The 52,847-nt window shown below is 56.3% G+C and carries 62 protein-coding genes, 1 other RNA gene and 9 pseudogenes (2 of these 72 running past the window's edge); 34 read left to right on the forward strand and 38 right to left on the reverse strand.

Annotated features, from left to right (window positions below; genetic code table 11):
- On the forward strand, positions 1-346 hold the 3' portion of the coding sequence (ung, locus tag J0F90_RS18700) for a uracil-DNA glycosylase (RefSeq protein WP_004929112.1). 338 nt of this gene lie to the left of the window's left edge; only the last 346 of its 684 coding nucleotides appear in the window; its start codon lies beyond the left edge, outside the window; its stop codon occupies positions 344-346.
- A 56-nt stretch (positions 347-402) separates the two neighbouring features.
- Here ung and grpE read toward each other — a convergent pair whose 3' ends face one another.
- Positions 403-987 (reverse strand): nucleotide exchange factor GrpE, encoded by a 585-nt coding sequence (grpE, locus tag J0F90_RS18705; RefSeq protein ID WP_033639594.1) that lies wholly within the window; start codon positions 985-987, stop codon positions 403-405.
- A 125-nt stretch (positions 988-1,112) separates the two neighbouring features.
- Here grpE and nadK point away from each other — a divergent pair, with 125 nt between their 5' ends.
- From nadK to bamE, 3 genes are all read left to right on the forward strand, one after another.
- Positions 1,113-1,991 carry an NAD(+) kinase gene (gene nadK / locus J0F90_RS18710; RefSeq protein WP_004929107.1) on the forward strand — a complete coding sequence of 293 codons (879 nt, stop codon included), beginning with the start codon at positions 1,113-1,115 and terminating at the stop codon, positions 1,989-1,991.
- 86 nt (positions 1,992-2,077) lie between these two features.
- Entirely contained in the window at positions 2,078-3,739 is a 1,662-nt protein-coding gene (gene recN, locus J0F90_RS18715; protein WP_033639593.1) for a DNA repair protein RecN, read from the forward strand.
- A 240-nt stretch (positions 3,740-3,979) separates the two neighbouring features.
- Positions 3,980-4,318, forward strand: a complete 339-nt coding sequence (bamE, locus tag J0F90_RS18720) for an outer membrane protein assembly factor BamE (RefSeq protein WP_004929101.1) — start codon at positions 3,980-3,982, stop codon at positions 4,316-4,318.
- Positions 4,319-4,436: 118 nt separating this feature from the next.
- On the opposite strand, the gene J0F90_RS18725 is transcribed toward bamE, so the two are convergent.
- Both J0F90_RS18725 and J0F90_RS18730 read right to left on the reverse strand, forming a co-directional pair.
- Positions 4,437-4,721, reverse strand: a complete 285-nt coding sequence (locus tag J0F90_RS18725) for an RnfH family protein (RefSeq protein ID WP_004929098.1) — start codon at positions 4,719-4,721, stop codon at positions 4,437-4,439.
- Positions 4,714-5,148 carry a type II toxin-antitoxin system RatA family toxin gene (locus tag J0F90_RS18730; RefSeq protein ID WP_004929096.1) on the reverse strand — a complete coding sequence of 145 codons (435 nt, stop codon included), beginning with the start codon at positions 5,146-5,148 and terminating at the stop codon, positions 4,714-4,716. The genes J0F90_RS18725 and J0F90_RS18730 overlap by 8 nt, the downstream gene beginning before the upstream one ends.
- Positions 5,149-5,309: 161 nt before the next feature.
- On the opposite strand from J0F90_RS18730, the gene smpB reads away from it, so the two are divergent.
- The 3 genes from smpB to J0F90_RS18745 all read left to right on the forward strand — a co-directional run bounded on the left by smpB (position 5,310) and on the right by J0F90_RS18745 (position 7,581).
- Complete coding sequence (smpB, locus tag J0F90_RS18735) at positions 5,310-5,792, forward strand: SsrA-binding protein SmpB (RefSeq protein WP_016929804.1); 483 nt, start codon at positions 5,310-5,312, stop codon at positions 5,790-5,792.
- Positions 5,793-5,841: 49 nt separating this feature from the next.
- Positions 5,842-6,205: a transfer-messenger RNA gene (gene ssrA, locus J0F90_RS18740) on the forward strand.
- Between the two features lie 182 nt (positions 6,206-6,387).
- A complete protein-coding gene (locus J0F90_RS18745; RefSeq protein WP_033639592.1) occupies positions 6,388-7,581 on the forward strand; it encodes an integrase domain-containing protein in 1,194 nt (397 codons plus the stop codon).
- Positions 7,582-8,065: 484 nt separating this feature from the next.
- Here J0F90_RS18745 and J0F90_RS18750 read toward each other — a convergent pair whose 3' ends face one another.
- From J0F90_RS18750 to J0F90_RS18765, 4 genes are all read right to left on the reverse strand, one after another.
- Positions 8,066-9,877: an ATP-dependent nuclease gene (locus J0F90_RS18750; RefSeq protein WP_033639591.1), complete on the reverse strand. Its 1,812-nt coding sequence runs from the start codon at positions 9,875-9,877 to the stop codon at positions 8,066-8,068.
- 77 nt (positions 9,878-9,954) lie between these two features.
- Positions 9,955-10,539, reverse strand: coding sequence for a hypothetical protein (locus J0F90_RS18755; RefSeq protein ID WP_033639590.1), 585 nt, complete (start codon positions 10,537-10,539; stop codon positions 9,955-9,957).
- Between the two features lie 618 nt (positions 10,540-11,157).
- Positions 11,158-11,412: an ogr/Delta-like zinc finger family protein gene (locus J0F90_RS18760; protein ID WP_033639589.1), complete on the reverse strand. Its 255-nt coding sequence runs from the start codon at positions 11,410-11,412 to the stop codon at positions 11,158-11,160.
- Positions 11,409-12,134: a hypothetical protein gene (locus J0F90_RS18765; protein WP_033641368.1), complete on the reverse strand. Its 726-nt coding sequence runs from the start codon at positions 12,132-12,134 to the stop codon at positions 11,409-11,411. Before J0F90_RS18765 ends, J0F90_RS18760 begins: the two co-directional genes overlap by 4 nt.
- A gap of 532 nt (positions 12,135-12,666) precedes the next feature.
- Here J0F90_RS18765 and J0F90_RS18770 point away from each other — a divergent pair.
- The 7 genes and pseudogenes from J0F90_RS18770 to J0F90_RS18800 all read left to right on the forward strand — a co-directional run.
- Positions 12,667-12,930: a helix-turn-helix transcriptional regulator gene (locus tag J0F90_RS18770; protein WP_033639588.1), complete on the forward strand. Its 264-nt coding sequence runs from the start codon at positions 12,667-12,669 to the stop codon at positions 12,928-12,930.
- The gene (locus J0F90_RS18775) at positions 12,927-13,172 is read left to right on the forward strand and encodes a hypothetical protein (protein ID WP_033639587.1); all 246 of its coding nucleotides are present in this window, start codon (positions 12,927-12,929) and stop codon (positions 13,170-13,172) included. The genes J0F90_RS18770 and J0F90_RS18775 overlap by 4 nt, the downstream gene beginning before the upstream one ends.
- A gap of 5 nt (positions 13,173-13,177) precedes the next feature.
- Positions 13,178-13,723, forward strand: coding sequence for a host cell division inhibitor Icd-like protein (locus J0F90_RS18780; protein WP_050503763.1), 546 nt, complete (start codon positions 13,178-13,180; stop codon positions 13,721-13,723).
- Positions 13,720-13,983: a hypothetical protein gene (locus J0F90_RS18785; RefSeq protein WP_033639586.1), complete on the forward strand. Its 264-nt coding sequence runs from the start codon at positions 13,720-13,722 to the stop codon at positions 13,981-13,983. Before J0F90_RS18780 ends, J0F90_RS18785 begins: the two co-directional genes overlap by 4 nt.
- Positions 13,980-14,315, forward strand: a complete 336-nt coding sequence (locus tag J0F90_RS18790; RefSeq protein ID WP_033639585.1) for a DUF5375 family protein — start codon at positions 13,980-13,982, stop codon at positions 14,313-14,315. The genes J0F90_RS18785 and J0F90_RS18790 overlap by 4 nt, the downstream gene beginning before the upstream one ends.
- 10 nt (positions 14,316-14,325) lie before the next feature.
- Entirely contained in the window at positions 14,326-16,659 is a 2,334-nt protein-coding gene (locus J0F90_RS18795) for a primase-helicase zinc-binding domain-containing protein (protein ID WP_033639584.1), read from the forward strand.
- Positions 16,660-16,701: 42 nt separating this feature from the next.
- Positions 16,702-17,391, forward strand: a pseudogene (locus tag J0F90_RS18800) (IS3 family transposase); the annotation flags it as partial.
- A 140-nt stretch (positions 17,392-17,531) separates the two neighbouring features.
- On the opposite strand, the gene J0F90_RS18805 reads toward J0F90_RS18800, so the two are convergent.
- The 6 genes and pseudogenes from J0F90_RS18805 to J0F90_RS18825 form a co-directional block, all read right to left on the reverse strand.
- Complete coding sequence (locus tag J0F90_RS18805; RefSeq protein ID WP_161781919.1) at positions 17,532-18,167, reverse strand: helix-turn-helix transcriptional regulator; 636 nt, start codon at positions 18,165-18,167, stop codon at positions 17,532-17,534.
- Between the two features lie 40 nt (positions 18,168-18,207).
- Positions 18,208-18,415: pseudogene (locus tag J0F90_RS24730) on the reverse strand (recombinase family protein); the annotation flags it as partial.
- Between the two features lie 150 nt (positions 18,416-18,565).
- Positions 18,566-19,162, reverse strand: coding sequence for a DUF1120 domain-containing protein (locus tag J0F90_RS18810; protein ID WP_033639580.1), 597 nt, complete (start codon positions 19,160-19,162; stop codon positions 18,566-18,568).
- 9 nt (positions 19,163-19,171) lie between these two features.
- Entirely contained in the window at positions 19,172-21,607 is a 2,436-nt protein-coding gene (locus J0F90_RS18815; protein WP_080286910.1) for a fimbria/pilus outer membrane usher protein, read from the reverse strand.
- A 16-nt stretch (positions 21,608-21,623) separates the two neighbouring features.
- Positions 21,624-22,331 carry a fimbria/pilus chaperone family protein gene (locus J0F90_RS18820; protein ID WP_033639578.1) on the reverse strand — a complete coding sequence of 236 codons (708 nt, stop codon included), beginning with the start codon at positions 22,329-22,331 and terminating at the stop codon, positions 21,624-21,626.
- 88 nt (positions 22,332-22,419) lie between these two features.
- Positions 22,420-23,133: a DUF1120 domain-containing protein gene (locus J0F90_RS18825; RefSeq protein ID WP_033639577.1), complete on the reverse strand. Its 714-nt coding sequence runs from the start codon at positions 23,131-23,133 to the stop codon at positions 22,420-22,422.
- A gap of 1,197 nt (positions 23,134-24,330) precedes the next feature.
- Here J0F90_RS18825 and J0F90_RS18830 point away from each other — a divergent pair.
- Positions 24,331-24,882 (forward strand): TetR/AcrR family transcriptional regulator, encoded by a 552-nt coding sequence (locus J0F90_RS18830; RefSeq protein ID WP_033639576.1) that lies wholly within the window; start codon positions 24,331-24,333, stop codon positions 24,880-24,882.
- A gap of 114 nt (positions 24,883-24,996) precedes the next feature.
- On the opposite strand, the gene J0F90_RS18835 is transcribed toward J0F90_RS18830, so the two are convergent.
- Complete coding sequence (locus J0F90_RS18835) at positions 24,997-25,197, reverse strand: ATP-binding protein (protein WP_033641366.1); 201 nt, start codon at positions 25,195-25,197, stop codon at positions 24,997-24,999.
- Positions 25,198-25,676: 479 nt separating this feature from the next.
- Here J0F90_RS18835 and J0F90_RS24910 point away from each other — a divergent pair, with 479 nt between their 5' ends.
- From J0F90_RS24910 to J0F90_RS18850, 3 genes and pseudogenes are all read left to right on the forward strand, one after another.
- Complete coding sequence (locus tag J0F90_RS24910; RefSeq protein ID WP_161781918.1) at positions 25,677-25,871, forward strand: hypothetical protein; 195 nt, start codon at positions 25,677-25,679, stop codon at positions 25,869-25,871.
- A gap of 346 nt (positions 25,872-26,217) precedes the next feature.
- Positions 26,218-27,075, forward strand: a pseudogene (istA, locus tag J0F90_RS18845) (IS21 family transposase); the annotation flags it as partial.
- Positions 27,075-27,722 (forward strand): annotated as a pseudogene (locus J0F90_RS18850) (ATP-binding protein). The pseudogenes istA and J0F90_RS18850, both read left to right, overlap by 1 nt.
- A 13-nt stretch (positions 27,723-27,735) precedes the next feature.
- Here J0F90_RS18850 and J0F90_RS18855 read toward each other — a convergent pair.
- The 4 genes and pseudogenes from J0F90_RS18855 to J0F90_RS24745 form a co-directional block, all read right to left on the reverse strand.
- Entirely contained in the window at positions 27,736-28,044 is a 309-nt protein-coding gene (locus tag J0F90_RS18855; protein WP_050072207.1) for an IS3 family transposase, read from the reverse strand.
- Complete coding sequence (locus J0F90_RS24735) at positions 28,045-28,443, reverse strand: helix-turn-helix domain-containing protein (protein WP_050072206.1); 399 nt, start codon at positions 28,441-28,443, stop codon at positions 28,045-28,047.
- 148 nt (positions 28,444-28,591) lie between these two features.
- A pseudogene (locus J0F90_RS24740) lies at positions 28,592-28,825 on the reverse strand (IS3 family transposase); the annotation flags it as partial.
- Entirely contained in the window at positions 28,764-28,922 is a 159-nt protein-coding gene (locus J0F90_RS24745) for a hypothetical protein (protein ID WP_227944632.1), read from the reverse strand. The gene J0F90_RS24745 and the pseudogene J0F90_RS24740, both read right to left, overlap by 62 nt.
- Before the next feature lie 768 nt (positions 28,923-29,690).
- Between J0F90_RS24745 and J0F90_RS18865 the strand changes: the two genes are divergently transcribed.
- Positions 29,691-29,852 (forward strand): hypothetical protein, encoded by a 162-nt coding sequence (locus tag J0F90_RS18865; protein WP_154232124.1) that lies wholly within the window; start codon positions 29,691-29,693, stop codon positions 29,850-29,852.
- A 12-nt stretch (positions 29,853-29,864) separates the two neighbouring features.
- Here the strand turns inward: J0F90_RS18865 and J0F90_RS18870 are convergent.
- The 3 genes and pseudogenes from J0F90_RS18870 to J0F90_RS18880 form a co-directional block, all read right to left on the reverse strand.
- Positions 29,865-31,030 (reverse strand): IS3 family transposase gene (locus tag J0F90_RS18870; RefSeq protein ID WP_103086435.1). Its coding sequence is split into 2 segments (ribosomal slippage): positions 29,865-30,766 and positions 30,766-31,030, totalling 1,167 coding nucleotides; the frame shifts between segments, so codons are not numbered across the junction.
- Positions 31,031-31,188: 158 nt separating this feature from the next.
- Positions 31,189-31,518 (reverse strand): annotated as a pseudogene (istB, locus tag J0F90_RS18875) (IS21-like element ISSen3 family helper ATPase IstB); the annotation flags it as partial.
- Positions 31,511-31,840, reverse strand: a pseudogene (locus J0F90_RS18880) (helix-turn-helix domain-containing protein); the annotation flags it as partial. The pseudogenes J0F90_RS18880 and istB, both read right to left, overlap by 8 nt.
- A 101-nt stretch (positions 31,841-31,941) precedes the next feature.
- Between J0F90_RS18880 and J0F90_RS18885 the strand changes: the two are divergent.
- Positions 31,942-32,457, forward strand: a complete 516-nt coding sequence (locus J0F90_RS18885) for a hypothetical protein (RefSeq protein ID WP_229601626.1) — start codon at positions 31,942-31,944, stop codon at positions 32,455-32,457.
- Positions 32,458-32,704: 247 nt separating this feature from the next.
- On the opposite strand, the gene J0F90_RS18890 is transcribed toward J0F90_RS18885, so the two are convergent.
- The 4 genes from J0F90_RS18890 to J0F90_RS18905 all read right to left on the reverse strand — a co-directional run bounded on the left by J0F90_RS18890 (position 32,705) and on the right by J0F90_RS18905 (position 35,864).
- Positions 32,705-33,052, reverse strand: coding sequence for a DUF6404 family protein (locus J0F90_RS18890; protein WP_033639570.1), 348 nt, complete (start codon positions 33,050-33,052; stop codon positions 32,705-32,707).
- A gap of 103 nt (positions 33,053-33,155) precedes the next feature.
- Positions 33,156-34,769, reverse strand: coding sequence for a DUF2534 family protein (locus J0F90_RS18895; RefSeq protein ID WP_080286909.1), 1,614 nt, complete (start codon positions 34,767-34,769; stop codon positions 33,156-33,158).
- 119 nt (positions 34,770-34,888) lie between these two features.
- Entirely contained in the window at positions 34,889-35,299 is a 411-nt protein-coding gene (locus J0F90_RS18900; protein ID WP_033639566.1) for a DUF2946 domain-containing protein, read from the reverse strand.
- A gap of 112 nt (positions 35,300-35,411) precedes the next feature.
- Complete coding sequence (locus tag J0F90_RS18905) at positions 35,412-35,864, reverse strand: GNAT family N-acetyltransferase (RefSeq protein ID WP_080286908.1); 453 nt, start codon at positions 35,862-35,864, stop codon at positions 35,412-35,414.
- A gap of 100 nt (positions 35,865-35,964) precedes the next feature.
- Between J0F90_RS18905 and J0F90_RS18910 the strand changes: the two genes are divergently transcribed.
- Positions 35,965-36,699, forward strand: coding sequence for a class I SAM-dependent methyltransferase (locus J0F90_RS18910; protein ID WP_033639563.1), 735 nt, complete (start codon positions 35,965-35,967; stop codon positions 36,697-36,699).
- Between the two features lie 73 nt (positions 36,700-36,772).
- Here J0F90_RS18910 and J0F90_RS18915 read toward each other — a convergent pair whose 3' ends face one another.
- The gene (locus J0F90_RS18915) at positions 36,773-37,270 is read right to left on the reverse strand and encodes a GNAT family N-acetyltransferase (RefSeq protein WP_033639562.1); all 498 of its coding nucleotides are present in this window, start codon (positions 37,268-37,270) and stop codon (positions 36,773-36,775) included.
- 85 nt (positions 37,271-37,355) lie between these two features.
- Between J0F90_RS18915 and J0F90_RS18920 the strand changes: the two genes are divergently transcribed.
- Entirely contained in the window at positions 37,356-38,282 is a 927-nt protein-coding gene (locus tag J0F90_RS18920; protein ID WP_033639560.1) for a LysR substrate-binding domain-containing protein, read from the forward strand.
- On the opposite strand, the gene J0F90_RS18925 is transcribed toward J0F90_RS18920, so the two are convergent.
- Positions 38,277-38,792 (reverse strand): DUF1543 domain-containing protein, encoded by a 516-nt coding sequence (locus J0F90_RS18925; RefSeq protein WP_033639559.1) that lies wholly within the window; start codon positions 38,790-38,792, stop codon positions 38,277-38,279. The two genes, J0F90_RS18920 and J0F90_RS18925, sit on opposite strands and share 6 nt — an antisense overlap.
- 120 nt (positions 38,793-38,912) lie before the next feature.
- On the opposite strand from J0F90_RS18925, the gene J0F90_RS18930 reads away from it, so the two are divergent.
- Positions 38,913-39,095, forward strand: a complete 183-nt coding sequence (locus J0F90_RS18930; RefSeq protein WP_016929823.1) for a YodC family protein — start codon at positions 38,913-38,915, stop codon at positions 39,093-39,095.
- A 32-nt stretch (positions 39,096-39,127) separates the two neighbouring features.
- Here J0F90_RS18930 and J0F90_RS18935 read toward each other — a convergent pair whose 3' ends face one another.
- Both J0F90_RS18935 and J0F90_RS18940 read right to left on the reverse strand, forming a co-directional pair.
- Positions 39,128-39,406 carry a GNAT family N-acetyltransferase gene (locus J0F90_RS18935; RefSeq protein WP_016929824.1) on the reverse strand — a complete coding sequence of 93 codons (279 nt, stop codon included), beginning with the start codon at positions 39,404-39,406 and terminating at the stop codon, positions 39,128-39,130.
- A gap of 1 nt (position 39,407) precedes the next feature.
- Positions 39,408-39,638, reverse strand: a complete 231-nt coding sequence (locus J0F90_RS18940) for a (4Fe-4S)-binding protein (protein ID WP_016929825.1) — start codon at positions 39,636-39,638, stop codon at positions 39,408-39,410.
- A gap of 192 nt (positions 39,639-39,830) precedes the next feature.
- Here J0F90_RS18940 and J0F90_RS18945 point away from each other — a divergent pair, with 192 nt between their 5' ends.
- Positions 39,831-40,244, forward strand: coding sequence for a DoxX family protein (locus tag J0F90_RS18945; RefSeq protein ID WP_016929826.1), 414 nt, complete (start codon positions 39,831-39,833; stop codon positions 40,242-40,244).
- Between the two features lie 50 nt (positions 40,245-40,294).
- Here the strand turns inward: J0F90_RS18945 and smrA are convergent, their stop codons facing one another.
- On the reverse strand, positions 40,295-40,867 hold the full coding sequence (gene smrA, locus J0F90_RS18950; RefSeq protein WP_033639557.1) for a DNA endonuclease SmrA: 573 nt from the start codon (positions 40,865-40,867) through the stop codon (positions 40,295-40,297).
- A gap of 184 nt (positions 40,868-41,051) precedes the next feature.
- Here smrA and J0F90_RS18955 point away from each other — a divergent pair, with 184 nt between their 5' ends.
- Together J0F90_RS18955 and J0F90_RS18960 are read left to right on the forward strand one after the other, a co-directional pair.
- Positions 41,052-41,387 carry an MbeD/MobD family mobilization/exclusion family protein gene (locus tag J0F90_RS18955; protein WP_004928976.1) on the forward strand — a complete coding sequence of 112 codons (336 nt, stop codon included), beginning with the start codon at positions 41,052-41,054 and terminating at the stop codon, positions 41,385-41,387.
- A 67-nt stretch (positions 41,388-41,454) separates the two neighbouring features.
- A complete protein-coding gene (locus J0F90_RS18960) occupies positions 41,455-41,901 on the forward strand; it encodes a DUF1198 family protein (protein ID WP_033639556.1) in 447 nt (148 codons plus the stop codon).
- Positions 41,902-41,926: 25 nt separating this feature from the next.
- Here J0F90_RS18960 and J0F90_RS18965 read toward each other — a convergent pair whose 3' ends face one another.
- The 3 genes from J0F90_RS18965 to J0F90_RS18975 form a co-directional block, all read right to left on the reverse strand.
- Positions 41,927-42,265: a DUF2002 family protein gene (locus J0F90_RS18965; RefSeq protein WP_016929830.1), complete on the reverse strand. Its 339-nt coding sequence runs from the start codon at positions 42,263-42,265 to the stop codon at positions 41,927-41,929.
- A gap of 102 nt (positions 42,266-42,367) precedes the next feature.
- Positions 42,368-43,540, reverse strand: a complete 1,173-nt coding sequence (locus tag J0F90_RS18970; RefSeq protein ID WP_033639555.1) for an MFS transporter — start codon at positions 43,538-43,540, stop codon at positions 42,368-42,370.
- A gap of 90 nt (positions 43,541-43,630) precedes the next feature.
- Positions 43,631-44,536 (reverse strand): LysR family transcriptional regulator, encoded by a 906-nt coding sequence (locus tag J0F90_RS18975; protein ID WP_033639553.1) that lies wholly within the window; start codon positions 44,534-44,536, stop codon positions 43,631-43,633.
- A 105-nt stretch (positions 44,537-44,641) separates the two neighbouring features.
- Between J0F90_RS18975 and J0F90_RS18980 the strand changes: the two genes are divergently transcribed.
- Together J0F90_RS18980 and J0F90_RS18985 are read left to right on the forward strand one after the other, a co-directional pair.
- Positions 44,642-46,024 (forward strand): MFS transporter, encoded by a 1,383-nt coding sequence (locus tag J0F90_RS18980; RefSeq protein WP_033639552.1) that lies wholly within the window; start codon positions 44,642-44,644, stop codon positions 46,022-46,024.
- Entirely contained in the window at positions 46,021-46,401 is a 381-nt protein-coding gene (locus J0F90_RS18985; RefSeq protein WP_016929834.1) for a DUF4440 domain-containing protein, read from the forward strand. Before J0F90_RS18980 ends, J0F90_RS18985 begins: the two co-directional genes overlap by 4 nt.
- Positions 46,402-46,596: 195 nt before the next feature.
- Here J0F90_RS18985 and asr read toward each other — a convergent pair whose 3' ends face one another.
- On the reverse strand, positions 46,597-46,947 hold the full coding sequence (gene asr / locus J0F90_RS18990; RefSeq protein ID WP_004928953.1) for an acid resistance repetitive basic protein Asr: 351 nt from the start codon (positions 46,945-46,947) through the stop codon (positions 46,597-46,599).
- Between the two features lie 229 nt (positions 46,948-47,176).
- On the opposite strand from asr, the gene J0F90_RS18995 reads away from it, so the two are divergent.
- Positions 47,177-47,485, forward strand: a complete 309-nt coding sequence (locus J0F90_RS18995) for an ElaB/YgaM/YqjD family protein (RefSeq protein WP_004928950.1) — start codon at positions 47,177-47,179, stop codon at positions 47,483-47,485.
- Positions 47,486-47,546: 61 nt separating this feature from the next.
- Here the strand turns inward: J0F90_RS18995 and J0F90_RS19000 are convergent.
- Positions 47,547-47,900 (reverse strand): annotated as a pseudogene (locus tag J0F90_RS19000) (MocR-like pyridoxine biosynthesis transcription factor PdxR); the annotation flags it as partial.
- Here J0F90_RS19000 and J0F90_RS24750 point away from each other — a divergent pair.
- The 5 genes and pseudogenes from J0F90_RS24750 to nrdF form a co-directional block, all read left to right on the forward strand.
- Positions 47,892-48,045, forward strand: a pseudogene (locus J0F90_RS24750) (carboxymuconolactone decarboxylase family protein); the annotation flags it as partial. The pseudogenes J0F90_RS19000 and J0F90_RS24750 sit on opposite strands and share 9 nt — an antisense overlap.
- 274 nt (positions 48,046-48,319) lie before the next feature.
- A complete protein-coding gene (gene nrdH / locus J0F90_RS19005; protein WP_004928934.1) occupies positions 48,320-48,550 on the forward strand; it encodes a glutaredoxin-like protein NrdH in 231 nt (76 codons plus the stop codon).
- Positions 48,551-48,559: 9 nt separating this feature from the next.
- Complete coding sequence (nrdI, locus tag J0F90_RS19010; protein ID WP_033639550.1) at positions 48,560-48,964, forward strand: class Ib ribonucleoside-diphosphate reductase assembly flavoprotein NrdI; 405 nt, start codon at positions 48,560-48,562, stop codon at positions 48,962-48,964.
- Positions 48,946-51,090, forward strand: a complete 2,145-nt coding sequence (nrdE, locus tag J0F90_RS19015) for a class 1b ribonucleoside-diphosphate reductase subunit alpha (protein WP_072009650.1) — start codon at positions 48,946-48,948, stop codon at positions 51,088-51,090. The genes nrdI and nrdE overlap by 19 nt, the downstream gene beginning before the upstream one ends.
- 8 nt (positions 51,091-51,098) lie before the next feature.
- Positions 51,099-52,070 carry a class 1b ribonucleoside-diphosphate reductase subunit beta gene (nrdF, locus tag J0F90_RS19020; RefSeq protein ID WP_033639549.1) on the forward strand — a complete coding sequence of 324 codons (972 nt, stop codon included), beginning with the start codon at positions 51,099-51,101 and terminating at the stop codon, positions 52,068-52,070.
- 43 nt (positions 52,071-52,113) lie between these two features.
- Here nrdF and J0F90_RS19025 read toward each other — a convergent pair whose 3' ends face one another.
- From J0F90_RS19025 to J0F90_RS19035, 3 genes are all read right to left on the reverse strand, one after another.
- Complete coding sequence (locus tag J0F90_RS19025; protein ID WP_033639548.1) at positions 52,114-52,401, reverse strand: type II toxin-antitoxin system RelE/ParE family toxin; 288 nt, start codon at positions 52,399-52,401, stop codon at positions 52,114-52,116.
- Positions 52,401-52,688, reverse strand: coding sequence for a CopG family ribbon-helix-helix protein (locus J0F90_RS19030; RefSeq protein WP_033639547.1), 288 nt, complete (start codon positions 52,686-52,688; stop codon positions 52,401-52,403). The genes J0F90_RS19025 and J0F90_RS19030 overlap by 1 nt, the downstream gene beginning before the upstream one ends.
- Before the next feature lie 77 nt (positions 52,689-52,765).
- Positions 52,766-52,847 carry the end of a DUF1289 domain-containing protein gene (locus J0F90_RS19035; RefSeq protein WP_060445239.1) on the reverse strand. It continues 113 nt past the right edge of the window, so 82 of the gene's 195 nt are visible here — the last part of the coding sequence; its start codon lies off the right edge, out of view; its stop codon occupies positions 52,766-52,768.

Genomic DNA, 52,847 nt, shown 5'->3' on the forward strand with positions numbered 1-52,847 from the left:
CTGGGCCGAACAGGGGGTGCTGCTGCTCAACACCGTGCTGACGGTAGAGGGCGGCCGCGCGCACTCGCACGCCAATCTGGGCTGGGAAACCTTTACCGATAAGGTGATCGCCGCCCTGAACGAGAACCGCGAAGGCGTGGTGTTCCTGCTGTGGGGCTCGCACGCGCAGAAGAAAGGCAACTTTATCGACCGCAACCGCCACCACGTGCTGAAAGCGCCGCACCCATCGCCGCTTTCCGCCCACCGCGGTTTCCTCGGCTGCCGCCACTTCTCGCAGGCCAATCAGCTGCTGGAGCAGCAAGGGCTCACGCCGATCGACTGGATGCCGCGCCTGCCGCAGGCGTAGCCCAGAAACAAAAAAGGCACCCTTGGGTGCCTTTCTTTATGCGGTTGCCGGAGCGATTACGCCTTGGCCTTGGAGACCGCGACCATCGCAGGGCGCAGCAGGCGGCCGTTCAGCGTATAGCCTTTCTGCATCACCATCATCACGTGGTTCGGCTGGTGATCGGCGGATTCCATCATGCTCATCGCCTGATGCACTTCCGGGTTGAACGGCACGTTGACGTCGCCGACGATTTCGATGCCGTACTTGCGCACCACGTCCAGCAGCGATTTCAACGTCAGCTCGATGCCTTCAATCATTGCGGCCAGTTCCGGATTGTTTTTATCCGCCAGATCCAGCGCGCGCTCCAGGTTGTCGATCACCGGCAGCAGATCGCCGGAGAATTTCTCCAGGGCGAACTTGTGCGCTTTCTCGACGTCCAGTTCGGCGCGGCGACGGATGTTTTCCGCTTCCGCTTTGGCGCGCAGCAGGCTGTCGCGCTCTTGCTGCTGAGCTTCCGCCAGTTGGGCTTCCAGTTCGGCGATACGCGCATCGCGCAGATCGACGCCTTCCGCCGCTTCCGGCAGCGTATCCTCGTGATGAACGTGTTGTTCCATTTCTTCCGAGACTTGCTCGTTTGGCGTCTTCTGTTCTTTACTACTCATGAATATCTCCGCGTTTTAGCATTAATCTCGCAACTTGGCTTATTATGGGGATCAAAACCGGGGTTTCAAGTCAACCGGTCACAATGTGGGGCATAAACGGGTCCCGGTGAGGAAAATCACAGCAAATGAATAAAAAATTCGCCTGTATTGGCATTGTTGGCCACCCGCGTCACCCTTCAGCGCTGGCAACCCACGAGATGCTGTTCCACTGGCTGGTCGCCCGCGGCTATTCGGTGATGGTCGAACGCCAAATCGCCCATGATTTGGGGCTGAAAGACGCCGTGACCGGCAGCCTGGCGGATATCGGCCAGCGGGCCGACCTGGCAGTGGTGGTCGGCGGCGACGGCAACATGCTCGGCGCCGCGCGCGTGCTGGCGCGCTATGACATCAAGGTGATCGGAGTCAACCGCGGCAACCTCGGCTTCCTCACCGATCTCGATCCCGACAACGCTCTGCAGCAGCTGGCGGACGTGCTGGAAGGCGAGTACATCGACGAACAGCGTTTCCTGTTGGAAACCATCGTGCATAAAGAGCACCAGCAGTGCCGCATCAGCACCGCCATCAACGAGGTGGTGCTGCACCCCGGCAAAGTGGCGCACATGATCGAATTCGAGGTGTACATCGACGATCGTTTCGCCTTCTCGCAGCGCTCCGACGGCCTGATCATCGCCACCCCGACCGGCTCCACCGCCTACTCGCTCTCCGCCGGCGGGCCGATCCTCACCCCGTCGCTGGAGGCGATCGCGCTGGTGCCGATGTTCCCGCACACCCTGTCCGCCCGGCCGCTGGTGATCAACGGCGACAGCACCATCCGCCTGAAGTTTTCGCAGATCGGCAGCGATCTGGAGATTAGCTGCGATAGCCAGATCGCGCTGCCGATCCAGGAAGGCGAAGAAGTGCTGATCCGCCGCAGCAACTTCCATCTGAACCTGATTCACCCGAAGGACTACAGCTATTTCAACACGTTAAGCACCAAGTTGGGCTGGTCTAAAAAATTGTTCTAAAATCTGCGCCGGCCACTTTACTGTATATAAAACCAGTTTATACTGTATGAAACTACAGTTATGTGTTTATACACAGGAAGGTTCCCATGCTGGCGCAATTAACCATCAGCAACTTTGCTATCGTTCGTGAGTTGGAAATCGATTTTCAACCGGGCATGACGGCGATCACCGGTGAAACCGGCGCCGGCAAATCCATCGCTATCGATGCGCTCGGGCTGTGCCTCGGCAACCGCGCCGACGGCAACGTGGTGCGCCTGGGAGCCGCCCGCGCCGACATCTGCGCCCGCTTCTCGCTGGCGGACACCCCGTCCGCGCGCGAATGGCTGGAGCAGAACCAACTGGACGACTGCAACGAATGCCTGCTGCGGCGGGTGATCAACGCCGACGGCCGTTCGCGCGGTTTTATCAACGGCACCGCCGTGCCGCTGTCGCAGCTGCGCGAGCTAGGGCAACGCCTGATTCAAATCCACGGTCAACACGCCCATCAGCTGCTGCTCAAGCCGGAGCACCAAAAAGCGCTGCTCGACGCCTACGCCGACGAACCCGCCCTGCTGGCGGCGATGAGCCAGGCCTACCAGCGCTGGCACCAGAGCTGCCGCGAACTGGCGCACCATCAGCAGCAGTCCATCGAACGCGAAGCGCGCAAGCAACTGCTGCAATACCAATTGAAAGAGCTGAACGAATTCGCGCCGCAGGCCGGCGAGTTCGAGCAGACCGACGCCGAGTACAAGCGCCTGGCCAACAGCGGCCAGCTGCTGACCCTCAGCCAGCAAGCGTTGCAGCTGCTGGCCGACAGCGACGAGAACAACATGCTCAGCCAGCTTTACAGCGCCAAACACCTGCTACTTGAACTGGCCGGGCTGGACGATAAGCTCAGCGGCCTGCTGGACATGCTGGAAGAGGCCTCTATCCAGATCAGCGAAGCCAGCGACGAGCTGCGCCATTACGCCGATCGCATGGATCTCGATCCCAATCGCCTGCACGAGCTGGAGCAACGCCTGTCGCGCCAAATCAGCCTGGCGCGTAAACACCAGGTCGCGCCGGAAGAGCTGCCGCAGCTGCATCAGCAGTTGCTGGATGAACAGCAGCTGCTGTCTCAGCAGGAAAGCGACCATGAGCATCTGAACGAGGCGGTCACCCTGCATCATCAGCAGGCGCTGGCGCTGGCGGAGCAGCTGCATCAGAAACGCCTGCACTACGCCGCCGAGCTGACCACGCTCATCACCGACAGCATGCAGGCGCTCTCCATGCCGCACGGCAAGTTCAACATCGACGTGCGCTTCGAACCGCAGCACCTGAGCGCCGAAGGGGCCAGCCGCACCGAGTTCTGCGTCTCCACCAACCCGGGGCAGCCGCTGCAGCCGCTGGCGAAGGTCGCCTCCGGCGGCGAGCTGTCGCGCATCGCGCTGGCCATTCAGGTGATCACCGCCCGCAAGATGGAAACCCCGGCGCTGATCTTCGATGAGGTGGACGTGGGCATCAGCGGCCCGACCGCCGCCATCGTCGGCCGTCTGCTGCGCCAGCTCGGCGAATCCACCCAGGTGATGTGCGTGACTCACCTGCCGCAGGTGGCCGGATGCGGGCATCAGCACCTGTTCGTCAGCAAGCAGACCGACGGCACGGTCACCGAAACCCAGATGGCGCCGCTGGATAAACGCGCCCGGCTGCAGGAGCTGGCGCGCCTGCTCGGCGGCAGCGAAGTCACCCGCAATACGTTGGCGAACGCCAAAGAACTGCTGGCGGCATAAAAAAGCTCAACTTTTTCACTTTCCTGCGGTCTGACAGTGACGCTGTTGGCCCGAGAAATATCTAAAGTGCGGCGCGGCGGTGATCCAAAGCCATCTCAACAGCCTGAAAAAGGCCAAGCGCTTGAGGTGCTAAAGGAAAGCCAATGCGTCGCAACGTGAAAGATGAAGGGTATAAAGGTTTCCAACTGCCGCAAGGTCTATTATCATCGGCATCCTATGCCCTAAAGGAATGTGATTACTATGCGCTGTAAAACGCTGACTGCCGCCGCTGTAGTTCTTGTGATGCTGACTGCAGGCTGTTCTACTTTTGAAAAGGTGGTTTATCGTCCTGACATCAACCAGGGGAACTACCTGACGTCGACCGACGTGGCGAAAATTCAGAAAGGGATGACCCAACAACAGGTCGCTTACACATTGGGCACCCCAATGCTGCAAGACCCGTTTGGAACGCAAACGTGGTTCTATGTGTTCCGTCAGCAGCCTGGCCATGAAGATATCACCCAGCAGACGCTGACGCTGACCTTCGACAGCGCAGGCGTGTTGACCGATATCCAGAACAAACCGGCGCTGACCAAGTAATCGGCGTCGCCCGCTCTTCCGGCCCATGAGGGGGCATGGTGTTCCTCATGACAGTCGCAGGCTGCAACGCGGAAGAGAAAATTAGTTTCAGATAAAAAAATAAGGCGCTATAAGCGCCTTATTTTTTTGCCTTTTCTGCCCGTTGCCGGCGCAGCTCTTTCGGATCGGCGATCAGCGGCCGGTAAATCTCCACCCGGTCGCCGTCGTTCAGCGTATCGCCCAGCTTGGCCGGGCGGCTGTAGATGCCGATTTTGTTGCTCTTGAGATCGATATCCTGGCGCAGCTCCAGCAGGCCCGAAGCCTGGATCGCCTGCTCAACGCTGCTGCCTTCGGCCAGCTTCACCTTGCGCAGGTACTGCCGCTCCGGCAAGGCGTACACCACCTCGACCTGGATGTCAGACACTGTAGACCTCTTTCGCCCGTTGGGTGAATGCCTGCACCATGCTGCCCGCCAGCTCTTTGAACACCTTGCCGAACGCCAGCTCAATCAGTTTGTTGGTGAACTCGAAGTCCAGGTGCAGCTCCACCTTGCAGGCCTCTTCGCTCAGCGGTGTGAACTGCCAACCACCCATCAGCTTGCGGAACGGGCCATCGACCAGCTGCATATTGATGCTCTGGTTATCCAGCAGCGTATTGCGCGTGGTGAAGGTCTTGCTGATACCGGCCTTGGCGACGTCCACCGCGGCGGTCATCTCGTTGGAGGTAGCGTTAAGCACCCGGCTGCCAGTGCAGCCTGGCAGAAAATCGGGATAAGAATGAACATCGTTAACCAACTGATACATCTGCTCGGCGCTGAACGGCACTAATGCAGACCGACTGATCTGGGGCATATCATTTCCTGTAAGACATAAAACGTACAGATAATATCATTTATCTGGCGGCAAACAAAAAATCTGCTACGGGATGAGGGCACCAAAAATGCGAAAAATTGCGCAGGTGCTGAACGGGAAAGGATTTCTTTCGCTGAAGCATCCAGTATAATGAACGCACTATGACAAAGAAAAAAGCACACAAACCCGGTTCCGCCACCATTGCCCAAAACAAGCGCGCGCGTTTCGAATACTTCATTGAAGAAGAATTCGAGGCGGGCCTGTCGCTGCAAGGGTGGGAAGTTAAATCGCTGCGTGCCGGCAAAGCCAACCTCAGCGACAGCTACGTGACGTTCCGTGACGGTGAAGCCTATCTGTTTGGCGCCACCATCACCCCGCTCAACGTGGCTTCGTCGCATGTGGTGTGCGATCCGACGCGTACCCGTAAACTGCTGCTGAACCGACGCGAGCTGGACACCCTGCTCGGCCGCGTCAACCGCGACGGTTACACCGTGGTGGCCTTGTCCCTGTATTGGAAAAATGCCTGGAGCAAGATCAAGATCGGCGTAGCCAAAGGCAAGAAAGAGCACGACAAACGCGATGACATCAAAGATCGCGAATGGCAGACGGCGAAAGCCCGTATCATGAAGCACGCCAATCGTTAAGCCGCTGGCTTATCGAGGTAAACTTCTGGTATACTGCACAAAGTTACTTGGGGCTGATTCTGGATTCGACGGGATTTGCGAAGCCCTAGGAGCATGCCGAGGGGCGGTTGGCCTCGTAAAAAGCCGCAAAAAAATAGTCGCAAACGACGAAAACTACGCTTTAGCAGCTTAATACCCTGCTTAGAGCCCTCTCTCCCTAGCCTCCGCTCTTAGGACGGGGATCAAGAGAGGTCAAACCCAAAAGAGATCGCGTGGACGTCCTGCCTGGGGCTGAAGCGTTAAACTCAATCAGGCTAGTCTGTCAGTAGCGTGTCCATCCGCAGCTGGCCGGCGAATGTAAAGATTGGACTAAGCATGTAGTGCCGACGGTGTAGTAATTTCGGACGGGGGTTCAAATCCCCCCAGCTCCACCACATTATGTTCCGGATACGTCCGGGAAAGTACGGAAAGCCCGCATCCCACCTAGGTTTGCGGGCTTTTTTGTATCCGTAATCGTCCGAGCGTATCCGGCTAAATCCGGGATTTATTGGTATACGTTTAGGTATACGTTAAAATGTATGCCATAAACGTATACCAATTATGGAAGAATCCTTACATGGCGCGGACTACACGCCCCCTCACACATACCGAAGTACAAAAAGCCAAAGCCTTAGAGAAAGACCTCACCCTGCATGACGGTGACGGCCTGTTCCTGTTAGTTAAAACCACCGGCAAGAAACTGTGGCGTTTCCGCTACCTCCGCCCCGGCACCAGTTCGCGGACTATGGTTAGCCTCGGTGCCTACCCTGCCCTATCACTTGCCGACGCCCGACAAATACGCGCCGAAAAGCTCGCGATACTGGCGAGAGGCATTGACCCGCAGGCTAAAGAGGCAGCAGAAGCGGAACAGAGGCAGATAGCGCAAGACAGTATTTTCCTGAATGTGGCAAAGCAATGGTTCGCGTTGAAGCAGGCCAGCGTTAGCGCTAAGCATGCGGAGGACATCTGGCGTTCTCTTGAAAAAGACATACTGCCATCTATCGAGAATGTCCCGGTTCAGGACATCAAAGCGCGTTTGCTGATCCAAGTGCTGGAACCTATAAAAGCCCGTGGCGCATTAGAGACAGTTCGACGTTTAGTACAGCGTATTAACGAAATCATGATCTACGCCGTCAATACTGGCTTGATTGATGCTAATCCGGCTTCAGGTATAGGTAATGCATTCGAGCGCCCTAAGAAGCAGCATATGCCGACTATACGGCCCGAAGAATTGTCCAAGCTGATGCGCACTATCTCGATGAGCAACCTATCGATACCCACCCGTTGCTTGCTTGAATGGCAGTTGCTGACGCTGATACGTCCGGCAGAGGCCTCCGCAACCGCATGGGCTGAGATCAATATTGAAAATCGTGAGTGGCGTATCCCAGCGGACCGTATGAAGGCTAAACGTGATCATGTTGTTCCACTTTCAGACCAAGCATTAGAGATACTCGAAATCATGCACCCTATCAGTGGTGGGCGTGAACATGTGTTCCCTAGCCGTAATGATCCGCGTAAGCCTATGAACAGCCAAACAGCTAATGCGGCTTTAAAACGAATTGGTTATGGAGGTAAATTGGTTGCTCATGGCTTACGTTCAATAGCTAGTACGGCTATGAATGAGGCAGAATTTAATGCTGATATGATTGAGGCAGCTTTGGCACACTGTGATAAGAATGAGGTTCGAAGAGCCTATAACCGTTCCACATACCTTGAACAGCGGCGTGCATTAATGGATTGGTGGGGAGCGGAAGTACACGCAAAAAAATAGTCATAATTAGCTCAGATCTGAGCTGACACTTTACGGCTCAGGGCTATACCTAATATGATAGGCAACTCTGTGCCAGAAGTGGACATTGCAAACATCGTGGTGTGTTGTTCAAACAGAAACAGTTTAATTATGGGGTCCACTTGGAACGACATTTTTTAGTTAATGATGTAATGACCTGAACACCCTAGGCCGTGCCGTTTCTGCGTCAGAAACCGACCCTTTGCGGAAAGGGTCCTTTGGCATATCCAAAACGGAGCTAAACGACTTTCTTGCACACTAATATTCTCGCACATGGATTTAATATGTATTTATAATCCTTAATAAATTGATACATTTAATATAATCCAGATGTCACCACACTATAACTTCGCTCACGTTAGACCTTAAGGTATGATGTTGTATGTGAGATTCTGTGGGTTCTGCAAAAAATGCCCTCTGCTAGAGAGGGCTGTTGTCTGATATAGGTTGTTTTAGTCTCGCGGTACTATAGGGTCCAGATTTCAGGATTCTTTAGCGCCTCAATGTGAGCTTTGTTGCTAGCATAAAATGCGTGGTACTTGTTCACCATTTCTTCGTTAGACTTGATGAAAATTGATGGCTCTCTATTCAAGACTTTGCTATATGTGTCAAAAATGGCCCCGTATTCAGACGACGAACTATCAGAAAGAATTGAGATAACAGTTTCAACTTTATTTGATGGGTTGAAATCACCAAAAAACATTCCTTCGAAATGTGGTATTTGTATAAACACCATTGGCTTTTTACTTTTAACACACTCGTTCATTATGGCCACGTTTGTACCCCATGCCCCATTACCTGAAACGTTGCCTTTTTTTATACATTTTGGTATATCAGAATCGTGTACTACTATATAGTTAACATCGAAATGATTTAATATTCTAGCAAAGGTCTTTATATTGCCCTTACCTAAACAATCAATTATATGATAATTAACCCCAACCACCTCACATATTTTGCTTATAACAATTTTTTCAGTAGGGCCTTCAACTAATATTATATTATCGTAAAAGAAAAACTCATTGACCATTGGATTGCACAATCTGATCATTTTCATATTATCGTTTTCCTCATCAGAAAACGACAATTCATCCGTAGATATTGTTTTGTTTAAAGACTTATCTTTTTCTATTCTAATTATAGTGGTGTGCTTTTTAGATAGATCTATAAACACAGGGGAGTGTGTAGTAGCCATCACCTGCCAATTTTCATTTTGCGATGCGAAATTATAGAGCGACTCTCTAGCATCTCTAATTACTGGGGGGTGAAGGAATGACTCTGGCTCATCAATTAAGAGTATGTATTGTTTTTTCTCAATGGTAACTGCTTTACCTTTGGCTTTTTTTATTTTATCTCGTATATGAGACTCGTGAGTCAATATTTGCAAAGCAGACCATAAAACAGAGCGACGAACGCCGTGACCTTGGTTCTCCAGAAGAGAGCTGCTTACCCCATCCATTTTTACAGTAAGGTTAGAATCTGAAACCATAACCTCTGCATCTACGGGGTCTTTGGACAGTATGTTTAACTCCAGTTCGAGCCCAGGAAAAACCGATGATGACGATTCAGAGACTTGTTTTAGAAGGCCATCTATTTTTGATTTAGAATCCTTCATGAGAGTATCGGTCAAATCTTGTATTTTTTGTATTATTTCTGCTTTGCTTTCCCCTGTTTTTAATAATTCATCTTTCGCATCTTCCTTTAAGAAACTTATGATTATTTTTTTTGTTTCATCCATGGATTTATCTGGACTTATTCTTATTGGCTGAGGAACTCGACTTTGTAGCAAAGTATCTAAGCCACCGGAGCCACCATCAGAAAACACACGTTTCCCCGAATCTTCATCAAGCCCATAAGATTGTTTTTGTGCTGATTTTTCAGGGTCGAACCAAATCCATTTAACGCAATAATAAAGTTTAATTTCCAGAGGTATTTGTTTTACCTCCCAATCCCCTCCATACTTCCTAGCCATATTCCTTCTATCCAGAGCATCATCGTTATAAAACCACTTTTCGCCCCCTAGTGTACGAATATCAGCCTCAGTAATATCCGTGAAAATTCCGCACATTTCAATTGGTATTGATGTGTCTGAATTATAAAAATCATGGGCCGTCAGACCTTTTGAAGAGCCTAATGATGCAAATTTTTCATATGCATCCAATATTGTTGATTTCCCGGAATTATTTGGGCCTATTAAAACAACTATGTCATCGATATATACTTCTATTTCATCTTTTATAGATTTGTAATTCTTAACGTTAAACTGCTGTAGTCTCATGGTTTATTATCCTTTTTTCCTATAAAATATAAAGCTACTAATACGACCTAACGCGGCCGAAACTAAAGGATGTTAGCCTACTTCTTATCGCCAAAAATACGCCGTGATACACGCTGCATAAATGTTTCTTCCTTCAATTCTTCTAGAAAGGCTTGCTGCTGCTCTTTATTTCCGGAGGCTTCCAGTTCTACCGCCTTCTGCTCAATCTCAATCAACGCTTCTTTGCTAGCGCTGAATAAATTGTTCAGTTGTATCAATGATTTACCCATCATTTCATCGCAGCGGCGCTGGCGCTCTTTTTTATTGGGAGCAGCTCGAATGTACACATTCTGTGCCTGGATCTCAGCAACAGCAACCTCCTCGGCATCATCAGTAAGTGAGAATCCTTTGAAGCCGCGCTCCCAATGGACAGCCAGAGGATATTGATCAACGAACATTACAGGCTTCCCACCCTTACTGATCAGCTCCTTGCGCTTACGCTCTATCATTGCAGATGACGGGCTGAAGCTAAGACTCGGGTAATAAGGTGTAATGCCTGCATCAATAGCCAGACGTGCGCCGACTTCGCGCACCTCACCCACAAAGCTACCCACAACAATGATCACTGGCTCGTCAATGGCCTTCATGGCCTCAACCATAGCGGCATATTTCAGAGTCTGCATTATTAGAGTTTCTCCCAATATGAATTCTTGTGGTCAGTTTATCGTCATAATAGCAGTTCATGGCTTAGGAGATGGATGCTGACCAAGATGATATTCCGAATTGTTGATCACAGTTCCAACACATCGCAAAAGAACTTCTTTAGAGAGAAGCTGATGTTGCTAACATAGCGCTATCGTAATCTACGGGGTAGTCCACCCCATAATGTTCATGAGCATCTCTGCTATCTCCCATTCACAGATCCGAAAAAACTCACTTAGAGGTCTGTCACGGCACGATGATGTCATTACTCACCCTAGCTTAAATAATCGTACTTAAACTCTTCAGAGACACGCTGACGCATTAAACGAAAAGTCGCTCAAACCTCTGTGCGCGCAATACTTCCCCCGCCTCGCCTGCGCGCTTCATGTGTCGCTTTTCATGCAGTTGCATAAACGGCCGCAGGCCGCGCCAGTACTGGTGCGGCAGGGGAAGAGAAGTGCATTTTCTTGCATGCAAAATCATGCACCCTATGCATGCACGCGCAATTTTAGGCTGGCTAGCCAGGAAAAAGGCTGTTTTGGGTGAGGCGAAAGAGGAATGCCCCGCGATGCTGTCGAGAGCGGCGGGGCGGAGTGTGATTAGTGCAGGGTAGGATTGCTGTTGTAACGGCGATAGCGGTTCAACGTCCGTTTCTCCGGCAGTGGCAGGGCGTTCTCATCGACCGGTTGCGCCTGTATCGGCTGGCACAGGATTTTATCGACGCTTTCCACCGTCTTGAATGTGCAAGAACAGGTCAGGCTCTGACATTGGTAATACGCCTCTTTCGTCCGCTCCGTGATATAGCGACTGGTGCGGGTATAGGATGCATGAGTGCACAGCGGGCAGCGCATCATGATTTGGCCCCTTTCTGCTGCATGCATTGACGTTTTTCCGCTAATTCTGTTACCCCTTGCATCTGGCGCATCGGGCATCTTTGTCGCTCCCGCAATACGCCGGTTTCTTGCGGTATCGTCAGGCCAATCTCATTAAGCACCGGGTGGTCGATATTTTGTGTAGCCATGGTAGCGCGAATGCGGCCTTGTAGCGTGCCCAGTACCTGTAGCTCAATCATTTTCATCGGATTGTCCGCATAGACGCCGTAAGCCCGTGAAGCCAGTGCGCACGCCTTGATAACGTCAGGGCTGATAAGCGCCTTGCTCAGCGCATCCACCGCCTGATGCATCGCATGAGCCGCAAAGGTCGTGATGGCGTCTTTGTGTGCGGCCACCACCTGCGGGGCCGTGCCGCCGCAGTTGAGGTGAAGCTGCATTTTGTCCAGTTCCATCTCCTCAATCAGGCCGTCGAACTCCTTCGCCAGCTCCCGCTTGGAAATCCGGCTGTGGTGCTGCGCTTGCCGTTCCGGCGTCATTTCCCCGCGCAGTTTGCGAAACAGGGTGCGCCACTGGCTTTCTGCCTCCTGGCTCTGCACTTCGGTGTCTTTCTTCTGTTGGTGGCAGCGGGCAATGCCTGTCACGACGTCGGTCAACGCCTGGTAGTTTTTGTCGTGGGCGGCACGAGCGTCACGCAGTGCTTGCAGTTTATCGGTGATGTATTTCGGTAAGGCGGTGGTGCTCATGGTCGTGTCTCCGATGTCAGTCAATGTGAAGCTATTCTGCTGACCGCCGTACAACATCGCCATTCATCCCGGTTGGACTGTCCCCAAGACAACAGCCCTTAGCGCTGATGAGAAAACCATCAAGCCATTTTTAGTTTTACCTAAAACTATTCACTACTGTTCACCTAAATAAAAAATATAGATAAATCAGTAAATAAGATGGTGAACAGTTTTTTATAAACTCTTCACCCAGTGTTCACCACTGTTCACCCGGCCCAAAACGACCTTTTCCCTGGCTAGCGCTGTTTGGCGGTTTTTCCCTATTAATCAACCGTCCATCCATCGCTCAGGCTTTTCGGCTGGTTTGCCAACAACGGTCAATAAAGGCCAATATAGGCCAATATGTCCACTTGATTGAAAAACAAGCATAAAATCTGTTCCACCACACAACAACGCCTTGTTGCTACCCCGGTAAATATTCACATAATAGGGCGCTACCGAAGTTCACACAGTCCCGGCCAGCGTTGGCCGGACACAAAGAGGTAGCGTTTTTATGATGGCTGTTTCCACCCCCACCCCATCAACCCCGTCGCCGGTTATTCCTGGCAGTTACATCCCGCGCGAGCGCTTTATCCGCCTGCCGGAAGTGCTCTACACCACCGGCCTGTCCCGCTCCACCGTGTACGAGATGATGAGCCGCCGGCAGTTCCCGGCTCAGGTCTCCCTCGGCGGTAAAAACGTCGCCTGGCTGGCCTCCGAGGTCGAGCAGTGGATGGATGAACGTATCGCCAACCGTCACCAGGAGGCTGCCGCATGATGCAATTAACCTTGGGTCGCCAGCATTTCACCCTCGATGAGCGCGACGCGCTGTTTGTGGCGGAAGCTATTCTGTTGCAGCGTAAAGAGCCTGGCGTCGTCTTGCCGGAGCACCGCAGCGAAAAGCACGGCGTTATTCGTCTGACGAGTCGCCAGGCTGAGCCGCGCCTGTTCCATGCCGGGCCGGTGCCGCTGACCTGCGAGGCGGCCGATACTCGCAACGACCAACTGACCGACTGTTGATCACTATGCGATCGATTGAACGTCCGGGGGCGTCTTACGGCTTGCCCCCACGTCCGGCCCTGCGCTATAGTCCTCCCGCTGTCGCAAAATCGGCAGCCGGGCGTGGAAACCCGTGTAACTTACTGGCGACACAACACGCGCCATGCGTGTTTTTTTTCGTCGCAGCCTTTGTGCGCTCATTTTTTGCGCGGTGGATGTTATGCTACCGCAGCAGTCAATCAATGGTGGCTCAGGCGGGGCTGACTTCGGTCAGGCCGGTTTCCAGTAAGGCCGGTATTTCCACCCCCGTCTGGGCTACCACCCATAAGCGTGGAAACTTCGGTGGTAGCAATAACCAATACTTGCTGGAGGCTGCCACCATGGCTACGACCCTCACCCCGACTCACCCTACATTCTGCTTTTTGTTTGCGGCCGTACGCCGGTCTGCGCTGACCGCTTCACCGCGTATCGTGCGCACCGTGGCGGATAGCGAACGCAACGCCCGCCGTAGGCTTTCCCGTGATTACGTGTTGTCCTTTGCCGGTCGTCTGCCGGTTAAGGCGGCAGCATGAACACCCTGGCCGACCGCTACTACCGCGATACCCATTACCCTATTCCGCACGCCGATTTTCTGCGTCTCCAGCATGCGCACGCCACCGGCGTGCTGTTCCTCGACCTGCTGGACACCCTCGACCTCGGCGGACAGCGCCCCGATGCCGTGCAACAGGCATCGTTTGCCTCGGTCATTGCCTTGCTGACCGACCAGCTCGGCCACGTCGTCAACACCTGTGAAACCCTAATCCTTGCCCGCATGGAGGCCACCGCCGCATGAACACTGCATCCTGTTTACCGATTGAAGTCCGTACCGCCGTTTTCCGCCGCGCCGTGGCGCAGGCCTATCTGGACACCTGCGCCTTTTACCGGGTGAGCCTCGGGTACACGCTGGACGAGCTGCAGATGACGATTGCCCTGCGCCTGGAGGGACATTTTGTGCGGCAGCACGGCGCAGAGGATGGCATGGACATGGCGTGTACCATGCTGAGTGACATGGTGCAGCCGGACATTCTGGTGGCCGCACCGCGCCTGACCGCGCAGGGGCAAAAGATGATGGACGAGCTGTGCTGCGAGCGCCTGTCGGCATCGCAGAACGCCACCGTACACTGAGGAGAGAAGGATGAGCGCTCAGTTCGTTTCCCAGACCGTACGCACCGCCACCGGCCAGTGGCCGGTGATACTCCCGGCCCTCGGCATTGCCTTGCAGCCAAACGGCAAGCCGCAGCCGTGCCCGACCTGTGGCGGTAAAGACCGCTTCCGTTTCGACAACCAGGACGGACGCGGCACCTGGTTCTGCAATCAGTGCGGGGCCGGTGACGGCCTCAACCTGGTGGAAAAGGCCCTGTCACTGTCTGCCCGGGCTGCTGCCGAACAGGTGGCCGCCGTGATGGGAGAAAACGCCAACGCTTTGCCACCGGCCGCTGAGGCCGGTCATTCACCACAAGACAAAGCCGAGGCCCAGCGCAAGGCCGCGCGACAGGCACAGGCTCTGGTGGCTGCCGCGCAACCTCAGACCGGCAATGCCTACCTGAGCGCCAAGGGCTGGCCGGAGGCAGAAACCCTGACCTTGCAGGGCCAGCCGCTGCGCGTCGGCGGTATCACCTTCCAGCCCGGTGACCTCTTGCTGCCGCTGCATAATGCCGGGGGAGAGGTGGTCAACGTGCAGCTGATTAACGCCAACGGGGACAAGCGCATGCTGGCAGGCGGGCAGGTGAAAGCCGCCTGCCACACCCTCTGCGGCCCGGACAACGCGGTTATCTGGCTCACCGAAGGCTACGCCACCGGCGTCACCGTGCATCGTCTGACCGGTGAGACGGTGTGCGTGACACTCAGCGCCAACAACCTGGCGGCGGTGGCGGAGCAGCTTCGCAGCCACTACCCGGATGCGCGGCTGCTGTTGGCGGCCGATAATGACCGCAGCGGCACCGGGCAGACCCGCGCCGCCGAGGCGGCCACACTCACCGGCGGTACCCCGGCACTGCCGCCCACGGAAGGCGACTGGAACGACGTTTATGGCCGGGAAGGAGCCGAGACCACGCGCGCCCAGCTCCGGGCGTTCAGCCAGCCGCCGCAGCCCAGCCCATTCGACACGCTGAGCGATGCTGACTTAAAAGCCATGAGCACCAGCGAGAAGGCCGAACTGCTGGCCGAGCACTACGGTAACACCCTGGCGGTGCCGCCGGTGGGGGAAGAGCTGTGCCGCTATACGCGTGGCGCCTGGCAGGTGCTGCCGCACCGGCAGCTGAGCCGGGAGATTGCCGCGCTGTTCCAGAAGGTGCGCGCGCCGTTCTCTGCCGCCGGTATCAACAGCATCCTGGACACCCTCAAGCTGATGGTGCCGCAGATGGGCGACCCGGCTCGCCGGTTGATAGGCTTTCGTAACGGGGTGTTTGATACCGTCAGCGGGCAGTTCGGTGCTCACCGTCAAGAACACTGGCTGCGCACCGTCAACAGCGTGGACTACACGCCGCCGCGCGTCGGGGAGAACCTGGCCGACCATGCACCGCATTTCTGGCAGTGGCTGACGCGGGCCGCCGGAGGCAATCACGACAAGCAGGAACGTATCCTCGCGGCGCTCTTTATGGTGCTGGCCAACCGCTACGACTGGCAACTGTTCCTCGAAGTGACCGGCCCCGGCGGCAGCGGCAAGAGCGTAATGGCCGCCATCGCCCGGCTGCTGGCAGGTAGTGACAACACCACCTCCGCCACCATCGACAACCTGGAGTCGGCGCGCGAACGGGCCAGCGTGGTGGGTTACTCGCTGATACTCCTGCCTGACCAGGAGAAGTGGAGCGGTGACGGCGCGGGCATCAAGGCCATCACCGGTGGCGATGCGGTCGCCATCGACCCGAAATACCGCGACGCCTACGCCGCCCACATCCCGGCAGTGATTTTGGCGGTGAACAACAACCCGATGCAGTTCAGCGACCGCAGCGGCGGCATCTCGCGCCGCCGGGTGATACTGCCATTCCCGGAGGCTATCGCCCCCGAAGAACGCGATCCGCTGCTGCTGGCGAAGATCACCGAAGAGCTGGCCGTGATTGTACGTCACCTGATGCAGCGCTTCGCCAACCCGAATGACGCTCGTACATTGCTCCAGGCACAGCAGAGTTCGGCGGAAGCCCTGGAAATCAAACGGCATGCCGATCCGCTGGTCGATTTTTGTGGTTACCTGACGGTGCTCGGCACCCCGGAAGGGATGATGATCGGCAACGCCAACATCACCCCGCCGAATCCGCGCCGCTACCTCTACCACGCTTACCTGTCGTTTATGGCCGCACGGGGCTATCAGCATGTGATGAACCTGACGGCGTTCGGCCAGGCGGTGCCGCAGACACTGAAAGAGTATGAGCATACGCTGCTGAAACGCCGCACCAAGCAGGGAATACAAACCAATGTGGTATTGAGTGAGGAGTGCGAGGCGGACTGGCTGCCTAAGTGCGGAGTGGTGTGACGATGAGCGGGTAGATCGGCGGAGCCGATCAATAGGCCATTGGTTCGAAAAGTCTGGCGTCAGTTGCAGCGGGAAGGCGTCAGCGTGGCCAGATGCACGATCGCGCGGCTGATGAAGAACATGGTGCTGAGCAGCATGCTGCGGGGTAAAAAAGTACGAACCACTGTCAGCCGGAAAGAGGCTGCGGCAGGCGACCGGGTAAACCGTCAGTTCGTGGCAGAGTGTCCCAATCAGCTTTGGGTGGCAGACTTCACGTACGTGAGTACGTGGCAGGGCTTCGCGTAAGTGGCGTTCATCATCGACGTGTTCGCCGGTGCCATCGTGGTCTGGCGGGTGTCGTCGTCGATGGAGACGACCTTCGTGCTGGATGCACTGGAGCAGGCGCTGTGGGCCCGCCGTTCGTCCGGCACCATCCATCACTCGGATAAAGACTCGCAGTACGTCTCGCTGGCGTACACACAACGACTGCAGGAAGCGGAGTTACTGGCGTCAACGGGCAGCACAGGTGACTCTTATGATAACGCCATGGCCGAAAGCATAAACGCTCTTTACAAAGCGGAGGTGATACACCGGCAGAGCTGGAAAAACCGGCAGGAAGTGGAGCTGGCGACACTGGCATGGGTGGAGTGGTACAACAATCGTCGGCTGCTTGAGCGACTCGGTCATATTCCACCAGTTGAAGCAGAAAAAGCGTATTACACTTCCATCGGGAACAAGGAGCTGGCAGCCTGAGTTCCCGGACTAAAAACTCTCCCACAAACCCGGGGCGGTTCAGTACGGCAGCATCTTGAGATCACAACATAACAGTCTAGGAAAACATCCGCACTTCCCCTTTCCTCACCCGAGGTCAACATCCTCGCATATCGCGTTATTTAACGTCGATGCGTGATAAAAAATTCATTGATCCCCCCGAGTTCCATTTTTTTCAGTGCATTAAGCTTGTGCGTACTGACAGTTTTTACTGAAATAAACCTTTTTATTGCCACCTGCCTAGGCGATAGACCCTGAAGTAAATCCAAAGTTATTTCCGTTTCCATAGGGGTTAAATACTGAACCTCATCGAACGCGCCCCTTTCCGTAGCCCAGGCGGGTGCCGAAGGAATGGCCTTAATCACAGCATGCAACTCCACGCTCATATAATTGACTCTCGAAGAGTCCTGCAAGATATTGCCAATATTACTCAATGCGTCACGCAGCGAAATGATAAAAATAACCCCCATGGCGCGAAGCAATTTCAGAGTAGGTACATGCGCATTGTCCACCATAACGATGACGCGTGGTGGTGAGCTCAACATGATTAATTTCTGTATTAATCGTAGTTCCCCAACCCTACCTGATTGCACATGTACAAACAAATCGTCCAACTCAACATGACGGGTAAATGCGGAATGCGGCGTTAAATGATGATGTGTCATTAATAAAAAACTCAGAGACTCGCGTTCACGCGCAATGCAAGACATTCCTTGCAGGATAAAATTGCATTGACTAAAGATGGCAACTTTTCTCATAACTGGCTTACACATCACATTTTGTTGGTTTTCATTAGCCTTCCAATTTCGATACCACCAGGGTATCGTCGGGGCGAACAACGATCCGCGCCTGATCACCCCGTTCTTTGCCTGTTTGAGCTGGACAGTCCTTTATCTATGTAGAGCCTGTCCGAGGAGATTCCTGGTTTGACCCGCGCTTCCTGCCGGGCAGTCAAATCCAAAAAGCCATTAGCACTGCCCAAACCAGGATCCAGAAAATGGAACACAGGGCTATCACACTGGTGAACACTTTACCGCGATGACTCATTTGTCGCTCCAGACATAAAGGTCGCAAAGAGTCAGCATTGTTTTTTTGCTTCACAAGTGATTCATAAGGGCAGACCCAGTTTGCGGTCAATACGGCCTGCATTGCTCGCTTACTCTAGTGTCAACGTAAACATCGTTTCACTGCGCTGCTGGCTGCCGACACGTGCATCTCCTTCCGCCAGCACCGGTTGTATTTCCAGCCGTACCGTCAGTGCCTTGCCTTCCGCCAGCCTTCCCTGTATAACCGGCGCCAACCGCTGCCCTGTGTTCAAAGCCAGTATGTGCCCCCCGCTCTCCGTAATGACATCGGCAGGCGTTATTGTGCGCAGCTCCACCGCATTGCCGTCCAGCTGCGCATCCAGCAGCCGCAGGCGGGTAGCTCCACGCTCACCGTAACGCAGTCCGCCCAGTTCACTGCCCTCGCCTTCGACCCGTAATCTCATCGTCCGGGAATAGGGGCAGACCACGCTCACCATCAGTGAGCGCGTACCCGGAGACACATTTCCTGCCTCCATGTCTTCCATCTGCCAGCGCGACATCATCCCGTAATCGACCACTGGATTGCTGACCAATAAACTGCAGTGCGTATCCAGCGGCAATGTCGGCATCGGGCTTGATTCCAGGCCGGGGGGCATGGGGTCGGCAGCACTGACGCCTGTGACGCCCATCAACAGGGCCAGTAACCACCGTCCACAAAACACGTTCATCGTTTTTCCTTACCGGCAGGTCGCCGTGGCATTTTCATACAGGGCCGTTGTTTCCGCCGTCTCCGGCAGGTCGAGTTTCATCGTGCACACCGTTTTGCCGGAGCTCTGTACCTCCAGAGCCATCCCCGGCGCTGCATCCGGCACGAAGACCGTACCGTCGTCACCCACCACCGTCACCAGTGCACCCGCTGTGTTGAATACGCTGGCGCCATGCGGCAGGCGTTCGCCATCAGCCATTGCCGTCTTGACCAGCACGCGTCGGGTACGAAGCACATCGAAGTCCACCCGGCCGATGGCTCCCCGAGCCATTTCGCTCTCCTGCCAGGCGTTGCCGATGTCGACATTTTTTGCCAGGCTGCGGGTATCGACCTGAATGGCCGAACGTCGGTAACCGTTCAGCGTCGGTATCACTGCATATCCCCGCCAGTCGGTCCATACCGGTCCCGCCGGTGTATCCAGCCGAACGCCGAACTCTTTGCCCACCCGTGCAATGCCAAAGGTATCGGCCACGCGGTAGGGAGACAGGGTGATACCGTTTTCATGCAGCACGACTGCGCCGCTGGCGCGCGTCGACCAGCTGGTGTAGTTGTCGCTGTCATGGCTGACGCTGGCGTTCAACTGGCTGACCGGCATCACGAAGTCTAGGTTGCCACTGACCGACGTACGGTGATTGCGCAGGTCACGGTCGGTGGCAATACTCCAGCCCCGGTCCTGACTGGTGCGGTCACTGTAGCGAACGCCGGCTCGTGCGCTGCGTTTGGCGGTATTCAGGTAACTGTTGATATCACGGCTTTCTCCCAGCGGCATGCTAAACGACACGTACAGGCGGTCATCCGCCTGACCGCTGAGGGTGCCGGTGTTATGTTCGAGGCTGACCCCCAGGTAGGCGCGACCAAATTGCCGACTCCAACCGCCGCGCAGGTAATCGGTGTTGTTGCCGGTAAAGGTGGTGCTACGTGCCCAAGAGAGTGAAAGGTTGCCCAACCCCTCCATCGACCAATTTATGCCGCTGCCCCACTGGTAACGACTGCGGCTCTGGCTGTTGGGATTGTCCCTGTCGGTCCGTTGCAGTGCATCACTCAGTTCACGATACCCCGCCGTTTGTTGACGTCCATTGACGCTGACGCCAAGACGGTCACTCAAACTGTGGCTGAGCAGGGCTGACAGCAGTGTGCCGGTATTGCCATGATCCGCATCCTGTGCCAGGGTGCTTTGCAGGCTGAGGCGGGTCGGGTTAAACAGCTGAGTATCCAGATTCAGCGATCCGGCACGATAAGAGGCAGAGCCCAGCACGCCGGCATTCAGGCTGGTGAAAGGCGTGAGTTGCCAGCCGGAGGCTACCGTACCCAGCAGCGGTGCCTTGCCGTCCTGCTGCTCGAGCCGGCCGGCGCCGAATGACAGTCCTGGTGAAACCAACGGCGCACGCGCCAGCAAGGTGGCAGCCGGCACAATGAATTGCCGCATCTCACCGTTGCTGCTGGTCAGGGTGACTATCAGGTCAGTACGGGTGTTCAGCAGGGAAAAGCCTTGTAGCCGGAAAGGCCCGGCCGGCACTGCGGTACTGTACACCAGCACGCCGGACTGACGAACCTCAACCACGGACTGCGTCTGTGCAACCCCCTCGACCAGCCCGGCGCCACCCTGGACGGACGTCAGCGCCAACTCGGGAAACAGCTGGAAGCCCAGTACCTGACCGGTGCCGAACAGGGAGTTGGAGAGACTGACCTGGCCGGCCTGCAGCACCTTTTGAATGCCGACGAAACTGCGCTGCACATAGGCGGCCTGGTGATTGATGTGGCCTTCGCCATTGAAGCGAGTAAAGGTCTGGCGACTGCGGACTATCCAGTCACCGGCATTGAATCCAGCTTCGGTTCCGAGCTGGACAAAGTTGAGCCCGCTGGCGGCGCCGGAGGAGCTCAGATACTGGGCCTCATAGTTGAGCATGCCTGCCACGCCACCGTGCTGCCAGTTGCCGTCTTCTGCGCCCGGCGCGCTAAGCGCTTCAGGCGGCACGACCAGCATGACCCTGCCTTCGCTCGGTTCGAGATGTATCTCGGCCTGCGGCCAGGCGCGTTGCAGGTCAAAGCAGGGGGCGTTGTCCGCATGACTGGGGGATGACACCAGCCCGGCAGCCCGCAGAAAGGTAGGGGTTGCGCACAGCGCTCCCCTTTCATCAAATCGCACCCGTACCCGCCCGCGAGGATTGCCGTTGACGAAGAGCGCAACGGTATTCTCACCGGGCAGAAAGCGCGGGGCCTGGCCAAATAGAGCCGCAATGACAGGGTCCATGCCGCGCTCGCTCAATGTATCGGGATCGAAAACCAGGTTATCGTGGCTGTGAGTCTCATCGGCCGCCCAGGTAGGGGCGGTACAGAGTATGACCATCAGCAGTAAGAGCAAATGACGACGCGGCTGGCACTGACAATGGCGTACCGAGATCAACATCCTGTCCACCTTCTATTTACGGCGCCAGCGGCGCTTCATAGCTGTCAACGGTAAAACCCCAAGTGGTGGCCGGGGAGATGCGTACTTTACTGGCCGTTTCGGCGCTGGTATCACCGAACTTCGTCTGCTGGGTCAGCATCAATTGCTGGCCAGGCAGTACATAAGCGTTTGGCAACAACCAGATCCTCTTGTCAGGCAGCGTGGTCACCTCCTGCCCCAGACGCACGACATACGGAGATGAATTGCTGACGCTCAAGACTCCGGCCTTGAGCGACCATATCAGGCGTTTCCAGGGCGCTTCATCGCGGGTCAGGTTGGCTGGGCGAATAATGACCGGCAGGTTCTGCCGCACCGTCATGCGTACTACGTTCTTGTTTTTCTCCTGCGGCGGCACCCCTTCAAACACCACGCGCTTGAGGCGCTCTGTTTTTAGCGGAGCTTTGGTAGTCAGCATAAAGCGTACACGCTGGGTCTTGCCGGGTTCGACGCGGGCAACCGGCGGCGTCACGGCCAACAGTTTTTCGGTGTCCTGTTCGATATTCTGCAAACTAGTCAGCAGCAGGACGGGAAAGTTATCGGTGTTTTGCAGGTTGATTGCGCCTTCTCCATCTTCTTCCTCAACGATAACGACCGACGTCTCGGGCAGCATGCCCGAGGCCTGGACACCCGCAGAAAGCAGCCACAGAGCAACGACGGTCGCAGTGCAAAAGACAGAAAGATTCATAAGTGAAATTATCCGTGTCAAAACGAAAAGAAACTAAAACAACTATTAGTTATCAAAAGACCGGGCCCGGGCCCGGTCAGCAGAAGTATTACAGGTAGACCAATTCCAGGCTGGTCAAGCCGTCGAGATTGATGGGCTTGGAGAGGTCAAGCTCGGAGGTTTTGGTGATGTAGGCCTGGACCCCCAGTTTGCCAGCGACGGTAGTGAAAGCCATTGGGGTAAGCGTACCTTTTGGAGCCCAAGAAATTTGCAATTCTTTGTAAATTGTGCTAAATAAGCTACCTGCCCCGAGATTGGCAGAGGGGACCCAAACACCGGTAATTGCGCTGCGCGTAATGGTATCTGCATTATTACCGTCCACAGTGTAGGTTCCAGGTACCAATCGGATGCCATACCCTCCGATATTTTTACCGTCTGATGCCCCCAGGCCTGCCACACCAAGCGCTGGTGTTCCAAAGAGAGTTCCAGCAAATATATCGTAGTCACCAGCAGTTGATTTAGTTACATCTGTTGCAGTATCGGCTTTCGAGCCAACGGCGTGAATGGCTACCTTGGCTGGAGCGTCGCAGGTAATACTAAAATCAACCTGCTTTTCACCCAGAACAGTAAAAGTGGTATTACTAAGAGACGCAGGCGCAATATTGCCGTAGTCGATGGTCCCGCCCCCGCCCAGCGTTGGTTTGCAAGCCGTCGGGGTAATGGTACCGATGACTTTCACATCAATGCTCTCGGCCATGACGGCAGTAGAGGTGGCGGCGAGCACTGCGAGTACGCAGGTGGTCTTTTTGATTGCATTTATCATGTTATATCCCTTTCATATAAGAAGCGTAATGAAACCGGCATGGTACTTTGTGCTCTAAGCCGGCTGATTGCGGTGAGGAACATCTGCACCAGCGGTCAACAACCTCGTGTTATTAAACGCCGAGGCGTTATAAAAAATCATTTATCCCTATGAGTGCCATTTTTTAGCGCCCTGTATTTGCTGAGGATTTTTACTGAGATAACCCGTCTATTTGCCGACTGCCATGGTGATATCCCCTGAAGTAAATCCAGAATGATTTCCATTTCTGTTGGTGTGGAATGACGTATACCGTAAACAGCCCTTTTCCCATAACCCACACAAGTACCCCTATTTTGGCCTCTCACCGAAACGGCATGGAGGTTACAACAATCACAACAATGAGTCAATACGGATTCTTTTGAGTTAATTTAATATATTTTGAGTTTTATTGGATTCATTTTTGAGAGTCAATTCGTTGATCCTGTTTTGGATTTTGAAGGAATAGAGGTCTGTGATAGTGGCGCTAGGGGGCAGTTTGGATATCGAAAAATACTGTATGTTCAGGAAGGCATGAGTAAGTGTGGGACAACTATTTGATGACATAATCGACATTGCCGTAGCAGGAAGCGTCATGCCACGAAAACCGGTATCGTCACGTGGGTGGTTAGTCGTCAACTAGTCTTGCGTCGATAGAAAACTTCTGCCGATACATCGCTGTATGCACTTCACTTTATTGTTTACCCATGACCCGTGTCCCAAGGTGGCATGGCTCTGTTCCAGGCCCCGTTGGTGGTTGGCGGTAGTTAGGGGGGCTTCGCCGTCACGATGCGTGCCGGTAGATAGGTAGGTAGGTAGGGTCAGCATAGCTGCGCTGCTGGTATGGAGGCCTGAGGGGATGAGCTCACACACCAGTTGCAGTCAATGGGCCGCAGTGTTTCGATAACGTCAAAGGCGTTACTGATGAGCTCCAGTGACTCCGAAACATCACAGTCCATAGGGCCAGGCCAAGGCTACTCCCACAGGCTGGACGGACTTTTTCCGCAGGCAGCAATGCGCACAACAATGAGTCACTTTTGACTCTTATGTGATTAATATGACACTAATAACAAAATTTTTTACATGATATAGCTGTTGGGATTCATTTAAGTTTGTTTAGATTTATGAGAGAATTGAGGCTATTGATGATGAGAAGAACACAAAGTGGGAATATAACGCGCGATGGGAAAAGTTGTATATGAAGATGACAACAAGCTTCTGGCGGCTTTGGCACGAGCAATGGTTGAGCGCCCCAAAGCCAACTTGCATGAGTTAGCAAAGGCTGTAGGAATTAGTAAAGCAACCCTATATCGATTCTGCAAGACACGCGAGCTTTTAATAGAGAGATTGCTACAGAGTGCAAATCATGCGATTAGTAAAGCTATTCATGATGCCGGTTTGGATGATGAATCACCGCTTGAAGCGCTTAGGAGACTATCTAATGGCGTTATAAATAATCAAGAGTTTATGATGTTTTTGCTGTACAACTGGGACCCTGATAGGCCAATGGGAATTGAATCTCCAACAGATTGGTATTCAGCGTTGGACGGTTTTTTTCTGCGAGGGCAACAGTTGGGGGTTTTTCGTATTGATATTGCCGCGGCTGCGATGAGTGAGTTTTGGTTTTCCATACTGATTGGGCTTCAGGATGCTGAGCGTCGCGGGCGTGTCGCGAGAATGGGGCTATCCACGCTTGTGGAATCGGTATTCTTACAGGGTGTTGCTAGGGTATAACATATTAGGCGTCAATTACTTTTGCCGATCTGACGTAAACTACAATGGCCGCTCCTGTACCACCATTTAGATGTTTACTGCGTTGAGGTCTTTTCCTGTAGTTTTTCCTTGTATTTAGAATAAATAATAGTGATGGAGCGGCCGGTCTACTGCCGCTGCCGCCATCGATTCATCCACGAAGATACAGCCCCAGGTGCTGACCGGATGGTTACGGGTGATGATGAGGCTTTCTCTTTCGTACCTGTGGGCGATAAGCTTGAACAGCATCCCCGTTTCTGCATTATCCCGCTTGGCGTAACCGGGGTCGTCTATCATTATCACACGATAGCGATCACAGCTTCAGAATTACTTCGTTAAGTCTCAGCAACAACCGGCCTGTTTCAGCGCAAACGCAATCTGTTCTTCGGTATAACGGGTCTTTTTCATGGCGATGTGCCTCGCTGTGAGAGGGAAGAACGACCGGATGCTTCAGTTTAAACTGGTACTGTTTTCAAGGAGGAAATCAAGGCCAACAGCCGTCTCCAAAATTTATGTGAGGCAGGAACGACGATGGAGGCCGCAGGGTTGTTATGGTAGCTCTGAAGAGTCCCCTTACTTTTTTGTATGAATCTTTTGTTAATCTCTTGAATCCATATTGATTCTTTTGTGGGGTGGTTATATGGTAAAGTCCTTGCATTTTTGGGTTTGTGCGCAATAAGGTGATTCGTTTATTGTTACACGTCCAATATGCATTGGGATGCAGGTTCACATCTGAAATTAGTATGACTCGTAATTCCAACTCACTTGGAGAGTATATGAAAAAGTTATTGTGTATCTTAGTTATATCAATTTCATTTCCTATTCATGTGTTTGCCTCTGATTATGGCAAGTGTGAAGATTATCGGTCGGCAATAAAATCATTCTGCAAGAATAAATCAGGAACATGGAAGGATGGTACCGCAGGGGCTTGTTTGGGCGCTCAGATAGGTTATGCCAGGTACAATTGTTAAAAAATGGACAAAGGCCTGTGATTTAATAAAAGTTGGAGCCTTTGGTACCAATTGTAAACTGTCTTCTGGGGGCGAGATGAACATTATGTGGGAAATGCCAATAGTATTCCTACGTTAAATGTGTTTCCTTTCGCTTAACTCCAACTAGTTACCAGCACGACTACGGAACGTTTCCAGCAAAGCTTCGGCCTGTACGACGATGTCATCGTTCGACATCAAATCGCAGCGCTTGCTATGACGCTCCGCGTCGTGCTGTTCATGGTTAGGAGATTGGATCGTATCTTTTGAGAGCGGCTGACCATAAACGGTAGCGCGCTGTATTAATCAACGGGGAGCAGGTCAGGGTAAAAAGACCGTGCGCTTCGAAACCCAGCCAGGTTACCAGTTGCAGCATGACTGGGGAGAAATCGAAGCGGAGGTGGCCGGTGAACGCTGCAAAATCAACTTCGCCGTGAACTCGCTGGGTTACTCGCGTCGCCTCCACGCCTTTGCGGCGCCGAGCCAGGATGCGGAGCACACCTACGAGTCCCTGGTGTGGACCTTCCGTTACTTCGGCGGCGGCGTGAAAACCGTGCTGGTCGACAATCAGAAAGCAGCCGTGTTGAAAAATCACAACGGCAATGTGGTGTTTAACGCCAGCTTCCTGCAACTGGCGCAGCACTATGACTTCCAGCCCCGGGCTTGTCGCCCCCGCCGAGCGCGAACCAGGGGCAAGGTTGAACGCATGGTCGAATACCTCAAGTACAACTTCTTCGTCCGTTACACGCAGTTCGACAGCTTCGCGCACGTTAACCTGTTGCTGGAGCAGTGGCTTGCCGAGGCCGCGGACCAGCGTGAACTGCGCCAGTTCAGGCAAACGCCGGCGACCCACTTCGAGGAAGAAAAAGCGCACCTGCAGGCGTTGCCGGCATCGGACTTCGATACCAGCTACTTCGACATCCGTCACGTAGCCTGGGATGGCTATATCGAGGTACGAGGTAATCGTTACTCCGTGCTGGAGGCCTGGTGTGGCCGCCCGGTCTCCATCCGGATCACGCTGGATGATGAACTGAGGATCTACGGCAATGAGCAGCTTGTGGCCACTCATCGTCGAAACAATCGTGGTGCCGGGTGGCAGACCGTTCCGGAGCACCATGCCCCGCTGTGGCAACAGGTGAGCATGGTAGAACACCGACCGCTGAGTGCTTATGAGGAGCTGTTGTGATGCATGAACTGGAGACGCTGCTGGGCCGTCTGAAAATGGAGCATCTGGGGGATCAGGTGGAAAGCCTGCTGGAGTAGGCGGCGAAGGAAGAACTCAACTACCGCGAGTTCCTGTGCCGCGCGCTGCAACAGGAATGGAGCGGGCGCCATCAACGCGGCATGGAGTCCCGGCTGAAGCAAGCCCGGCTCCCCTGGGTGAAAACGCTGAAGCAGTTCGACTTCAGCTTCCAGCCGGGCATCGACCGTAAGGTGGTGAGAGAGCTTGCCGGCCTGGCGTTCGTAGAGCGAAGCGAAAACGTGATCCTGCAGGGCCCCCCGGGCGTGGGTAAAACGCATCTGGCGGTGGCGCTGGGCGTAAAGGCAGCCGATGCAGGGCATCGGGTCCTGTTCATGCCGCTGAATCGGCGTTACGAGAAGGCAAGCATCATCCTGACCTCGAACAAGGGGTTCGCTGACTGGGGAGAGATGTTCGGCGACAACGTGCTAGCCACGGCGATCCTGGACAGGTTACTGCATCACTCAACGACGCTGAATATCAAGGGGGAGAGCTACCGGCTAAGAGAGAAACGAAAAGCTGGCGTGCTGAGCAAGAAGCTGGCGCCAGAAAACAACGAGGTATCGCTGGAGAAAATCGGTCAACCTGGTTAATGAATAGCGGACATTAAAATGGTGAGAAGCGGCCAAATATCGTGGCGTTGACAGACGCCGTTATCTTCAGCTCCGCAAGCTTCACCTGCAGCACCTGCGACTTCATTGGCGCACCTTTATCTGCATGCAGCACCAGCGGCTCCTGCCAGCAGCGCTCACTCAGCACCGTCCGTTTCAGCAGCTCTGCCGCATAGTCGCCGCTTTCCACCCGATGCACTTCGTAACCCACGATTTTGCGGCTGAACACGTCTTCTATCAGATACAGGTAAAACCAGTGACCCGTCGTCAGCGACTTCAGCCAGGTGGTATCCCATGACCACACCTACCTGGGGGCCCTCGCCTTCCAGGTCGACAGTGGCTTGCTCTGCGGGGCCTTCTGTCGGCTACGGTGCGTCGTTTCACCCGCCCGCCGCAGCACCCACTCGCTGGCGATATAGCGCTTCTCATCGGCCAGCGCAGGCACGATTTGCGACGGTAGCAGACTGGCGAATCTCGGTTCATGGCAGATGGCCAGCACCTGCTGTTCCTTTTCTGCACTGAGCTTGTTTTTCGGGGGCGGTCGTGGCGTCGAGGTTCTCCGGTCATCCGGTATCTGTTGCCAGCGCTGGAACGTCCGTTCGCTTATAACGACACGATGACAGGCTTCGTGCTGTCGGGCACCGGTGGCAACAGCCTCCAGCACCATCGTTATCATCCGCAACCTGTCGGCAGTACGCGTCATTCGGCCTCACGTTCTTCGACGAAGAACGCCCTGAGTTTTTTTCCAGTATCAACAGTGCGGCGGCTTCGGCCAGCGCCTTGTCCTTGCGGGCTATTTCGCGGTTAAGCTGTTGGTTCTCTTTCTCTAATCGTTTTATCTCTGCTTTTTCTTCACACGGGTATGGCTGCATTAACTCGTCCTTCCACTGCTGAATTTGCTCAGGATACAGGCCCTTACGGCGACAGTATTCAGCCACAGCATGGGCAGAAAGCGGTGCTGTTTCAACCAGTACAGCAAAGCGAGCTTCCTGAGACCATTGCTTCGGAAGTTTAAGACCAGAGTCAGCGCTCCAGGTCGTAATGCCTGCCTGAGAGCGCCAGCCATAAAGCGTGTTGGCTGGAATACCTTCCTGCCGGGTAACCTCGTTTATCGACAAAATTATGCGGCGGCAACATTTTGGCGATCACAGCCGCTTTACGCTCAGGTGAATAGATGTTCATTGTCGTCTCTCCAGACCCCTGGATTTTTTCACTCAGAGGCGACAACTACCCTGACATGGGGGGATAGCCAGGGTCGCCTTTATTTTCGATGTATCGCCCACCGCCGCCCGGAACTACGTGTGACGCGGTGAGACGTTCTTCTCGAGGCACCGAAACGCATTTTCTCGTAGGTGATAGATAACCTAGACCACGACCAGAAATGCACGCCAAATCATGATCGATTCAGATGCCATTTTGCACTAGACGGTACCGCAGATGCTGAAGGGGTATGAGCAGACGTAGGTGAAACACCGCACCAGGCAGACAAGCTAATATCGAGAGAGGAATGTGATGCAGACTGGCTACCGAAGTGTGACGATGAGTGATTCGATCGGCCGGGCCGCTCAATAGGCCATTATTGATCTGCCGAACCCGTTGGACGCTCAATCGCCACGCCGCCTATAGTGGCAGTGACCCAAACACACGCAGCAACACCAGGGCATTCTATCGCCCGCTGAACGGTCAATATCATAACGACAAGCGCTCACCAAACCGGCTCCGGCCGGTTTTTTTATGCTTGCGGTTCAGGCTGTTCACCCTGTAGGTGAACAGGGGTGTACACCGAGAAGGTAGCCATACACCCATCAATACATTGAAATAAAAGAATAAATTTAAAAGATGCATAGGGTGAACAGTTTTCCTATAAATCTTTATTTCTGAGCAAAATGGCAAATTGGCTCTATCATGTGGCAGAGCCAAAACAGACTCTTTGATGGGATAACCGTTAAGATGGAAACGACCAAGAAAATAATTTTGGAAGGTTTAGAACGGCATGATTTAAGCGAACTACCCGGCCGTCCTTATGATTGTTCCTTCGAATTGTTAGCAGCTAAACCAGCAAGAAAGCGTTTAATCATGGTCGGGTTCAACGGCTCATCAGCAGATGTGTAGTGGTTCACAAAATCAGGACACCTTCGTAGCCTCTTTCCATTGTTTTTCGTACTCGCAGGGGGATAACCCTCCGTTATATTTATGTGGCCTAATCTGGTTGTACCAGGTTTGTAGCCAGCTCTGAATATCCTGCGAGGCATGATGCAGATCTTTATACGCTGTGCTCGGTATCCATTCACTTTTCAGACTTCGGAACACCCTTTCCATCGGTGAGTTATCCAGGCAGTTTCCTCGGCGACTCATGCTTTGCATTACCCCACTTCGCCATAATAACTGTCTGTATTGTTTGCTTTTATACTGACAGCCCTGGTCTGAATGAAAGAGCAGTCGCCCATGACGCCGCCGTGTCTCCAGGGCATTACGCATCGCGCGACAGGCTAGATTCGCATCCGGTGATAACGAGAGTGCCGAGCCCACCACGCGGCGTGAATAAAGATCGACGACCAACGCAAGGTAACACCAACCGCCATGGAGGCGGATATAGCTGATGTCTCCACACCATACCTGGTTCGGTGAGGCCGGCATAAATCGCCTTTTCAGCAGGTTTGGCGAGGCGACTGCTTCTTCTCGGGCTCCACGATACCGGTGCTTCCCCGGTTGGCGACTGAGTAAACCACATTCCTGCATCAGTTTTCTGGCCAACCAGCGCCCAATGGCATAACCCTTCCTGCGCATCAGCAAACTTAACGTCCTGCTGCCGGCGGACCCGCGGCTAAGCTGATGTAACGCCCGGATCTGTGCTCGCAGTTCCAGGCGTTCGGCATCAACACGTTGGTACCGCGATGCGTAATAAACGCTGCGCGGCATCTTCAACAGACGGCATAATTCTGCTACAGGCCATTTCATTTTTAGCCGTGTGATCAGCGCACAGATTTGACGGGGATTTCGCTCATCAACACGGCTGCCTGCTTTAAAATCTCTTTCTCCATCTCCAGACGGCGAACCTGTTTCTCCAGCTCCTGGATGCGACGCTGGTCTGGTGTCACTGCCACGCCGGCAGGCGTAACCCCCTGGAGCTCGGCTTCATACTGACGGATCCATTTACGAAGCTGGCTGGGATCCAAATCCAGGGCTAGAGCGACATCAACAGCACGCTGTTGGTATTTAGTCACCTGCTCGATGGCTTCCAGCTTGAACTCAGGAGAAAAACGGCGTTTGGTTTGTTTACGTTGGGTCATTACTCGCTTACCTCAATTTTCTGTCGTTACATTAACAGGCTATTGAGGTGTCCGAAATTGCTGAACCACTACAGATGGCGATTTTACAAATGTCAACAACGGGTAAAAAGTGATCCACTTACCGTCACCACCAACGGTCTAATATTGATCCACCTTGTTTACTCAGGATTAGCTTCCGCTATAACCCCGGCCTTTCTTTTCTGCTTTAGCCGATAGTTCTCTCCTTTTATCTGGACTACGCGTGAGTGATGTAAGATCCGGTCCAGCATCGCTGATGTCAGAGCCGCATCCCCGGCGAACGTCTGGTCCCACTGCCCGAACGGCAGGTTGGAGGTCAGTATCATCGCGCTCTTTTCGTAACGTTTGGCTATGACCTGGAAGAACAGCTTGGCTTCCTCCTGACTGAACGGCAGATAGCCTATTTCGTCTATGATGAGCAGTTTTGGGGCCATGACACCGCGATTGAGTGTCGTTTTGTAACGCCCCTGCGGGGAGTCCCTGCGAACGGATGAACTCTCTCAGGATAGTCATACCTCCACGATAGCCCAGCTCCATGATTTCCCTGGCAATAACGGTAGCCGGAATTTTGTAGGGATGCGCATCGCAGATCCGCTTACAGATATAATCGCGATATTCATCGAGCAGTGATGATGATACCGGGCGTGGTGAATACTGCGGCTTTTCAGATTTGGCTTTCAGGTGGCTGCGGACAGTATTGTGCGAAATACCCAGTTCTCTGGCGATGGCCCGGATACTCATTCCCCGCTTGTGCAGGACTTTAATTTCCATACGAATCTCAAAAGTGATCATAAGCTCCCCTGTATTCAGAGGAGCAGATTAACCCCTGGATCAGTTTTCAACCGCTGGGGTGGATCAGTTTTGCACCGTTGGTAACAACAAATGCTGAAGCAGTGATAAACGGTTTTAATTCACCTTGTTTCTTTAATGTTCAGGCAGGTACTGAAGGTGAATGGGGTATCAAACATTTGGCAAACCGCCTGCAATCCGTCCCTGAACAGCTAGGCTTTAGATGGCAAGATACTGTCTATACCAATGCACTACTCTTGTGTTCTAAAGATGCCCTGTCGCTCAAAAAAAGGGCTCAAGAGAGCGCGATTGGCAGTTTGGAGCGACTGATTGAAAAATCGATGGGTTTCTTTGAAAACGTTACCGTCCCCCTATGCAAACCTGAGCTAATTATTGCTTACAGTAACGGAATGAACTCTTACTCAGCAGCTCGCTTGCTTTTAAAAGCATTCGGCGATGGCGATGAGCCCGAGTACATAAGCCGAAACCGCTACTACTCTACGTTCTGCTTTACAGCACGGTTTAAGCAATTCGATGTGCCTGTGGTTGGTATCCGCCACATGTCGCGCTTCAAACCTGATGTGCAGCTCATCAAAAAAGCATGGGATAAAAGACGCTAACAGGTGATGCCAGATTCTAGAATCACCCTCTAAATCGGTCTTACTTTTCTGCATTGGTATACGCTTAGGTATACCAAATAAATCTTAATTCATATTTTTTCTTATTTTACAATGGATTAATAAAATTATTCAGATTCCCCCAGCCCACCAAATACGTCGCCAGTGAACCAGATAGACCCGGCGATAATAGCGAAAAAGCCCACAACTTCGGTTGCGGGCTTTTTTGTGTCTGTTCGTCACCAACGTGTCAAAGATCGTTCCAGTCCGGCAACCTGTTCGCCTTTTTCCGCCAATAGTGGAAAAGCGCCATAAAAAAGCCAAACAGCAGGCCGGCGGCGAGGCTTAATATCAGGGCCTCTTCACCAGTATGTCCCTGATTTTTCCATACCATGAACCACATCAGCACGCCCCACAGCGGGCCAAACCAAATGCCGAAGAACAGCATATTCAGCCAGAAAGGCGCAAACGGCGGCGGTGGCATATTCACGTCCATTCGCCACAGCAAGCGCAAGATTGGCGGCGCATAGTTACTCCGCCACATCTTCTTTTCCTCCATCAGCGCTATCGCCTTATCCCTTTGTTGTTTAAACGTCATCGTTCGCTTCCTTTCAGTGGAAATTACCCATCTGGTGAGATGATACGTGCTTAAGCGCCATTCCCAAATATCCGGCATGCCCACAGGCATGCCGGACGCTACCTCACCGCCCCTCTTTTTCCCCCAGGAAGAAATACCACAGCGGAATGGAAAGCAACAGGGTGAACACCAGCGTATACAGCAACACCATCAGGCTCTGCATGATCACCATCTGGGCGCTCCAGTCGCCGATCGGCAGCTGAAACTGTTCGACGGTGCCGCCGAGGATCGCACGGCCCATCACGCAACCGACCGCTACCGCCACCGTCGCCACCGCCGCGCGGAACTTGCGCACCTCGGCGCGGCGGGCGGCCGCTTCCGGCGTTTCATCCCGCTGGCCTTGCCGCTGGCCGCGCCAGCGCCATACGTCCACCAGCAGCAACGCCGCGAGGCTCACGCCCATTACCGGCAGGCAATAACCCAGCGCCGCTGCTACCAGCAGCGTGCCGGCGCGCGCAGGCAGGGAAAGCGCCAGCCAGGCGGCAACCAGCGTCTGCACCGGATGCTGCGCACCCGCCGCCGGGCGGCGTCTCCACCACATGCGGTAACCCAGCACAATCATCAGGCACAGCCCGAGGCCGAACGCCGCCAGCAGCAGCTGATTCGGCAAGCCGAACAGAATGCCCATGTGGGCGTCGATGCCCCAGCGGGTCAGTTTGGCGATGAGCGGGAAAGTGTCGAACCACACCTGATCGACGACGGCGAAGCTTTGCGGCGCGATGGCGACCGCGTCCACCTGCGTCGGCCAACTGCGATCTACTTCGGTCACCGTCCAGGCTTTGCCCTCGCCTTTCGGCTGACGCAGCTCGACCTTAGCGGCGTCTATTCCAGCGGCGCGCGCGGCGTGCAGCGCCCGATCCCAGTCGCCATTCAGCGCATTGGTCTGTGCGGCAGGGTTCATCTTCATGCCCGGCATCATACCGCGGTGCTCGGCGTGCGGATCGGCCGGCGTCTGCGGCGCATCGGCCTGCAGGCTGGCGTTGACCTGCGGCGTCAGCCAGCCCAGGTTGGCCCGCAGCGTGTCGATGTTGCCGCCGGCCCACTGCGACCAGGTCAACCCGGTGGCCGAGAAGAACAGTAGCCCGGCCAGCAGCGCCACGCCCAGCGTGATATGCCAATGGCGGCTGGCGGCAAAGCCCCCTTTCGCCCTTTTCAGCTTGCGCTTCGGCCGCGTCGCCAGCCACAGCGCCACGCCGCCCAGGGCGGCCACCCACAGCCAGGAGGCCGCCAGTTCGCTGTAGTTGCGCCCCAGATCGCCAAGCAGCAGGCTGCTGTGCAGCTTATCCAGCCAGGTGCGCAGCGGCAGCACGCCGGAGGTGCCGTACACCGTCATATCCCCCTTGATTGCCAGAGTGTAAGGATCGACAAACAGCGCGCGCGACTCGGAAGCGCCCAGATCGGCACTCGCGAACTGCACACGCGTGGTGTCCGTTGCACCGGGCGCCGGGCGCACGGCGTAAATGCGCGCCTCGTCACCCGCCACACGGCGGGCGGCGGCGATCTGGTCGGCCAGCGGTCTCGCGTGCCCGTGCGGCTCGGTAGACAGCGCATCGCGATACAGCGCCTCTTCAAGCTGCGGGGTCAGCACATACAGCGTGCCGGTCAGTGCGGCGACCAGAATAAAAGGGGCGACCAGCAGGCCGATATAAAAATGCAGCCGTCTGATCAGGTTCAGCATCGCGCCTCTCGGCGATGCGGCAGGTGGAGTTTTGGTTATCGAAGACATGGCCTTTCTCGTTTTTCAAACTGTGCGCGCAGGCAAACCGTCCGCAGCGATACGAACGGCGTTACCCATGATCAAGCAATAAGGAAAAACGGCTGGCCGGGCGGCCCGCGCGGGCTTGGCCGCAGAGCAAGGCGCCGAATGGGCGGGGGGACGATGCGCGGCGCGCAAGGCAGGCGCGCGATGCGCGTCATCAGCCACAGCAGCGGGACGAATACCCACAACAGCAGCGGCACGTGGATCAGCAGCTCGCAGTAGCCGCAGAAAATCATCTCCGCCGAGTCCATGCCGTGGTGGCCGGCATACTCGGCGGCGGGCATCGCCATCCCGTGCATGTCGTGCGGCATGGCGGCGTCCGTTTGCATCATGCCGCCCATCATCTGATGGTGCATCAGCGATTTCGACACCACCGGAGCCACAAACAGCAACAGCACCGCCATAATGGCGATGCAGGCGGTGAAGCGTTGCGGTAGCTGGCGTGGCACTCTCATCGCGGCGGCGAATTAACCCGGTCGGTGGCGAACAAGCGGCCAGTGTAACCCGCGAGGCGCGATAAGGTGAATGAAAAGTCAGGTTTGTCTTACACGGCGGCGGCGATCACAGCACCCGCGAATAGACCCGCGAGGCCTCGCCCCAGGGGTGATAGCCGAGCCCGTTATAAACGAAACCGCTGCGCTCGTAGTACCCTTCCAGATCGGTGCACAGGTGCAGCTGCGGGAAGCCCAGCCGGCGGGTTTCCGCCGCTACATGCTCAATCAGTTTGGCGCCGTAGCCTCGGCCGCGCTGCGTCTCTTCTACGTAGAGCGCGCACAGCCAGGGATACAACTCCCCACGGCTGATAAAGTCGTTGGTGATGAGCCCCGCGCAGCCGAGGATCTGGTCATTTTCCATCAGCAGGTACCACTGCGGCAGCGGGTTGGCGGCGCCGAGGCTGCGGTTGATGGCGTCTTCATACATCATCAGCGTCTCTGCCGTGGCCCAGTGCCGCTGAAAATACGCAATGGCGCGCGGCGCCAGCTCGGGCGCTTGCCGCACCGAAATCATGTCCATTGTCATTCCCGTTATTCATGTTGTCAGCGTAGAATTATGCAGCAATATGCACGGTATGGCAGCGGCATTCCGCCGCCGTCATTCACCCCAAGGAGTCATCATGACGCAAAATATCTATGACAATCAGGCTTTCTTCGACGGCTATGCGCAGCTCAGCCGCTCGCAGCACGGTCTGGACGGCGCGCCGGAATGGCCCGCCATCCGCCGCATCCTGCCGGATTTGCAGGGCAAAAGCGTGGTCGATCTCGGCTGCGGCTACGGCTGGTTCTGCCGCAGCGCACGCGAACAGGGCGCAGCCAGCGTGCTGGGGCTGGACGTTTCGGAAAAAATGCTGGCCAAGGCGCGGGAGATGACCGCCGACGCGGGTATCGAGTACCGTCGGCAGGATTTGGCGCAGCTGCAACTGCTGCCGGAAAGTTACGATCTGGTCTACAGCTCGCTGACGCTGCACTACCTCGAGGATTTGCCCGCGCTGTTCGCCACGGTTTACGCCGCGCTGAAACCCGGCGGGCAGTTCATCTTCACCGCCGAGCACCCGATCTATACCGCCCCGGCGCAGCAGGGCTGGCTGACCGACGGCAACGGTCAGAAATCCTGGCCGGTCAACAGTTACCAGCGAGAAGGCCAGCGCGTTTCCAACTGGCTGGCGGAAGGCGTCATCAAGCAGCACCGCACGCTCGGCGGCTATATCAACCCGCTGGCGCAGCAAGGGTTTATCATCCAGCATTTGAACGAATGGGGCCCCAGCGCGCAGCAAATCGCCGCTAACCCGGCGCTGGACGAAGAGCAGGAGCGCCCGATGATCTTCATTCTCGCCGCCCGCAAACCCGCCTGATCCTGACCTGATTCACCCGCAGTAAACCGTTCACACCACCACAGTTGGGGAGGCCGCCTCCCCCCAATGACGGTTACGCCGGCAGCGCCGCGCCGTGCGCCGCGAAGTGCGTCAGCGCCTCGCCCTCCATACGATAACGCACCCACTCGCCCTGCGGCTGCGCGCCGATGCTGAGGTAGAAATCGATGGCCGGTTGGTTCCAGTCCAGCACGCTCCACTCCAGGCGGCCGCACTGCCGTTCGCACGCCAGCCGGGCGATGTGCCGCAGCAGCGTTTTACCGGCGCCCGCGCCGCGATGCTTTGGCGCCACGTACAGGTCTTCCAGATAGATGCCGTTTTTACCCAGCCAGGTGGAGTAACTCATAAAGAACACCGCATAACCCGCCGGCTCGCCGTTCACCGTACAAATCAGCGCTTCGGAACAGGCGCCCGGCCCAAACAAGCTGCGTTCGATGTCTTCCACGCTGGCCAGCACCTGCTCGCGCGCCTTTTCGTACACCGCCAGCTCGATAATCATATCCAGAATCAGTTTGGCGTCGCTTTTTTGCGCCGGGTAAATCTCAATGGTCATGGTAAATCCTGGGTGTGTTGATGACTGTGCTTGCCAGCATATCGCGCCTCAAATACTGTATGAACTGCATTTTTATCAACAGGTAATGAATATTATGCATCTGGATTTGAAGCGTCTCGATCTCAACCTGCTGCTAGTGTTCGAAGCGGTCTATCGGCTGCGATCGGTGACGCGCGCCGCAGCAGAGCTTGCCCTCAGTGCGTCGGCGCTGAGCCACGCGTTGATTCGGCTGCGCAAGGCGCTGGCGGACGAGCTGTTCTACCGGGTCGGCAACGACATGCACCCGACGGTGTATGCCGACAGCCTGGCTCCGACCGTCAGCGAAAGTCTGGCGCTGCTGGCCAAAGGGCTGCATCCGCGCCCGCGCTTCGTCCCCACCGAAAGCCGGGAGAGCTTCACCTTCGCCATTACCGATTACACCGCTTTCGCGGTGTTTCCCGCACTGATGGCGCAGATGCAGCGCCTGGCGCCGGGGTTATCGTTTCAGTTGCGCTATTCCGAGCGCAAGGTGGCGCTGAACGATCTGCTGGCGGGGCGCATCGACTTCGCGCTGGGCTTTACCGAAACCGATGGCGAAAGCTACCCGGAGATCGACGAGGTGAGCTGGCTGGAGGATGAGTATGTGGCGATCTGTTCGCCCGCGTTCAGCGCGAAATACGGCGAGCTGACGCTGGAAAACTACCTGCAGGCGCGTCATCTGGTGGTGACGCCGTGGAACGAACAGCGTGGCGTCATTGACTACCAGCTCGACAAACTGGGGCTGCAGCGCGATATCGCCATCCGCACGCCTTCGCTGCTGGGAGCGCCGTTCATCGTCGCCGACAGCGAACTGGTGATGAGCATGCCGCGTTACGCCGCGCAAAAATTGCGGCAGGCGGCGGCGCTGGATATCCATCCCCTGCCGTTTCCGGTGCCGCCATATCAGATCAAAATCTACCTGCACCGCAAGAACGGCCGGCCTGAGGCCTGCCGCTGGTTGCAGCAACAGCTGCAGGCGCTGGCGGCGTTATAACGCGGGTTCGCCGATTGGCAGATACCCCTGCCACAGCGGCCGGGCCGGTTTCCCGTGCGGGTTGGCCCGCAGATGCACGTGGTAGCCTTGCAGCGCCTGCAGCAGCAGACAGTCGTCCACTTCGGCCAGGTCATCCTTGTGCTGCTGCGCGCTGTCAGTCAGCAGTACCCGTTTGGCTTTCTCTTTCGCCTCGTCGGCGGAGCGCGCCACGAACAGGCCGAACTGGTGCAGTTCCGCCAGCTCATCGCTGCGGTAGCCGCCCACGTTGACGAAAAACAGCTTCTCTTCACCGGCGAACGGAGCAGACTCCAGGCTCACGTCGTAACCGTCCGCCCAGTCGATGCGCGCATAGCCGTCGACATGCACCTTGCGCTTATCGCCGAACCACTTTTCGCGCAGCAGCGGATACGCCTCTTCCGGCCGATCCGCCGCCGCAAACTGCACGTCGTGCAACTCAATATTGGCGCCCGGCGCCGTACCGCCCACATAAAACATCAATAATCCCGGCATGTTAGTCTGCTCTCCTTGGTGATAATCGCTATATAATCTAATGCATAACGAAACACCTGCCAACGGCGGCGCCATTCTGTGTTATCAATAGATGAGGTTTAATCTGTTGTGGAGGAACGCATGGCATTCAATATCGGTGATTTTGTACAACGCACCACCGGCGGCCCGAAGATGACCGTGGTGGCGATCGACGGCGAAACCCTGGTTTGCAGCTGGAATGAACTGGGTAAAGAGCAGCGTACGGAGGTGCAGGCCAACGAGGTGGCGCTGTACCACGAGGACGGCGATTTCGGCGTCTGCTGAATGATCGGGGCGCGCCGCGCCCCGTTATCGCCTCAGGCGCGAATGTCCTGATAGGCTGGGGTGGTATCGAACTCATGCTTGGCGAACGGGCATAGCGGAATGATTTTACGCTGCTCCGCGCGCATTTTCTCCACCACCAGCGCCACCAGCTTTTTGCCGACGCCCTGCCCCTTCAATGACTCATCCACCCAGGTGTGATCGATAATGGTCAGCTTGTCGCCGCTCGGCACGAAAGAGATCTCGGCGATCAGCTTGCCATGCTCGTCATTGATATAAAAACGCTTCTCGTCTGCCAGTATTTTATGTTCCATATTATTTCTCCCTATATTTCAGTGCGCCGCTGGGGCAAGTGTCGATAACGCGTTTCACTTCGGCCGCGTCGGCATTGTCCGGCATAATCCACGGCCGGCGGTTCAGGGTAAAAATAGCCGCGTTGCCACGCACGCAGTTGGCGGAATGGCGGCATATCGCGCTGTTAAAATAAACGTCAATCTTGTCGCCGGAATAACGGCGGTAACCGGCGGCGGTCAATTCCTCATCCATCTTGGCCTCACATTGCCTGTTTTATTGTTTTTGCTCCAGGCTCAAGTATAGGCAATGCCGTCGGCTTCACCACGCGTCTCACCTAACGAAAAAAGTGGCGCAACCGCCCGTCGCCGCTAGAAAAAAACGTAAATTGTTCTAATCTTTAATCAGCAAGACAACATAATTCCGACAGTGGCTAAGGAGTTCGAAATGGGTGATAGCTCAAAAGACGGCGTAATTCTGCTGTCCCGTATTCTACTGATGGTTCTGTTTATCATTTTCGGCTGGATGAAACTGGTCAACTTCGGTGCGACCGTCACGGCGATGGAAGGCTATGGCACGCCGATGCCTTATTTGGCGGCGATCGTTGCCGTCGTGGTGGAGTTTATTTTCGGCATCGCGCTTATTCTCGGCCTGTTTACTCGGCCTATCGCGGTCATTTTCGCCCTGTATGTGTTGGGCACCGCGTTTATCGGCCATCCGTTCTGGAAAATGACCGGCATGGAAATGATGGGCAACGAAATCAACTTCTTTAAAAACATCAGCATCATTGGCGGTTTACTGTTGCTGGCGGTAACCGGCGCCGGCCGTTATTCGCTGGACTATAAAATATTTAATAAATAATTCATCGATGGCCGGCGATATTCGCCGGTCATTTTATTTCGGCTATCCTTTCACCGGCTGCGCTTGGCGTGGCGCTCAAAGTTTTCCGCCCTGGCCTGCGCCGATTTACGCAGCGTGACATAGCAGGCGCCCTCGCCGCCGTCGCGCGGTAAGGCGCGGCAAAACGCCTGCACCTGCTCAAACTGCGCCAGCCATTTGGCGACGTAACTGCGCACGATATTCGGATGGCTTTCGTTCTGCCGCCCGCGGCCGTGCACGATCAGCAGCGAACGCAGATTTTGCGCCTCCGCCTGCATAATGAAACGGAACAGCGCCTGCCGGCTGGTTTCAACCGGCTGACGCAGCAGGTTCAGCGACGCCTGCGGCGGGTAACGCCCGTTGCGCAGTTTGTCCAGCACGCCCTGCTGAATGCCTTCCCCTTTGAACTCCAGCGGCTGTTCGCAGGGGATCACCTCGAGAAAATCGGTGCTGAGGAAGTTTTCCTGCATCAGCCGCTGCGCTTCGCGCCGCGCGCTTTTGTCCACCGCCGCCTGCGGCTTGAGGTACAGCGTCTGCCGTCCGCTCTCCAGCGGCACCACATCCGCCATCGCCTGTTCAAAAAAGTCTTTTTCCTGCTCGCTCATGTTCCACCTCTCTTGAACGGCAGCCTTTACGGCTGGGAATGGGGTCGATTGTAAGACGCCTTGCCACGGTTGCAAGCCGGGAATTGTCAGCGGCATGTGCCTCATTTGTCGTCAACGGGTGAGCTTGCGAACAGTTTTCGCTATACTGCTAAGCCATCATTGAGTGCCGCAAAGGATCGAGCCCATGACAATGCGCGAGCTGGAAATCCAGTTTCAAAATGCGATGAATGAGTTGCAGAGCAGCTTCGAACGGCAACACCGCGAATGGCAGCAGAGCTACCAGGCGCTGCAGCAACTGCTGGAAGAAGCCAAACAGCGCGAAGCCGCGCTGCGGGCGCAGAATGAACAACTGGCGCGCAAACTGAGCACCGCCAGTTCGGTGCCGGAACAGCATGCGCTGGTCAAGCAGATCAAAATGCTCGGCGCCCATCTGGACGCGCTGGCCAAAGACGCGGCCACCTTCAATCACCACCTGCGCCAACAGAGCGCGGTCGGTAATTTCAGCGGCGAACAGCATTGATAGCGGGCGCTGTCGCACAGCGCCTCCCGCCCCTCTTCTGGCGTATTGAGAGTGTAATAAAGCCTAAATGACCTGGATCATCCTCGCCGCCCTGATCGTCGTATTCATTATCGGTTACCGCGTCCTGACGTCCGACACCCGCAAAGCCATCGATTCGCTGGCCCATCTGCTGAGGGTCAAGCCGATGCTGATCGAATCGATGATCCAGGAAATGGGCGGCCGCCAAAGCCAGACCTTTATCCGCATGCTGAACAACGGCTACACCGAAGAGATGCACCAGGCGGCTTATCTGCTGTTCATCTACCTGACGTTCATCAAACAGGCGGACGACGAACAGATTGCCCTGTGGCGCGACGTGCTGCTGCGCGCCGGGCTGTCGCCGGAGCTGCACGCCGAGCACACCGAAGCGGCGCTGTTTTACTTCGCCGAGCTGGATATCGATGCGTTTGAACTGGCGCAGTTCCGCCGCGCCTACAACGAGCGTTTCAACCGCGAAGCGTTGGCGCACGGCTGATCGCGTCCCCCGGGCGGGGGACCGATTACAGGAACATGCTGTAGAGGTAGCGCGACAGCGCTTCGCGCGAGCTGAAGCCGTGTGCGATGCCGTAGCGCTGGTTCGGGGCGTCGCTGCTTAAATCCAGGGGAAACTCCAGATACTGCTCGCTGGTGCGCACCGGGGAGGTCGGCGTGGCGAAATGCACGCTTCTCTCTTTCAGCGCCGGGTGGATCACCAACGCGGTTCTGCCCATCCGCGCTTCGCGATTCACATACACATAATGCGTACCCTTGCGGTAGCCATAGGCCTGATCGGTGACATAATCACGCTCAAAGCCGGTATTCTCCAACACTTTAGCCACTTCATCCGGCCGTAAATACATCGATTCCTCCTCTCATTCTGGACCGCTGAGCGACCTTACCGTAATCATTCACCGAAACAATGATTTTCTGGGGAGGAATCCGGGTTTCGGACTATTCCTGAATCAGGCCCGGCGGCGCTGCAGCAGGCGCAGGGTGAGCAGCACCCCGAGCGCCACCAGCAGCGCCGCCGCCAGATAAATCGACGGCACGCCCGCTTGTCCAATAAGCAGCCCGGCCAGCGGGCCGGTGATGCCCAACGCCAGGTCGAGGAACGCCGAATAGGTGCCGAGCGCCGTGCCCTGATTCTGCGGTGGCACCTGTTTCACCGCCTCAACGCCCAGCGCCGGGAACACCAGCGAAAAACCGGCGCCGGCCAGCAACGCGCCGGTTTGCACCATCCAGGGCTCGCCGGCCAGCCAGATCAACAGCAGCCCGACGATCTCGACCAGAAACGACGCCAGCGTCACCTTCAACCCGCCGTGGCGGTTAATGACGTTGCTGAAGATCAGGCGGATGCCGACGAAGGCGCAGCTGAACAGCGTCAGCGAAAACGCCGCGCCGCTCCAGCCTTTGTCGGCGTAGTAAAGGGTGATGAACGTGGCGATCACGCCGAAGCCGACGGTGCCCATCGCCAGCCCGAGACCATAGGCCCAGATGCGGCCGAACACCGCGCGAAAGGCGATGCGCTGCCCAGCCGCGATCGAGACGTCCGGCTTGCCGCTCGCCAACAGCAGCGCCACCGCGACCGCCAGCACAATTAGCGCCGCCACCCCGGCCAATCCCCACTGCTGGTTCAGATACACGCCGAGCGGCGCGCCGGCCGCCATCGCGCCGTAGGTGGCGACGCCGTTCCAGGAGATCACCCGCGCGGTGTGCATCGCCCCGACCCGGCCGATGCCCCACAGCGTGGAACCGGTGCTGGCGAAGCTTTCGCCGACGCCGAGAAACACCCGCCCCACGCACAGCAACAGCAGGCTGAGCCACGGGTAACCGTCAACGCCGAACGCCAGCGCGTAAAACAGGCCGCTGGCGCCGCAGCACGCCAGGCCGAACAGCACCACCTTCTTCGGCCCCAGCTGATCGGCGTAACGCCCGGCGTGCGGGCGGCTGAACAGCGTGGCGAAGTATTGAGCGCTGATGATAAGGCCCGCCAACACCGAGTTGTAGCCCAGGTGGTCATGCACAAATCCCGGCAACACCGCCAGCGGCAGGCCGATGGTCAGGTAGCAGACGAAGGTGAACATCACCACGGACAAAATACGTCGGTTCAGTTGGAGGTTATTTTCTGCGGTCATCGAAGGTGGCTCGCATCGGACGGGGTAGACGAAGCGTTCCAGCATACCCCGATGAGATTTGATGATAAATGAGAGAGTTATAACGAATTATTATTTCGCTAACGATTTTGCCGCCACCCGCGCGCGCAGAAAATCGATAAACGCCCGCACTTTCTCCGGCACGTGACGGGTATTCGGGTAGAGCGCATAGATGCTCTGCTCGGGGAAACGGTGATCCGGCAGCAACCGCTGCAACCTGCCGGCATCGATGTCGGGCTGCGCCAGCCACGCCGGCAGCAGCGCCACCCCGGCGCTATGCAGGGCGAACGCCAACAATGCCGCGGCGCTGTCGCCGGTAAGCGTGGCGGCGTCCGCAACCTTGAACAGCACCGCTTCGCGCTGCGGCGTGACCACCTGCCAACTGAGCGGCGAACTGAGCCGGCTGTGGGCGATCCACTGCGCCTGCGCCAGATCCGTCAGCGAATGAATCGGCCGCTCGGCCAGATAATCCGGCGACGCCACCGGAAAAATGGCGAAGCTGTCGATCAGCGCCGCGCGGTGGCTGGAATCCGCCAGCTGGCCCAAACGGATCGCCACGTCGAAGCGCTCCGAAATCAGATCGGCATGATAGGAAGAAGAGACATGCTGGATGCGCAGCCGCGGATGCTGGCGCGAAAACGCCGCCAGCGCCGGCGCCACCACCTGGGCGCCGTACTCCGGCGTGCTGGTGATGCGCAGCACACCGCTCAGCCCGTGATGATCGCGACGCACGTCGTCCAGCACGTTTTCCGCCTCCTGCAGCAGCTGCAGGCTGCGCTGGTAGAAGCGTTCGCCGGCATCGGTCAGCGACAGCCGCCGGGTGCTGCGCGCCAGCAGTGACACCCCCAGCTCATTCTCCAGTTGCTTGACGTTAAAGCTCACCACCGCCTTGGTTTGCCCCAGCGCCGCCGCCGCCGCGGTAAAGCTGCCCGCTTCCACCACCGCCGCGAAGCTCGCCAGACGCTGCAAATTCAGCATTTCGTCGCCCTTATTGTCAAAATCATTTTGACAGTGTAATCGCCCGCCGCCGATTTATCCGCACTTTTCCCCCCGATACACTGCTCGCCTTCAACCGGAGGCACCATGTCTTATCGCAGCAAAGTGGCAATCGTCTATCTGCTCGGCTTTTTCGTCGATCTGATCAATATGTTTATCGCCAATGTCGCCTACCCCGCCATCGGCCAGGCGATGCGAGCATCGGTCAGCCAACTGGCGTGGGTCAGCAACGGCTATATTCTCGGCCTGACGCTGGTGATCCCGCTCAGCGCCTGGCTGGCGCAGCGCATCGGCGGACGGCGGGTGTTTCTGCTGTCGCTGGCGCTGTTCATGCTGGCCACCCTCGGCGCAGGCAACGCCGACAGCATCGGCGCGCTGATCGGCTGGCGCACCCTTCAGGGCATGGGCGGCGGCTTGCTGATCCCCATCGGCCAGACGCTGACCTATCAGCTGTACCGCAGCCATGAACGCGCCGGGCTGTCGGCGGCCATCATGTTGGTGGGGCTGCTGGCGCCGGCGCTGTCACCGGCGCTGGGCGGCTGGCTCGTCGATCGGTTGGACTGGCGCTGGGTGTTTTTCGCCAACCTGCCGCTGGCGGCCCTGGCCCTGGCGCTGGCGGCGCTGTGGCTGCGAGCGGAAGCGCCGACGGCGGCGCGCAAACCGCTCGACGCGACAGGATTACTGAGCGCCTGCGCAGCGCTGACGCTGTTGCTGCTCGGCCTGACCCGGCTGAGCGAAGCCGGCCATCAGGTTTCCGGTGCGGCGCTGCTGGCTGCCGGCCTGCTGGTGCTGGCCTCTTATCTGCGCCATAGCCTGCGTACCCCGCAGCCGCTGCTGAACCTGCGGCTGGTCGCCGACCCGCTGCTGCGCAACGCCATGGCGGTTTATTTGTGTATTCCCGGCCTGTTCATCGGCGTCAGCCTGGTGGCGATGCTGTATCTGCAAAACCAGCTGGGCATGCCCGCCGCACAGGTCGGCGGCCTGATGCTGCCCTGGGCGCTGGCGTCGTTCCTGGCCATCACGCTGACCGGCAAAACCTTTAACCGCCTCGGCCCGCGGCCGCTGCTGATCGTCGGCTGCCTGTTGCAAGGCGCCGGCATGCTGACGCTGGCGCAGATCGATCAGGCCGGGCAACACGCGTTGCAGATCGCCGCCTTCGCCCTGATGGGGTTCGGCGGCAGTCTGTGCAGCAGCACCGCGCAGAGCAGCGCGTTTCTGCAGATCCCCGACGGCCAATTGGCGGACGCCAGCGCACTGTGGAATATCAACCGCCAGCTCAGTTTTTGCCTCGGCGTGGCGCTGCTCAGCCTGCTGCTGAATCTGCTGCTGGCCGTGTTGCCGCCCGCGACGGCTTTCCGCACCTGCTTCATTCTGGCGGGCGCCAGCACACTTATCCCGCTGTTGCTGTGTCTGCGCCTCGCCAACCGCGCCATCGTGCGCCAACTCAACGCTCAACAGGATGCTTTATGAACCCGTATTTTACCGAAGTGATCGACGCCCACATCGCCATTGAACGCTGGCTGGGCAAAGGGACCGGAGAAGAGCAGGCGCTGCTGGCGCGTTTTACGCCGGATTTCAGCATGATCGCGCTGAACGGCGCTCCGCTGGATTTCACCGCACTGTGCGCTTTTTTCCACGCGCATCGCGCCGCCAAACCGGGTTTGGAAATCGAGATAGAAGAGATGAAGCTGGTGGCCGAATGGCCGACGGGCGCGGTAGTCAGCTACCGGGAAAAACAGAGTCTGCCGGGACAAAGCGCTACGCTGCGCTACTCCACGGTGGTATTTGAACGTCAGCCCAACGCGCTCGGCTGGCGGCATTTGCACGAAACCGCCGCGGCGCAATGATCACAGGAAGCTGCCGGCCAAAAACAGTTCCCAACCGACGATCACCCCGCACAGGGTTACCGCGCTGAAAATGACTTCAAACAGATAGCGATTGATCATCGTGCGTCGCCTCAAAAGAAGACACCCGGAAGAACCGGGTGTCTGGAGTACGGACTGGAGCGTGCGGAACCTTCCGGTTCCGCAAACATCACTTGATTAAGCTTTTTTACCGGCTTTTTTGTGGTGTTTTTTAGCGGCCTGAGCTTTCTGCACTGGCGCTTTTTTGTGGTGTTTTTTAGCAGCCTGGGCTTTCTGAGCTGGCGCTTTTTTGTGGTGCTTTTTAGCGGCCTGAGCTTTCTGGGCTGGCGCTTTTTTGTGGTGCTTGGCTTTCTTGTGGTGCGTTGCTTTAGCTGGCGCTTTTTCAGCAGCAGCCGCTGGCGCAGCGGTAGTGGTGGTCGCAGCTGGCGCGGTGGTGGTAGCCGGAGCAGTAGCTGCGGTATCAGCAGCGAAAGCAACAGAAGACAGACCCATAGTGGCAGCAACGATCAGCGCTAATACTTTTTTCATCTTTAAATCCTCAGAGTGTTGTTTCGGTAAGCTCCGGTGGAGCCGTTGAAACAGATACTAGTGGAATCAAACCGCCGCTTCCGTGAGTGATTGGTTTCGCCGAGTAACCAAATGTACAAAGCCCAGGCGCCGGCAAACACCTGCGTGACGGCGGTTTTTTTCCGTGATCGGCCACGCAAATTTCGGCATGGTCTACACTTGAAAGACATGTGTCGAAATGGAGAGCTGAATGTTTAAGAAAGCGGAAAGAACAGAACGCGATATCGATCAGGACGTCACTCTGTTGGCCGATACGCTGGATGAAGTGTTGCGCGAGTCCGGTGACAAGACCAAAGAGGAACTGAAAGAGCTGCACAGCAAGGCGAAAGGCGTGCTGCGCGACGCCCGGGCGCGGTTCAATGGCTCCACCAGTCTGACACAGCATGCGCGCGACGCGGTCGATCAAGCCGACAGCTATGTGCGTGACAAACCTTGGCAGGGCGTAGGGATCGGTGCCGCCGTCGGCATCGTGCTCGGCGTGCTGCTGGCCCGGCGTTAACACCCCTGCAGTCATAAAGATAAAACAGATGTGCGTCTGGCCCGCGGAAATCGCGGGCCGTTTAATTTGCGCGAAACAGCTGCGCCAGCCCCTGTACCGCCCGCTCCGCCTCCTCTCGCCGGCTGAAATTGGCGCCCCCCGACAGTCACCCCTGCCCCGCCGGATGGTCGATGCGCTAATCAGAGAGCGCCTGCACCGCCAGCCCCTGCTGCCACGCTCCCAGTCGCCGTTCCAGCGCCTGCGTCAACCACTCGCGCCGCTGGCGATACAGCGGCCGCATGCGTTTCAGGTGGCGATAGAAATGCCCTTGCCGGATAAAATCCGCCACGCTTGCCTGCAGCAACGGCGGCAATGGCCGCCCGTGATAGCGAAACTCGCTGTCGTAGTCATCCTCGAGGATCCAGGCTCCGCGCTGGAATGGGCCGAGTCGGTGACGCTGATCGCCGCCACCGGCGCGCCAGACAGCGCTTTCGAGGCGCTGAAAGCGTACTTCAGCGATACCGACATCGCCGCTCTGACTTTCGAACGCCTTCAATCGTCTGGCCGTCAGCATGCGTCAGAATGCGCTCGACTCCCCCTCTTCACTGAGAGAGGAGAATTTCTCACCCGAAAAAATTTTTCCCTCGCCTTTTCCAGCCCCGACGCGGTCTACGTACCTAACCCCACAAAACACCATATATAGCGTGGTTGATAAATCAAATATCTACATATAGTATTTTATCTATCAACCGCAGGGACCGTTGTTCGGTTGATAACGCCGTCAGAAACGCCAGGAACGATGCTCCGTTATCTGACTTGTCCGCCTTTCCTTCAGCCTAAAGGTAAATGCGAATCATGAGCATTATTATTTACAGTAAGCCGGACTGTGTCCAGTGCAACGCCACCTATCGCGCATTTGATAAACAGGGGATTGATTATCAGGTGATCGACCTCACCCAGGATCAGCAGGCGCTGAACCACGTTAAATCCTTAGGTTATCAGCAAGTTCCGGTGATTATCGCCGGTGACGATCACTGGTCCGGTTTCCGGCCGGACAAAATCGGCGCGCTGGCGCTCACCTGCTGAGGCTCGACGATGAATCCGCTGGTCTATTTCTCCAGCAGTTCGGAGAACACCCACCGATTCGTTGAGAAACTGGGCCTGCCGGCGATCCGCATTCCGATCGCCGGCGCCCGCAGCAAATTGCTGGTGGAACAACCCTATATCTTGATCGTACCCAGCTATGGCGGCGGCAGCGCCGTCGGCGCGGTGCCGATCCAGGTGATCCGCTTTCTCAACGTTCCGCAAAACTGTTCATACCTGCGCGGCGTCATCGCCGCCGGGAACACCAACTTCGGCGCAGCGTACGGCATCGCCGGCGACATCATCGCCAAAAAATGCCAGGTGCCTTTTTTGTACCGCTTCGAGCTGCTCGGCACTACGCAAGACGTTGAAAACGTTAGACAGGGAGTAACCGCATTTTGGCAACGACAGAATTGACCAGGCCCGAGACGGGCGCGCTGGATTACCATTCGCTCAACGCGATGCTCAATCTTTACGATGCGGAAGGCCGGATCCAGTTCGATAAAGATCGGCTGGCGGCGCGGCACTACTTCCTGCAGCACGTCAACCAAAACACCGTGTTCTTCCATAACCTGGAGGAAAAGCTGCGCTATCTGGTGGAAGAAGGCTACTACGAGCCGCAGGTGCTGGCGCAGTACGAATTCCCGTTTATCAAGCAGCTGTTCCAGCAGGCCTACGCCAAGAAATTCCGCTTCGAGACCTTCCTCGGCGCCTTCAAGTACTACACCAGCTATACGCTCAAAACCTTCGACGGCAAGCGCTATCTGGAACGCTACGAAGACCGGGTGTGCATGGTGGCGCTGACGCTGGCGGCGGGCGACACCGCCCTGGCGCAGGATCTGGTGGAAGAGATGATTTCCGGCCGCTTCCAGCCGGCCACGCCGACCTTCCTCAACTGCGGCAAACGCCAGCGCGGTGAGCTGGTCTCCTGCTTCCTGCTGCGCATCGAAGACAATATGGAATCGATCGGCCGGGCGGTGAACTCCGCGCTGCAGCTGTCGAAACGCGGCGGCGGCGTGGCCTTCATGCTGAGCAATATTCGCGAGGTGGGCGCGCCGATCAAGCGCATCGAGAACCAGTCCTCCGGCGTCATTCCGATCATGAAAATGCTCGAAGACGCCTTCTCCTACGCCAACCAGCTCGGCGCGCGCCAGGGGGCCGGCGCGGTATATCTCAACGCCCACCACCCGGATATCCTGCGTTTTCTCGATACCAAGCGGGAAAACGCCGACGAGAAGATCCGCATCAAAACGCTGTCGCTGGGGGTGGTGATCCCGGATATCACCTTCGAGCTGGCGAAGAACAACGAAGAAATGTACCTGTTCTCGCCCTACGACGTCGAACGGGTGTATGGCGTGCCGTTTTCGGAGATTGCCGTCAGCGAGAAGTACCGCGAGATGGTGGACGACAAGCGCATCCGCAAGTCGCGCATCAACGCGCGCGAGTTCTTCCAGGTGCTGGCGGAGATCCAGTTCGAATCCGGCTACCCCTACGTAATGTTCGAGGACACGGTCAACCGGGAGAACCCGATCGCCGGGCGCATCAACATGAGCAACCTGTGTTCGGAGATCCTGCAGGTCAACCGCGCCAGCACCTATCACGAGGATCTGAGCTACGATCGCATCGGCAAGGATATCTCCTGCAACCTCGGCTCGCTGAACATCGCCAAAACCATGGACGCGCCGGACTTCGGCAAGGCGATCGAGACCGCGATCCGCGCGCTGACCGCGGTGGCCGACATGAGCGATATCCGCTCGGTGCCGTCGATCGCCGAAGGCAACCGCAGCGCCCGCGCCATCGGTCTGGGCCAGATGAACCTGCACGGTTACCTGGCGCGCGAGCGCATCTTCTACGGCTCGGAAGAAGGCATCGACTTCACCAATCTCTATTTCTATACCGTGGCCTATCACGCCATCCGCGCCTCTAACCGGCTGGCGATCGAGCGCGGCGGTGCCTTTGACGGCTTTGAGCACTCTCGCTATGCCAGCGGCGAGTACTTCGACAAGTACACCGAGCGCGACTGGCTGCCGCAGACCGAGCGGGTGCGCGAGCTGTTCGCCGCCGCCGGCATCGCCATTCCGGGCCGCGACGACTGGCGCGCGCTGCGTCAGTCGGTGATGATGCACGGGCTGTACAATCAGAATCTGCAGGCGGTGCCGCCGACCGGCTCCATCTCGTACATCAACAACGCCACCTCCAGCATCCATCCGATCGTCTCGCGCATCGAGATCCGCAAGGAAGGCAAGATCGGCCGCGTTTACTACCCGGCGCCGTACATGACCAACGACAACCTGGCGTATTACCAGGATGCCTACGAGATTGGCCCGGAAAAAATCATCGATACCTATGCCGCCGCGACGCAACACGTCGATCAGGGGCTGTCGCTGACGTTGTTCTTCCGCGATACCGCCACCACCCGCGACATCAACCGCGCGCAGATCTACGCCTGGCGCAAAGGCATCAAGACCATTTACTACATCCGCCTGCGCCAGATGGCGCTGGAAGGCACCGAGGTGCAGGGCTGCGTGTCCTGCGCGCTGTGAGGCAACTTATGACGACCGTAACATCGGCGCCGCTGGTGCGCGCCATCAACTGGAACATCATCGAAGACGACAAGGATCTGGAGGTATGGAACCGCTTGACCTCCAACTTCTGGCTGCCGGAAAAGGTGCCGCTGTCCAACGATATCCCCTCCTGGGCCACGCTGACGCCGAAGGAGCAGCAGCTGACCATTCGGGTATTTACCGGGCTGACGCTGTTGGACACCATCCAGAACACCGTCGGCGCGCCGGCCCTGATCGCCGATGCGCTGACGCCGCACGAAGAGGCGGTGTACTCCAACATCAGCTTTATGGAGGCGGTGCACGCCCGCTCTTACAGCTCAATCTTCTCCACCCTGTGCCAAACGCCGGACGTGGACGACGCCTATCGCTGGAGCGAGGAAAACCGCGCGCTGCAAAAGAAAGCCGGCATCATTCTGGCGCACTACCGCAGCGACGATCCGCTGCTGAAAAAGGTCGCCAGCGTGTTCCTCGAGTCGTTCCTGTTCTATTCGGGCTTTTACCTGCCGATGTATTGGTCCAGCCGCGCCAAGCTGACCAACACCGCCGATCTGATCCGCCTGATCATTCGCGACGAGGCGGTGCACGGCTACTATATCGGCTATAAGTTCCAGAAAGGGCTGGAGAAAGTGGACGCCGCGCGGCGCCAGCAGGTGAAAAATTTCGCCTTCGACCTGATGCAGGATCTGTACGACAACGAGGTGCGTTACACCGAGGAGCTGTACGACGGCGTCGGCTGGACGGAAGACGTGAAGACCTTCCTGCACTACAACGCCAACAAGGCGCTGATGAACCTGGGGTATGAAGCGCTGTTCCCGCCGGCGATGGCGGAGGTCAACCCGGCGATCCTGTCGGCGCTGTCGCCGAACGCCGACGAAAACCACGACTTCTTCTCCGGGTCAGGGTCGTCCTACGTCATCGGCAAGGCGGTCAACACCGAGGATGAGGACTGGGATTTCTGAGGACATGACAGCGATGCCGGTCTTTCAGGCCGGTATCGTGCATTCAATACCCTTGTTCTTTCTGACTGCGGATCGCCAGAACAAACGCCGTATCGATATCAGGAATGTATTTGTAGAGCGCCAAATAACCGCGAGCTTGCTGCCCAATAATCAATTCACGCAGCCCTGCGCCAAGGGACCGTCCGATCAATGGATTATGTTCCAATACCGCAATTGCCTGGATGATTTCCTGAATGCGCCGCCCTGAATCCGCAGCGCCATACTGAGCCAAATGAGCGAGAATACGTTCGATATCATCCCTGACCTCTGGCGCCAACTCGACATTTGCCATCAGCGCCCCAATTTTTTAACCGGAGGTTTGACAGCGGCAGTATCACCCGCTGCGTAATTTTCCAAATAACCGCGCATCTCTTTCCAAGAGACTGTCTCTCCCGTCGCAATTATCTTGGCATAGCGTTTTTCCGCTTCATTCTCAAAGTCACGGCGCAACTCTTCCTGCTGCGTTTTCTCCGCTATTGCCTGCAAAATAAAGCTGTGAGACGTGACGCCAACCTGCTCGGCGACGGCAGCGACTCGGGCTTTAAGCTCATCTGGAATACGAATGGTCGTCGTCGACATAATCGCTCCTAACGTCGGTCAATCACATGTAGCTCAATTGTGCTACATGCAGTCTGGCAGCGCAATAATGTAGAGGATTATTTCACCGATTGACGCAGCTCAAGCCGCCGCCAAATAGCGCGTTTCTCCGTGTCGCTGGCGGTCGGCCAGGCGGCGATC

It is taken from the genome of Serratia marcescens subsp. marcescens ATCC 13880 (genome assembly GCF_017299535.1).
Lineage (GTDB): Bacteria > Pseudomonadota > Gammaproteobacteria > Enterobacterales > Enterobacteriaceae > Serratia > Serratia marcescens.

Excerpts from the sequence above, each read along its gene's own strand:
- grpE (WP_033639594.1), bottom strand. The coding sequence starts at position 987 with ATGAGTAGTAAAGAACAGAAGACGCCAAACGAGCAAGTCTCGGAAGAA.
- nadK (WP_004929107.1), top strand. The coding sequence starts at position 1,113 with ATGAATAAAAAATTCGCCTGTATTGGCATTGTTGGCCACCCGCGTCAC.
- recN (WP_033639593.1), top strand. The coding sequence starts at position 2,078 with ATGCTGGCGCAATTAACCATCAGCAACTTTGCTATCGTTCGTGAGTTG.
- bamE (WP_004929101.1), top strand. The coding sequence starts at position 3,980 with ATGCGCTGTAAAACGCTGACTGCCGCCGCTGTAGTTCTTGTGATGCTG.
- J0F90_RS18730 (WP_004929096.1), bottom strand. The coding sequence starts at position 5,148 with ATGCCCCAGATCAGTCGGTCTGCATTAGTGCCGTTCAGCGCCGAGCAG.
- smpB (WP_016929804.1), top strand. The coding sequence starts at position 5,310 with ATGACAAAGAAAAAAGCACACAAACCCGGTTCCGCCACCATTGCCCAA.
- J0F90_RS18745 (WP_033639592.1), top strand. The coding sequence starts at position 6,388 with ATGGCGCGGACTACACGCCCCCTCACACATACCGAAGTACAAAAAGCC.
- J0F90_RS18750 (WP_033639591.1), bottom strand. The coding sequence starts at position 9,877 with ATGAGACTACAGCAGTTTAACGTTAAGAATTACAAATCTATAAAAGAT.
- J0F90_RS18755 (WP_033639590.1), bottom strand. The coding sequence starts at position 10,539 with ATGCAGACTCTGAAATATGCCGCTATGGTTGAGGCCATGAAGGCCATT.
- J0F90_RS18760 (WP_033639589.1), bottom strand. The coding sequence starts at position 11,412 with ATGATGCGCTGCCCGCTGTGCACTCATGCATCCTATACCCGCACCAGT.
- J0F90_RS18765 (WP_033641368.1), bottom strand. The coding sequence starts at position 12,134 with ATGAGCACCACCGCCTTACCGAAATACATCACCGATAAACTGCAAGCA.
- J0F90_RS18770 (WP_033639588.1), top strand. The coding sequence starts at position 12,667 with ATGATGGCTGTTTCCACCCCCACCCCATCAACCCCGTCGCCGGTTATT.
- J0F90_RS18775 (WP_033639587.1), top strand. The coding sequence starts at position 12,927 with ATGATGCAATTAACCTTGGGTCGCCAGCATTTCACCCTCGATGAGCGC.
- J0F90_RS18780 (WP_050503763.1), top strand. The coding sequence starts at position 13,178 with ATGCGATCGATTGAACGTCCGGGGGCGTCTTACGGCTTGCCCCCACGT.
- J0F90_RS18785 (WP_033639586.1), top strand. The coding sequence starts at position 13,720 with ATGAACACCCTGGCCGACCGCTACTACCGCGATACCCATTACCCTATT.
- J0F90_RS18790 (WP_033639585.1), top strand. The coding sequence starts at position 13,980 with ATGAACACTGCATCCTGTTTACCGATTGAAGTCCGTACCGCCGTTTTC.
- J0F90_RS18795 (WP_033639584.1), top strand. The coding sequence starts at position 14,326 with ATGAGCGCTCAGTTCGTTTCCCAGACCGTACGCACCGCCACCGGCCAG.
- J0F90_RS18805 (WP_161781919.1), bottom strand. The coding sequence starts at position 18,167 with ATGAGAAAAGTTGCCATCTTTAGTCAATGCAATTTTATCCTGCAAGGA.
- J0F90_RS18810 (WP_033639580.1), bottom strand. The coding sequence starts at position 19,162 with ATGAACGTGTTTTGTGGACGGTGGTTACTGGCCCTGTTGATGGGCGTC.
- J0F90_RS18815 (WP_080286910.1), bottom strand. The coding sequence starts at position 21,607 with ATGTTGATCTCGGTACGCCATTGTCAGTGCCAGCCGCGTCGTCATTTG.
- J0F90_RS18820 (WP_033639578.1), bottom strand. The coding sequence starts at position 22,331 with ATGAATCTTTCTGTCTTTTGCACTGCGACCGTCGTTGCTCTGTGGCTG.
- J0F90_RS18825 (WP_033639577.1), bottom strand. The coding sequence starts at position 23,133 with ATGATAAATGCAATCAAAAAGACCACCTGCGTACTCGCAGTGCTCGCC.
- J0F90_RS18830 (WP_033639576.1), top strand. The coding sequence starts at position 24,331 with ATGGGAAAAGTTGTATATGAAGATGACAACAAGCTTCTGGCGGCTTTG.
- J0F90_RS18835 (WP_033641366.1), bottom strand. The coding sequence starts at position 25,197 with ATGATAGACGACCCCGGTTACGCCAAGCGGGATAATGCAGAAACGGGG.
- J0F90_RS24910 (WP_161781918.1), top strand. The coding sequence starts at position 25,677 with ATGAAAAAGTTATTGTGTATCTTAGTTATATCAATTTCATTTCCTATT.
- J0F90_RS24735 (WP_050072206.1), bottom strand. The coding sequence starts at position 28,443 with ATGACGCGTACTGCCGACAGGTTGCGGATGATAACGATGGTGCTGGAG.
- J0F90_RS24745 (WP_227944632.1), bottom strand. The coding sequence starts at position 28,922 with ATGAACATCTATTCACCTGAGCGTAAAGCGGCTGTGATCGCCAAAATG.
- J0F90_RS18865 (WP_154232124.1), top strand. The coding sequence starts at position 29,691 with ATGGAAACGACCAAGAAAATAATTTTGGAAGGTTTAGAACGGCATGAT.
- J0F90_RS18890 (WP_033639570.1), bottom strand. The coding sequence starts at position 33,052 with ATGACGTTTAAACAACAAAGGGATAAGGCGATAGCGCTGATGGAGGAA.
- J0F90_RS18895 (WP_080286909.1), bottom strand. The coding sequence starts at position 34,769 with ATGCTGAACCTGATCAGACGGCTGCATTTTTATATCGGCCTGCTGGTC.
- J0F90_RS18905 (WP_080286908.1), bottom strand. The coding sequence starts at position 35,864 with ATGGACATGATTTCGGTGCGGCAAGCGCCCGAGCTGGCGCCGCGCGCC.
- J0F90_RS18910 (WP_033639563.1), top strand. The coding sequence starts at position 35,965 with ATGACGCAAAATATCTATGACAATCAGGCTTTCTTCGACGGCTATGCG.
- J0F90_RS18915 (WP_033639562.1), bottom strand. The coding sequence starts at position 37,270 with ATGACCATTGAGATTTACCCGGCGCAAAAAAGCGACGCCAAACTGATT.
- J0F90_RS18920 (WP_033639560.1), top strand. The coding sequence starts at position 37,356 with ATGAATATTATGCATCTGGATTTGAAGCGTCTCGATCTCAACCTGCTG.
- J0F90_RS18925 (WP_033639559.1), bottom strand. The coding sequence starts at position 38,792 with ATGCCGGGATTATTGATGTTTTATGTGGGCGGTACGGCGCCGGGCGCC.
- J0F90_RS18930 (WP_016929823.1), top strand. The coding sequence starts at position 38,913 with ATGGCATTCAATATCGGTGATTTTGTACAACGCACCACCGGCGGCCCG.
- J0F90_RS18935 (WP_016929824.1), bottom strand. The coding sequence starts at position 39,406 with ATGGAACATAAAATACTGGCAGACGAGAAGCGTTTTTATATCAATGAC.
- J0F90_RS18940 (WP_016929825.1), bottom strand. The coding sequence starts at position 39,638 with ATGGATGAGGAATTGACCGCCGCCGGTTACCGCCGTTATTCCGGCGAC.
- J0F90_RS18945 (WP_016929826.1), top strand. The coding sequence starts at position 39,831 with ATGGGTGATAGCTCAAAAGACGGCGTAATTCTGCTGTCCCGTATTCTA.
- smrA (WP_033639557.1), bottom strand. The coding sequence starts at position 40,867 with ATGAGCGAGCAGGAAAAAGACTTTTTTGAACAGGCGATGGCGGATGTG.
- J0F90_RS18955 (WP_004928976.1), top strand. The coding sequence starts at position 41,052 with ATGACAATGCGCGAGCTGGAAATCCAGTTTCAAAATGCGATGAATGAG.
- J0F90_RS18960 (WP_033639556.1), top strand. The coding sequence starts at position 41,455 with ATGACCTGGATCATCCTCGCCGCCCTGATCGTCGTATTCATTATCGGT.
- J0F90_RS18965 (WP_016929830.1), bottom strand. The coding sequence starts at position 42,265 with ATGTATTTACGGCCGGATGAAGTGGCTAAAGTGTTGGAGAATACCGGC.
- J0F90_RS18970 (WP_033639555.1), bottom strand. The coding sequence starts at position 43,540 with ATGACCGCAGAAAATAACCTCCAACTGAACCGACGTATTTTGTCCGTG.
- J0F90_RS18975 (WP_033639553.1), bottom strand. The coding sequence starts at position 44,536 with ATGCTGAATTTGCAGCGTCTGGCGAGCTTCGCGGCGGTGGTGGAAGCG.
- J0F90_RS18980 (WP_033639552.1), top strand. The coding sequence starts at position 44,642 with ATGTCTTATCGCAGCAAAGTGGCAATCGTCTATCTGCTCGGCTTTTTC.
- J0F90_RS18985 (WP_016929834.1), top strand. The coding sequence starts at position 46,021 with ATGAACCCGTATTTTACCGAAGTGATCGACGCCCACATCGCCATTGAA.
- asr (WP_004928953.1), bottom strand. The coding sequence starts at position 46,947 with ATGAAAAAAGTATTAGCGCTGATCGTTGCTGCCACTATGGGTCTGTCT.
- J0F90_RS18995 (WP_004928950.1), top strand. The coding sequence starts at position 47,177 with ATGTTTAAGAAAGCGGAAAGAACAGAACGCGATATCGATCAGGACGTC.
- nrdH (WP_004928934.1), top strand. The coding sequence starts at position 48,320 with ATGAGCATTATTATTTACAGTAAGCCGGACTGTGTCCAGTGCAACGCC.
- nrdI (WP_033639550.1), top strand. The coding sequence starts at position 48,560 with ATGAATCCGCTGGTCTATTTCTCCAGCAGTTCGGAGAACACCCACCGA.
- nrdF (WP_033639549.1), top strand. The coding sequence starts at position 51,099 with ATGACGACCGTAACATCGGCGCCGCTGGTGCGCGCCATCAACTGGAAC.
- J0F90_RS19025 (WP_033639548.1), bottom strand. The coding sequence starts at position 52,401 with ATGGCAAATGTCGAGTTGGCGCCAGAGGTCAGGGATGATATCGAACGT.
- J0F90_RS19030 (WP_033639547.1), bottom strand. The coding sequence starts at position 52,688 with ATGTCGACGACGACCATTCGTATTCCAGATGAGCTTAAAGCCCGAGTC.